Source organism: Plantactinospora sp. B24E8, from assembly GCF_039871735.1.
Lineage (GTDB): Bacteria > Actinomycetota > Actinomycetes > Mycobacteriales > Micromonosporaceae > Plantactinospora.
Genome location: NZ_JBDPMH010000009.1, coordinates 1 through 57671 on the forward strand (window position 1 = coordinate 1; position 57671 = coordinate 57671).

Below are 57671 nucleotides of genomic sequence, written 5' to 3' on the forward strand. Positions count from 1 at the left end.
ACGATCGAGTCCTTGCCCCCGGAGAAGAGCAACACCGGCCGCTCCAACTCCGCCACAACCTCACGAACGACAAAAACGCTCTCGGCTTCCAGAGCGTCCAGATGCGACACCCGGTACGCGGCCGGCTGGCTCATGCCGTCGCCTCGCTGCGCTCGCTCATGCCGTCACTCCGCTACGCTCCGCGCCGTCATGAGCCTCATCCGCGCTGCACCTGCCGATTCGCTCGCTGCGCTCGCTCATGCCGTCACTCCGCTACGCTGCTCGCCCATCCGATTTCCAGACCTTTCAGATCGGTCAAGTCACGAGGCCCGACCTAGGGTACCCGGAGATGGTGCTGCAGCGCTGCGAGCAACCGGGAAGCAAGATCCTTACGACAGACCACGAGGTCGGGGAGCCGAGGATCGGCCTTGTTGTATTCCAGCGCGGATCCGTCGATACGGGAAGCGAACAGTCCGGTGGCCGTCGCCACCGCGACCGGTGCCGCCGAATCCCACTCGTACTGGCCGCCGGCGTGCACGTACGCGTCGACCTCACCGCCGATCACCGCGGCGATCTTCGCACCCGCCGAACCCATCGGCACCAGCTCGGCGCCAAGCTCCTCGGCCAGGTCGGCAAGGAACGCCGGCGGCCGGCTGCGGCTCGCCGCCACCCGGATCCGCCGGCCGGTCCCGTCCACGCCACCGGTCCCGGTCCGCCCGGTCGCCACGCCGAAATTCAGCGGCGGGTACGCCGGAGGCTGGTCGGTGGCGAGCACCCGGTGCTGCGCCGGCAGGCCGATCGCCCCGCCGACCAGCCCGTGCGGCGTCCCCGCCCGTCGGGCCCAGAGTGCCACGTGCACGGCCCAGTCCGACCGGCCCTCCTCGGCGAACTCCCGGGTGCCGTCCAGCGGGTCGATAATCCAGACCCGGTCGGCCCGCATCCGAGGCGCCACCTGCGACTCCGCGTCCGCGTCGGCGCTCCAGGCCAGCCGCGAACCCTCGTCCTCCTCGGACAGCACCGCGTCCGCCGGCCGCCAACGGGCCAACTCGGCGCGGAGCAGGTCGTGCGAGAGCTTGTCACCGGCCGCCTTCAGGGCGCCCGGGTCGGCGTACCCCAGTTCGGCCCGCAGGTCCAGCAGCGCCTGACCGGCCCGGCCGGCCAACCAGCGGGCGAAGGCGCCGTCGATCACGGGGGGCGCGGCCATCAGCGCGCTCCCGGTCCACCGGCACCGCCGGCCGTCGGATACAGCTCGGTCACTGTCAGCCTCCTCACCCGCGGCAAAAGACTACCGGCCGTACGGGTCGAAGAGGCGCCACCCGGTCCGCCACACCGGGCGGCCCGTGCGTTCAGCCGCCGTGGTACGCGTTCTGCGCCCACTCCACGCCGCGGGTGACCACCGCCTCCGCCACGTCCGCCGCCCGGTCGACCAGGAACTCCAGTTCCTTGCGCTCCACCGAGGAGAAGTCGGAGAGTACGAAGTCCGCCGGGTCCTGCCGCCCCGGCGGGCGGCCGATGCCGAACCGGACCCGGACGTAGTCCTTCGTCCCGAGCGACTTCGACATCGAGCGGAGCCCGTTGTGCCCGCCCTCGCCGCCACCGCATTTCACCCGCAGTTGCCCGTACGGGATGTCGAGTTCATCGTGCACCGCGACCACCTGCGCCGGCGGCACCTTGTAGAACTGCGCCAGGGCCGCCACCGGCCCACCAGAAAGGTTCATGTACGTCAACGGCTTGATCAGCACCAGCTTGGGCCCGCCGAAGCCGAGGCGCCCCTCGGCCACCTCCGCGACCGCCCGCCGGTGCCGGCCGAACTTCGCACCGACCCGGTCGGCGAGCAGGTCGGCGACCATGAACCCGACGTTGTGCCGGTGTCGTGCGTACTCCTTGCCGGGGTTGCCGAGCCCGACCAGCAGCCACGGCTGAGCCTCGTCCGCCATCTCCTTCTCCCTGTACTGCCGTCCCGGCCACCGCACCGCCTGCCGGGTGGTCCGGAAACCCGCCGCGCCGCCGTGATACGGAAACAGGCGCCCCCGACCGCGTCGGGGGCGCCTGTCACACCGATGTCGGTCAGGCCTGGGCCGGAGCGGCCTCGCCCTCGGCCTCGGCGCCCTCGGTCTCCTCGGCACCCTCGCCCTCGGCGGCCTCTTCCTCGGCCTCCTCGGTCGGCTCCTCGCCGGCCTCGGCGGCCATCTGCTCCGCGGTCGGCGCCTGGGTGACGAGCGCGATGATCAGCCCCGGGTCGGCGACAAGCTCGACGCCCTGCGGCAGCCGTACGTCGGCGGCGGTCACCTGGGAGCCCGCCTCGAAGCCCTCGATCGAGACCTCGAAGCCCTCCGGCAGGTGGGTGGCCTCGGCGGTCACCGAGAGGGTGTTGCTCTCGTGCACGACCAGGGTGTCCTTCGCCGGCTCGCCGGTGAGCTGCACCGGAACGTCGACGGTGACCTTCTCGCCTCGCCGGACCAGGATCAGGTCGATGTGCTCCAGGGTGTCCTTGATCGGGTCACGCTGGATGGCCTTCGGCAGGGCGAGGGCCTGGGTGCCGTCGCTGATCTCGATCGCGAACAGCTGGTTGGCGCCACCGTGCCGGATGGCGGCGGCGAACTCACGCGCGGGGAGCGCGATGTGCTTGGGCTTCTCGCCGTGGCCGTACAGCACGGCGGGCACCTTTCCGGCCCGGCGGGTACGACGGGCACCACCCTTGCCGAACTCGGTACGGGGCTCGGCGCTGATCTTTACCTCGGACACGGGAAGACTCCTGATACGGTCACTGCGGCGCTACGTCGGCTGGCGATTGGCGGTGCTGGGCGAGGGGCTCGCTGGGGCGCTTGCGTGGTGGCCACTGCCCGGAGCACCGCGTCGATGACGGTACGTCCGTGCGGCGCTTTGCTCAGCGGCCCGCAGGGCACCCTCGCCGTGGCAACCGCACCAGTCTACCCGAACCACGATCCGGGCTTCAGGCGGTCCCCACCTGGGCAGCCGGTCGTCGCAGGAATCGCAAAAAGGGATCGCTCCGGGCCGCGGCGATGAGCAGCCGGCCCGGAGCGGAAAAAACGGCGAATGGGCGGCGTACCGTCAGCTGAGACCGCCGAAGAGCGTGGTCACCGAACCGTCGTCGAACACCTCACGAATAGCCCGGGCCAGCAGCGGCGCGATCGACAACACCGTGATCTTGTCGAGTTGCTTCTCCGGCGGCAGCGGCAGGGTGTTGGTCACCACCACCTCGCTGATCCGGCTGTTCTTCAGCCGTTCGGTCGCCGGGTCGGAGAGCAGCGCGTGGGTGGAGGCGACGATCACGTCCGCCGCCTTCGACTCGTGCAGGATCTCGGCGGCCTTGCAGATGGTGCCACCCGTGTCGATCATGTCGTCGACGATCAGGCAGACCCGACCCTCGACGTCCCCGACCACCCGGTTGGCCACCACCTGGTTCGGCTTGAGTGGGTCCCGGGTCTTGTGGATGAAGGCCAGCGGGCAGCCGCCCAGCCGGTCCGTCCAGCGTTCGGCCACCCGTACCCGGCCGGAGTCGGGTGCCACCACGGTCATCGGTCGACCGGCGTACTTGCGCTGCACGTACTCGGCCAGGATGTCCATGGCGAAGAGGTGGTCCACCGGCCCGTCGAAGAAGCCCTGGATCTGTGCGGTGTGCAGGTCGACGGTGAGGATCCGGTTGGCGCCCGCCGTCTTCATCAGGTCGGCGACCAGCCGGGCCGAGATCGGCTCCCGGCCCCGGTGCTTCTTGTCCTGCCGTGAGTACGGGTAGAACGGCAGCACCACGGTGATCCGCTTGGCCGAACCCCGCTTCAGGGCGTCGATCATGATCAGGGTCTCCATGACCCACTTGTTCACACCGTGCGTGACGGACTGTACGACGAAGGCGTCGGAACCACGTACCGACTCCTTGAACCGCACAAAGATCTCGCCGTTGGCGAACTCGTACGCGTCGGCGGGGGTCGGCGCCACGCCGAGCACCTCACCGATCTCCTTTGCCAGTTCCGGAAATCCCCGGCCGGAGAAGAGCATCAGACTCTTACGATTTTCGGCGACGATGCTGCCCATCGGCTCGTCTGCTCCCGTTTGTCGGTGGGTCACCCGGCGTTGGGCCAGAGACTATTCGGTTGCAGTATCCCCCGCCGCCGGGTCGATGCCACCCGCAACGGACGGCCCGTGGAGTGCCTCACCTTCGCTTGCGTCGCCCGCCTGCCGTACGGCACGCTCCGCCGCCTCGGCGGACCTCGTGCCGGCCCGTCGCCGCAGCACCCAGCCCTCGACGTTGCGTTGCGGGGCCCGGGTGACCCCGAGCGCTCCCGGCGGTACGTCCTTGGTGATCGCGCTACCCGCCGCGATGTACGCGCCCGCACCCACCTCGACCGGGGCGATCAGGCTGGTGTCACAGCCGACGAAGGCCGCCTCGCCGACCGTGGTGTGGTTCTTCGCCACCCCGTCGTAGTTGACGAAGATCGTGGCGGCCCCGATGTTGGCCCGAGCCCCGATGGTGGCGTCACCGACGTAGCTCAGGTGCGGGACCTTGGCCGCCTCACCGATCTCGGACTTCTTCACCTCGACGAAGGTGCCGACCTTCGCCTTGCGCCGCAGCGTCGCCTCCGGCCGCAGGTACGCGTACGGGCCGACGCTCGCCTCCGGGCCGATCTCCGCGCCGACCGCGTGGGTCCGCAGCACCGTGGCGCCGGCCCCGACGGTGGTGTCGACAAGCGTGGTGTCCGGGCCGACCGTGGCGCCCGCGCCGACCGTGGTCGCCCCCTGCAACTGACTGTTCTGGTCGACCACCGCGTCCCGTTCCAGGGTCACGGTGACGTCGATCCAGGTGGTGTCCGGGTCGAGCAGGGTGACCCCGGACCGCATCCAGCCCTCGTTGACCCGGTCGCGCAGCAGTCGGCGCAGTGCCGCCAGCTCCACCCGGTCGTTGCAGCCGAGGGTCTCGACGGCGTCCGGCGCCAGGTGCACCGCCACCGTCTCACCGGCCGCGACGAGCAGACCGAAGACGTCGGTGAGGTACTCCTCGCCCTGGTCGTTGTCGGTGGAGAGCTTGCCCAGCGCGTTGCGGAGCAGCGCCGCGTCGAAGGCGTAGATGCCGGCGTTGATCTCCCGGACGGCCCGCTGGGCGGGACTCGCGTCCCGTTCCTCGACGATCTGCTCCAGCCCGCCGCCCGGGCCCCGGACGATCCGGCCCAGCCCGGTCGGGTCGGTGACCTCGGCGGCCAGTACGGTCGCCGCCGCCCCGGCCGACTCGTGCGCCTCGACCAGCCCGGCGACCGTCTCCGGACGCAGCAGCGGCACGTCACCGTTGAGCACGACCACGGTGCCGCCGGACTCCGGCACGCTCTCCAGTGCGGTACGCACCGCGTGGCCGGTCCCCCGCTGCTCGGCCTGCAGCACCGGTTCGGCGTCGGGGCTGACCCCGGCGAGGTGGGCGGTCACCTGGTCGGCGCCGTGGCCGACCACCACCAGGGTGCGGTCCGCCCGGAGCGACGCGGCGGCCGCCAGGACGTGGCCGAGCAGCGTACGCCCCAGGATCGGGTGCAACACCTTGGGTAGCGCCGACTTCATCCGCTTGCCCTCACCGGCGGCGAGGACGACGACGGTGCGGAGGCGGGACTGGGACACGAGGTTGCTCCCGTCGGGATGGGTGGCAGTCTGCGGCCTCATGCTAACCGCGCCACGCGGTCAGCTCACTCGCTCCGGAGAGACGCCCAGGGGAGCGGACATAGGGTACAGCTCGGCCGCCAGGACTCGAACCTGAAACACAAGAACCAAAATCTTGGGTGTTGCCAATTACACCACGGCCGAAGGTGCGCATGGTTAGCCTAGCGCCTCGCCGTCGACTCGCCCCACCCCCTCGGCGGCAGTGCGGCCGAGGGCGGCCATGATCCCCTCGATCCGCCAGTAGAGCTCCCGGCTCCGCGGCACATTGATGATCAAACATCCACGGTACGCGTCATTGGTGTTGCGTCGGACCGTCTTCGGCCGGTGGCGCTTCAGGGTCGCCCGTTGGAAGCGGTCCGCAGGCAACTCCAACGTGTCCTGCCACCACCGCTGCGCTGCCTCGACATCGGCCGTCTCATGGATGCTCAGCCGATAGGTCGGAACGTTTCGATCGACGCCGCACGCGGACAGGAAGCGTAGGAAGATCCTGAGCAACCCGACATCGCTGTTGATGATGACCACCCGGTCATCCCGGCGCCAAGGCTTCGACTTGGTCCCTTCGGACCAGTAGATGGCCGCCCCGAGAAGCAGGAGATCCCTTCGATCCAACTCGCCGATCTCAGCAGCCGCTCGGGCGTGGCAGCGGGCCTGCGCCGCATCTCGGACGGCCCGGTGCGTTGACCACCGCGCATCTACCAAGCGCCGCGAGTGGGCCCGTCGCCGCTCGGCGGCGACCACCGGATCAACATCGCGCGGCAGGTGCCTGACCCACTGGTACGCCGTCGACTTCGCGACGCCCAACTCCGCCGCGATCTGCGGCACCGACCAGCCCTCGCCGCGTAACCCGACCGCGCGGGCGCGCAACTCCGGCTTCCGGTGTCCCCGTTTCGCAGCCCGCTCCCCGGGTACCAGAGAATCGACCATGACCAGCAGATTAGGACTGGCGTACGACAAGGTCGGTCGATGACTGACAGCGGAATTTCAGGTTGGGATCCATGGCAGACTACGAGGGCGTAGGTTACGGTGACGTAGGCGTAAGTTACCGATCACCCCCTACGCTTCAGCGAGGTGCCATGTCGTCTGTCCTGCTCGAACCGCCGGCCTCCGGTGTGAAAAAGGGCCCCAAGCCGCTCACCGAAGGCGTCCAGTCCAAGGGCATCCTCTTCGCCCTCTGGTGCTTCGTGACCATCCCCTTCATCGCCCTGCTCACCGCCGTACCGGTGGCCTGGGGCGGATGGCTGACCTGGACCGACGTCGCGATCGCGGCCGTCTGGTACGTGGTGGCCGGGCTCGGCATCACGGTCGGTTTCCACCGCTACTTCACCCACGGATCCTTCAAGGCCAAGCGCTGGCTGCGGGTCACCCTGGCGGTCGCCGGGTCCCTCGCCATCCAGGGCAGCATCATCCAGTGGGTCGCCGACCACCGCCGGCACCACGCCTTCTCCGACCTGGAGGGCGACCCGCACTCGCCGTGGCGGTTCGGTTCGAGCGTCTGGGGTCTGACCAAGGGCCTGTTCCACGCACACGTCGGCTGGCTGTTCAAGCGGGAACTCTCCAACCGCGAGCGGTTCGCCCCGGACCTGCTCGCCGACAAGGACATCAACCGGGTCGACCGGCTCTTCCCGCTGATGGTGGCACTCTCGCTGCTCGCCCCGGCGGCCGTTGGCGGCCTGGTCACCTGGTCCTGGCAGGGTGCCCTCACCGCGTTCTTCTGGGCCGGTCTGGTCCGGGTCTCGCTGTTGCACCACATCACCTGGGCGATCAACTCGGTCTGCCACGTCTACGGCGAGCGGCCGTTCGAGATGCGTCAGGGTGACCGGGCGGCGAACTTCTGGCCGCTGGCGATCCTGTCCTTCGGCGAGAGCTGGCACAACCTGCACCACGCGGACCCGACCTGCGCCCGGCACGGCGTACTACGCGGGCAGGTCGACATCACCGCCCGGGCGATCTGGATCTTCGAGAAGACCGGCGCGGCGTACGACGTACGGTGGCCGAAGCCCGAGCGGATCGCCGCGAAACTCGTCAAAACGACCCCGTCGCAGTGACCGCCGCCGCGCCTGGCCGTCCCGCCCTGGCATCTGCCTGGCAGGATGGCCAGGTGACCGAGCGCAGCGAGGGCACCACCCGGGACAACACAGGTCGACGCGGCAGCACGGGACGGCAGCGGGATGACGCGGTGACAGAGCACCCCGGCACCGGCCGTGGCGCCGCCCGCCGGCAGCTCCCGGCCGCAGCGCCCCCACCGGCCAAGACCGGTTCCCGGGTACGGATGTCCGCGGCGCAGCGTCGGGAACAACTGATCGCCATCGGACGGCAGGCGTTCGCCGAGCGCGGCTTCGACGCGACCTCGATAGAGGAGGTCGCGGCCCGGGCGAAGGTCTCCAAACCGGTCGTCTACGAGCACTTCGGTGGCAAGGAAGGCCTCTACGCGGTGGTGGTCGACCGCGAGGTACGCGCCCTGCTCGACCGGGTCGCCGCCGCCTTGACCGCCGGCCACCCCCGCGAACTGCTGGAACAGGCGGCGCTGGCCCTGCTCGACTACATCGAGGAGGAGACCGACGGGTTCCGGGTGCTGGTCCGGGAGTCCCCAGTCCTCTCCGCCACCGGCACCTTCAGCAGCGTGATGAACGACGTTGCGCACCAGGTGGAACACATCCTGGGCGCCGAGTTCAAGACGCGCGGCTACGACCCGAAGCTCGCCGAGCTCTACTCGCAGTCCCTGGTCGGCATGGTGGCGTTGAGCGGCCGGTGGTGGCTGGAGGTACGCAAGCCGCGCAAGGAGACGGTGGCGGCGCACCTGGTCAACCTGGCCTGGAACGGCCTGTCCCACCTCGAGGCCAAGCCGACCCTGCTGACCCGCCGGACCCGCTGACTCGCCGGGCGCCTGGGGTGGGGCCGGGTGCCCCGCTCTGGGCGGTCAGGCTTGATCCCGTCGCGGGTCACCCGGCCCCACCCGGTACCCGGCGCCGCTCCTGTCGATCTCAGCGCCCCGGGCGGGCCGACGTGCTGTCCCGGAGTTCCTCCTCCTCTTCGGCGTGCGCCGGTGGGCCGATCTTGTCGTACAGGCCGGTGGCGAGGAACAGCAGGCCGAAGATCAGGGACACGATGACCGTGGACATCGAGAAGTTGAGGATGTTCGCCTCGGTCTGCAGCACGCTCATCATCACCAGGCCGGTGACCAGGAAGACCACCCCGGCCGCGAGGTTCATCAGGTGTCCGAGGTTGCCCCGGTGGATCGTGCCGAAGAGCACCACCAGCCCGAAGACCACCGACACCAGGGAGAACGCCAGGTTGGTCCGGAGTCCGAGGACCCAGTGGCTGGCCCGGCTGAACAGGTCGTCGTCGGCCGTCTCGAAGAGCCCGAAGACTCCGAACGCCAGGATGTAGAGCGCGACGAGCCCGGCGATCGCCCGGTAGACCGGCCGGGCCGGGTGATTGACCGGAATGTGCGCCATGGCTCCCCCTCGGGGTGATTGGGCGGCTTCCTAGGTGATTGTCGCCCAACGCGAGGGGGATCGCCTGATGAATGGAGATTCGCCGCCGACCGGGGCCGGCCGGCGGCGGTGTCGAGGAGCCGGCGGCAGCACGACCGCCCAGCGGAACAGCACCGACCGGTCGGCAGTCGCACCGACCGGCCGACGGATCAGCGTCCTGACGGGTCAGAGCACCAGGCGGGCCTGCTGCCAGGCCTTGTGCTCCTCGTCGGAGCCGACCTTGCTGTACATGGCGGCGACCAGCAGCACCATGCCGATGACCATGCTGACGACCGACGTCGCCACGCTGTGGTTGAGGTAGTTCGCGTCGGTGCGCAGGGTGGCGAGGGTGGCGAGGCCGAGCGCCATCAACAGGTAGCCGAGCCACTTGTTGGCGAACGTGTCGACGTTGCGGCCGATCACCGTGGCGAGCAGGATGAGCACCCCGAGCACCACGGAAAGCAGCGAGTTGCCGAGATTGGTGCCCTGGCCCAGCACCAGGGTGTCATCCTGGGCGAGGAGTTCGTTGCCGCTGGTCTCCAGCACACCGAGGGCACCAAAGGCCACCAGGTAGAGAGCGGTCAGCCCGGCGATCACCCGGTACACCGGCCGCGCGGGGTGGTTGACGGGGAAGTGCGCCATGGTGTCAGAGCCTCCAACGCCGTACGAGTCAGGGTCGGGGCAGATTCTCCCGTATGCCGTACACCCGGCGCCGGACACCCCCGGTGCCGTGTCGCCGGCAACAGTCGGGTCGCCGGCGACCGCCCCGGTCAGCTCTCCGGCACCTGGTCAGCCAGGGCCAGCCAGGCCTCCTCGGTCTGCTCCCGTTCGGCCCGTACCGCCCGGAGCTGGCCGTCGAGTTCGGCGACCTTGTTGTAGTCGGTCGCGTACGTGGCGAGCTGGTCGTGCAGGGTCGCCTCCCGCTGCTCCAGCTTGCTGATCTGCCGCTCCAGCCGGGTCAGCTCCTTGCGGGCGGCTCGCAGTTCACCGCCGGAGAGGCCGGTGCCGGCCCGGTCCGGAGCCGTTGCCACGGCCGGGGCCTCGCCAGCCCGGTTCCGCCCCGGCGTGGTGTGGCCGGGGGCCCGGGCCAGGTACTCCTCGATGCCGCCGGGCAGGTGCACCAGCTGCCCGTCGCCGAACATGCCGTACACCACGTCGGTGACCCGTTCGACGAGATAGCGGTCGTGGCTGGCGACGATCAACGTACCGGGCCAGGAGTCGAGCAGGTCCTCCAGCGCGGCCAGGGTGTCGGTGTCCAGATCGTTCGTCGGTTCGTCGAAGAGCAGCACGTTCGGTTCGGCGGCGAGCAGCCGGAGCAGCTGCAGCCGCCGGCGCTCCCCACCGGAGAGGTCGGAGACCGGCGTCCAGAGCCGTCGGTCGTCGAAGCCGAACATCTCGGCGAGCTGGGACGCGGCGATCTCCCGGTCGCCGAAGACGACCCGGCGGGCCACCTCCTCGACCGCCTCCAGCACCCGCAGCTCGCCGGGGAGTTCGGCCAGCTCCTGCGACAGGTACGCGGTCCGGACCGTGGAGCCGACCTTCACCTGCCCCTGGTCCGGTTCCCGGGTGCCGGCGAGCAGCCGGAGCAGGGTGGTCTTGCCGGCCCCGTTGGCGCCGACGATCGCGATCCGGTCGCCGGGGCCGACCTGCCAGGTGAGGTCCGCCAGGATCAGCTTCTCCCCCGCCTTCAGGGTCACGTCGGTCAGGTCGTACACCTGGCGGCCGAGCCGGGCGGTGGCCAGCCGCTGCAGCGACACCGAGTCCCGGGGTGGTGGCACGTCGGCGATCAACGCGTTCGCCGCCTCGATCCGGAACCGCGGCTTCGAGGTCCGGGCCGGCGGGCCGCGGCGCAGCCAGGCGATCTCCTTGCGCAGCAGGTTCTGCCGGCGGGCCTCGGTGGCCGCGGCGACCCGTTCCCGTTCCGCCCGGGCCAGTGTCCAGGCGGCGTAGCCGCCGTCGTAGCTGCGTACCGTCTGGTCGGCGACCTCCCAGGTGGCGGTGCAGACGGCGTCCAGGAACCACCGGTCGTGGGTGACCACCACCAGCGCGCCGCGCTTGCCGACCAGGTGTCGGGCCAGCCAGTCGACCCCGGCCACGTCCAGGTGGTTGGTCGGCTCGTCCAGCACCACCAGGTCGGCGGTCCGGACCAGCAGCGCGGCCAGCGCCACCCGCCGCCGTTCGCCACCGGACATCGGCCCGACCGGCTGGTCCAGACCGAGGTACGGCATGCCGAGCCCGTCGAGGATCGACCGCACCCCGGCGTCACCGGCCCACTCGTGTTCGGCGCCGAAGCCCTCGTCCAACCAGGCGGTGCCGAGGACCACGTCCCGTACGGTGGCGTCCGGGTCGAGGGTGAGGGTCTGCGGCAGCCAGGCGAGCCGCAGGTCACGGCGGTGCGTCACCCGGCCGCTGTCCGGCTCCTCCGCCTTGGTCAACAACCGCAGCAGGGTCGACTTGCCGGCGCCGTTGAGCCCCACGACCCCGATCCGGTCCGTGTCGTCGAGGCCGAGGGAGACGTCGGTGAGCAGTTGCCCCGCCGCGCCGTAGCCCTTGGAGACCCGGTCCAGGTTGACGATGTTGGCCATGGCTCAGACCGTAGTCACGGGCGGGGGCGGGCTGTCATCCGGCTCCCGTACCGGGGCGTCATCCGGCCGCTGTGCCGGTCCGGGCGCCGGGCACCGGCCCGTACGCGGCCAGCGCGTCCCGGCAGGTGCCGGAGGCGCGCAACTCGGCCGCGATCCGGTCCGCCTCGGCGGCGTCCGGGGCGAGGAAGACGCAGGTGGGGCCGGATCCGGAGACGATGCCGGCGAGCGCGCCGGCCGCCTCGCCGGCCTTCAGCGTCTCGGTCAGGGCGGGACGCAGCGCCAGGGCGGCGGCCTGCAGGTCGTTGCCGAGCGCCCGGCCGAGTCGCGCCGGGTCCCGGCCGCGCAGCGCGGCGAGCAGCGCGTCGGCGTTGCGCAGCGGCGGCGGTGCGGCGTGGTCGGCCCGGAGCCGGTCCAGTTCCCGATAGACGGCCGGGGTGAAGAGACCGCCGTCCGCGACCGCCACCACCCAGTGCCAGGTGACCGGACGGGCCAGGATCGGACTGATCGTCTCGCCGTGGCCGGTGCCGAGCGCGGTGCCGCCGTACACCAGGAACGGAATGTCGGAGCCGAGCCCGGCGGCGATCCGGGCGAGTTCGTCGCGGGAGAGTTCGGTGCCCCAGAGCGCGTCGCAGGCGACCAGGGTGGCGGCCGCGTCGGCGCTGCCGCCGGCGAGGCCGCCGGCGAGCGGGATCTGCTTGCGCAGGTGCAGCCGGGCGTACGCCGGCACTCCGGCGTACGCGGCCAGCGCCCGGGCCGCCCGGATCACCAGGTTCGTCTCGTCCAGCGCCAGCTCACCGGCGCCCTCGCCCTCCATGGTCAGGGTGAGGGTGTCGCCGCGCCGGGCGGTCAGCTCGTCGTGGAGCGAGATCGCCTGGTAGACGGTGTTCAGCTCGTGGAAGCCGTCCGGCCGCAGCGGGCCGACCCCGAGGTGCAGGTTGATCTTCGCCGGGACCCGGACCCGGACCGGGCCGGGTGGCCGCCGACGGGGCCGCTCGTCCTCGTCGTCGGGACCCCACGCCTCGGTCACCGGGGGATGTCCCGGACGCGCGGGCACGCCTCGACCGGCTGCGCCGTCATCGCGTACACCTCCTCGTGGGGACTCGCCGTCAGCCTACTCAACGCCCGGTACCGGTCCCGGAGCCGACGCGGCGATCGCGGCGAACTGCTGGACGGTCAGCGACTCGCCCCGGGCGCCGGGGTCGACGCCGGCCGCGACGATCGCCGCCGCCGCCCGGTCCGCGCTGCCGGCCCAGCCGGCCAGCGCGGCCCGCAGGGTCTTCCGACGCTGCGCGAACGCCGCGTCGACCACCGCGAAGACCTTTTTTCTTGGTACGTCGTCCCGGGGCGGTTCCCGTCGGGTGAAGGCGACCAGGCCGGAGTCGACGTTCGGGACCGGCCAGAAGACGTTCGGCGGCACCCGGCCGGCGGGGCGGGCGTCGGCGTACCAGGCGAGTTTCACCGACGGGATGCCGTAGGTCTTCGAACCGGGGCCGGCGGTGAGCCGGTCGGCGACCTCCTTCTGCACCATCACCAGGCCGTGCCGCAGACTCGGCAGTTCGGCGAGCAGGTGCAGGACGACCGGCACCGCGACGTTGTACGGCAGGTTCGCGACCAGCGCGGTCGGTGCCGGTTCACCGAGGTCGGCGGCGGTGATCCGCAGCGCGTCGGCCGGGTGCACGGTGAGCCGGGCGGCGTCGTCCGGTCCGGCGTGCCGGGCCGCCGTCTCGGGCAGGGCCCGGGCCAGGGTCGGGTCGATCTCGACGGCGTGCACGTGCCCGGCGACCGGCAGCAGCCCGAGGGTGAGCGAGCCGAGCCCGGGTCCCACCTCCAGCGCCACGTCGGCCGGGGTCAGGCCGGCGGCGGTGACGATCCGCCGCACGGTGTTCGGGTCGTGCACGAAGTTCTGGCCGAGCTTCTTCGTCGGCGCGACGCCCAGGCGGGCGGCGAGTTCCCGGATCTCCGCCGGGCCGAGCAGGTCTACGGCCACGCTGTGACAGCGTACGGGTCGCCGGAGCCCGGTCAGTCCACCGGGCGACGGTTCCGGTCCGGTGTCGAAGCGCCGTGCTGCCCGGCGGCGACGAGCCTCGGTCGTTGCGCCGCCTCGATCGCGGATCAGGCCGGGCGGTCTGCGGACCGGTCGGGAGCCTTCGGTCCGAGCTGAGAGATCCATCACAATCTAATCCGATGGCCGATGCCGCCAACTGCGCGAGCCTCCGCACGCAACTGCCGAGCCTGCGACAGTCCGCACAGCCGGGCAGGACGCGGGTGGCCTGCTTCGGGCCGTATCTGCCCGCGGGGGCGGGGCTGTCGTCGGTGGATGCCGCGGCGGTGCCGGACTGGTGCGCGTCAAGTTCGCCGCAATGGCGGACGAGGAGATTCGAAGGCTGCCTGAACTACAACACGTACATCGGACTCGTCGACATCATCTCCGGGGCGGAGCTGGGGCGAACCTACTTCAACCTGCAGCACCAGGTGCAGGTCCGCTGGAACAGCCTCGCGATCACCAACCAGGTCGTCATCACGCGGGGCGAATCCGAGGGCCTCATGGAAGATGACGACGAGATGGCGGTCGAGCTGCACAGCTACTGTTCGTACGGCTGCAGCGGAAGCCTGGACACCGCTTACACCCCCTTCGACCGCGGCGATCCCGTCACCTTCACCTACAGCGCCACGTCCACCGTCGCCGAGGGCAGCATGGCGCTCGCCGGGCAACTCCACTCCTGGACCATCGACCACGAGGAATTCATCGAACTTCCCGATCCGTGGGTGTACCAGTCACAGGGGGTACGCTGCGACCGCGTCACCTACAAGAGCAACGCCGGCTGCTCGACGGGATACCAGCCGACCATGCCCCATTCCGGCATTGGAGCAGTCACGACCCACGTCCGCGCGGGCGAGGAGTGTGACGAATACCCGTTCGCCCACTCCTACCAGGGTGGCCCGAACTCCAGCCGGGCGTCCGTATCTTCCGGGGACCAGCGGGTTCAGGGCGGAGTGATGAGTGACTTCTTCCAGCACCAGCGGGTGCTCGACGGCGAACCGTTCTGAGTGGACCCGTATCTCTCATGACCCGACCCCAATCGGAGAACGCTCATGATCTCCCGGCACAGCGGCTACGTCCACGTCTCCGAGTTGCAGTACTACCTGCACGACGCCGATCAGTCGCCGTACCCGCCGTACGGTGAGGACACCGGACTGGCCACCCTCGGCAGGGGCGGCGGAATAACGATCAGTTGTGGCACGAATACCGGAAACATCCACTGCACGGTGGAGCTGTACGACGACGAGCCGCCCCTGTCCATGGCGGAATGGGACGAGATCGTCGACGTCGACTACCGGACGGAGGTGGGCGACACCCGCCTCCACACCTTCGGAGGGCGGCCCGCCGAAGGCTTTCCGGTGCTCAGCCACACTGGTCCGGGTGACTACCGAATCCGATTCCGCGCCCGTAACCGGGACGACCCGGCCAACAAGAACCCGTACACGAGCGTAGAAGAACACCACATCAGCGTGTGGCCCGGCAGCGTCGGCCACCTGTTGGTACACAAGGCCACGGACGAGTTCGGCGAACGGATGCGTGGCAGCTCCGGCTGACAGATTGTTCTGCCCACCGGTTCACCGCTCCTCCGCGCTCCCGCCACCCGCTCCGTACCGGGTGGCGGGGCGCTGTCGTGTTCCCTGGCCGGCGCCACGGCCGAGCCACGGGTCAGGCCGGGCTGGCCACGGCAACGGCGGTGCCGGCGAAGTGGCAGGCCGCGACGTGGGCGTCCGCGTGGGTGTCCGCCGCATCGCTGCCGGGTGGCCGGAGCGCCGGTTCCTCCCGGCGGCAGACGTCCTGGGCGATCGGGCAGCGGGTGTGGAAGCGGCAGCCGGTCGGCAGGTCGACCGGGCTGGGCGGGTCACCGGCGAGCACGATCCGCTGGCGTCCCCGCTCGCGTGGGTGCCGGACCGGTACCGAGCCGAGCAGTGCCCGGGTGTACGGGTGGGCCGGCTCCTGGTAGACCGTGGCGGCCGGCCCGAGTTCGGCGAGCCGGCCCAGGTACATCACCGCGACCCGGTGCGAGACGTGGCGTACCACGCCGAGGTCGTGGGCGATGAAGACGAGGGCGATGCCGAGCCGCTCCTGCAGTTCGGCGAGCAGGTTGACCACCTGGGCCTGCACCGAGACGTCGAGGGCGGAGACCGGCTCGTCGCAGACGATCACCCGGGGTTCGGTGGCCAGGGCGCGGGCGATGCCGATCCGCTGCCGCTGTCCGCCGGAGAACTCGTGCGGGAAGCGGCGCATCATGTCCGGCGCCAGGCCGACCATCTCCAGTAGTTGGGCGACCCGGTCCCGGCGGGCGGCGGCGCCCCGGGCGAGTCTGTGCACGTCGAGCGGCTCGGCGATGACGTCCAGGATCGGCATCCGAGGGTTCAGCGAGGTGACCGGGTCCTGGAAGACCATCTGCACGGCGCGGCGAAGGTCGCGGCGGCGGCCGCCCCGGGCGGCGCTGACGTCCTGCCCGGCGTAGCGGACCTGGCCGGTGTCCGGCCGTTCCAGGCCGACCAGCAGCCGGGCCAGGGTGGACTTGCCGCAGCCGGACTCGCCGACCACGCCGAGGGTCTCCCCGGCGGCGACGGTCAGGTCGACCCCGTCCACCGCGTGCACCCGGGACCGGCTGCCGAGGCTGCGTCCGGCCCGGTACGACTTGCGCAGTCCGGTGGCGACCAACAGCGGCTCGCCCCGGGTGGGCGTACCGGTGCTGGTCAGCGGTCCGGCGGTGGCCGGACCGGCGGAGGCGGAGAGTGCGGTCGGCCGCCCGGCGGAGAGTGCGGTCGGGCGCCCGGCGGAGAGTGCGGTCGGGCGCCCGGCGGGGTGCGCGGCCGAATCGGCGGTGGCCGGGCTGGTCGCCGGGTCGGACCCGGCCGGTCCGGCGGCACCCCGACCGGCGGAGGAGGCGGCACCGGCCCAGGTGCGGTCCGGACCGGCCGGGTGGTCAGACGGTGGCATCAACGGCCTCCTCGGCGTAGTGGCAGGCGGCGGTCCGACCCGGTGCGGTGAGCGCCCGGCGGTGCGGCCGGTCGGTCGGACACTGGGCGCCGACCCGGTCGCAGCGCGGGTGGAAGGCGCAGCCGGTGGGGAGCGCGAGCAGGTTCGGCGGGCTGCCCGGGATCGGCCGCAGCCGGTCGCCCGGCTGTTCCAGGTCCGGTACGGAGCGCAGCAGGGCGGCGGTGTACGGGTGCGCCGGCCCGTCCAGCACCTCGGTCACGGTGCCGGTCTCGACGATCCGGCCGGCGTACATCACCGCGACCCGGTCGGCGATCTCGGCGGCCACCCCGAGGTCGTGGGTGATCAGCAGGACACCCATCCCGAGTTCGGTGCGCAGCCGGTCGACGAGTTCGAGGATCTGCGCCTGCACGGTGACGTCGAGCGCGGTGGTGGGCTCGTCGGCGATGAGCAGCCGGGGGCCGAGCGCCACCGCCATCGCGATCAGGATCCGCTGGCGCATACCGCCGGAGAACTGGTGCGGGTAGTCGCGTACCCGGCGGTCCGGGGCCGGGATGCCGACCAGCCGGAGCAGTTCGACGGCCTCGGCCCGGGCGGCCCGGCGGGAGAGCCCGCGGTGGATCCGGAACACCTCGCCGAGCTGGTCGCCGATGGAGAGCACCGGGTTGAGCGCGGAGAGCGCGTCCTGGAAGACCAGCGCCATGGTCTCGCCGCGCAGCGCCCGGACCCGGTCGGGGGGCAGGGTGTTCAGGTCGTGGCCGGCGACCCGTACCTCGTCGGCGCTGATCCGTACCCCGGGCCCGTCGAGCAGGCCCATCACGGTGCGGGCGGTGACCGACTTGCCGGAGCCGGACTCGCCGAGCAGTGCCAGCACCTCGCCGGCGTTGATGTCGAGGTCGACCCCGCGGACGGCCGGAACCTCGCCGCGACGGCTGGTGAAGGTGACGTCCAGGTTCCGGACCCGGAGCGCGGCGGTCTTCTCCGCGTCCGGTGCGCCCTGCCCGCCGGTTGCCGCAGTCGTCACTACACCTCCCGAATTTCCGTGTTGTTTCCCGCCGTAACGATTTCTGGCATCGGATCCCGGATTCCCGCCGGAAGTAGACAACATGTTGACACGCTGCGCCTGATCCTGGCAATCTCTCCAGCCACATCGCCGACAATCCACACCTGGAGCCGACCGCGTGCCGGAATCCGCCGCGCGCCCCGACCCCGGGACCCAGACCGAAGGAGGCACCGGCGTGCTCGACCCGGCCACCGGCTACACCGGATACACGTCCTACAGCTACCTGGAGCCAGGCACCGACTACCGCGAGTTCAAGCTCGCCCCGGAACTCGGCCGGGTGCCGGCGTACCAGGGTTTCTCGCTGTCGGAACCGCAGCAGGACCGGGTCCGCGGGCTGCTCACCGACAACATCGTGATCTCGCTGCACGACCACCCGTCGGTCTTCCCGGACAACATCCGGGAGACCGTCGACTACAACCGGACCGCGCGGCACCACACCGGGTACGCCGGGCTCGCCCGCTCCGGCATGACCGCGGTCTTCGACAACATGATGGACGGCACCTGCTGCGTGACCAGCCAGATGGGCTGGAAGTGGACCGACGTCATCGCCGACATCGGCATGCGCCTGTCCGACCTTGCCCACCAGGACTACCTGATCAAGGTCGAGCGGCTGGCCGACATCCACCACGCGCACGAGACCGGACGGATGGGTCTGGTGGTGGCGACCGAGGCGGCCACCATGATCGAGAACGAGCTGGACCGGCTCGACATGCTCTACGGCTTCGGCGTCCGGCAGATGGGCATCGCCTACAGCGAGGCGAACACCCTCGGCAGCGGGCTCAAGGAGCGTTCGGACGGCGGCCTGACCTACTTCGGCGAGAAGGCCGTACGCCGGATGAACAAGCTCGGCATCGCGATCGACGTCTCACACTCCGGCGACCGCACCTCGCTCGACGTCATCGCCGCCTCGACAAAGCCGATCTTCATCACCCACGCCGGGTCCCGGACCGTCTGGCCGACCAACCGGATGAAGCCCGACGAGGTGATCCGGGCCTGCGCCGAGCGCGGCGGGGTGATCGGCCTGGAGGCCGCGCCGCACACCACCCTCTCCCCGGCCCACCCCCGGCACAGCCTCGAATCCGTGATGGACCACTTCGTCCACTGCGTCGAGCTGGTCGGCATCGACCACGTCGCGTTCGGGCCGGACACCCTCTTCGGCGACCACGTCGGACTGCACGACACCTTCGCCGCGCACCTGTCCATCGCCGAGGCACACGGACACGTCGACCACCCGCGGGTGCCGTACGTGGACGGGCTGGAGAACCCGGCCGAGTGCTACTGGAACATCGTCTCCTGGCTGGTCAGCCACGACTACTCGGACGACGAGATCACCAAGGTCCTGGGGGGCAACATTCTGCGCGTCCTTGAGGAGGTCTGGCACTGATGCGAACAATCCGGCGCGCCCTCGCCGTGGCGGTGGGCACGCTCTCGATAGGGCTGGCGGCGACCGCCTGTGCCCCCAGCAACCCCGACAGCGCCTCCGGTGGTGGCGGCTCCGCCGACCGGATCACCATCGGCACCACCGCCGACGTGCTCAACTACAACCCGCTGGTCGGCAACAGCCGTACCGACACCTGGGTGACGAACCTGATGTACCCCCGGCTGATGAGCATGGGGATGGACGGCGTACGCCAGCCGTACCTGGCCACCAAGTGGGAGTACCTCGACGGCGGACGCAAGGCGAAGGTGACCCTGCGGGACGACTTCACCTGGAGCGACGGGGAGAAGGTGACCGCCGACGACGTGGCGTTCACCATCGACGCGGTCGCCAAGGAGAAGATCGGTGTCGTCGCCGGGCTGATCTCGTCGTACCAGAAGTCCACGGTGATCTCGCCGACGGAGATCGAGTTCCAGCTCTCCCAGCCGGACGGGACGTTCCTGGAGAACGTCGGCTTCTGGATGCCGGTCGTGCCGGAGCACGTCTTCAGCAAGGTCGGCAGCGTACAGAAGTTCGCCAACGACAAAGACTGGGTGTCGGCCGGACCGTACAAGCTGACCACCGTCGAGCGGGGCCAGCGCTACGTGCTGCAGCGGGTGGAGAACTTCCCGCTGGTGCCGGGCGGCCCGAAGACCAAGGAGGTCGTCTTCCGGGTCTTCCCGGACGTCAACACCGAGGCCCTCGCGCTGCGCAACGGTGACGTCGACCTGATCGCGAACGCACTGCCGCCGCCGCTGGCCAAGACGCTGGAGGGCGACAGCAAGATCAAACTGGTCAGCGTGCCGTCGCTCGGCTGGGCGCACATGCAGTACAACACCAAGCGCAAGCCGCTGGACCGGCTGGAGGTGCGCCAGGCCCTGGCCGCCGCCGTCGACTACGAGGCGATCCGCCGGGTGGCGCTGCAGGGCAAGGCGGTCTCGTCGAACTCCTCGGTGCTCACCCCGACGCTCAAGCAGTGGCAGGACCCGAGCGCCAAGGAGTACACGTACGACCCGGCGAAGGCGAAGCAGCTGCTCACCGGGGCGGGTTTCACCGACGGCAACGGTGACGGGCTCTTCGACGGGCTCAGCCTGCGGATGATCTACGACCAGGCGGACCCAAACATCTCCAAGTGGGCGCAGCTGGTCCGGGACTCCAGCAAGGAGGCCGGGATCGAGATCAAGCTGGAGGGCCTGGAGCGCAACACGTACGTGGAGAAGTACACCGCCCGGGACTACGACATCTACGCCGGCTCCTGGGCGATCATGGAGAACCCGCCGGCCAACCTGGCCCTGGCCTTCAAGTGCGACGGCTTCATCAACTACGCCAACGCCTGCGACCCGGAGCTGGACCGGCTGATCGACCAGTCCCGGTCGCAGCTGGACCAGGCCGGCCAGAAGGCACCGATCCAGCAGGCCGCGAAGATCATCTCCGACAAGGTGTACGACAACGTGCTCTACGTCGAGGAGTTCACGATCGCGCACTCGGCGAAGTGGTCCAACTTCCTGGTCCAGCCGAGTGAGCTGCTCTCCATCGTCAACCCCGTCTCGCTGGCCCAGGCCACGGCCGGCTGACCTGTCAGGAAGGGCCCCTGCTGCGACAGGGGCCCTTCCTGCCACTCCCGGAGGGAGTTAACCATGCCCGCTGGCGCACGGTTTGTCCTACGTCGACTGCTCCGCGGCCTGCTCACCATGTGGTTCGCGGTGACGGTGACGTTCTTCCTGCTCCGACTCCTGCCCGGCGACCCGGCCCTGGCGATCGCCGACCCCGGGATGACCGCGGAACTGCGTGCCGAACTGCTGCACGACTACGGACTGGACCGGCCGCTGGCGGTGCAGTACTGGGAGTACCTGGTGCAGCTCGTACACGGCAACCTCGGGGTGTCGTTCCGGCAGAACCAGCCGGTCCTGGACATCCTGCTGGAACGGCTGCCCTGGACCCTGCTGCTGGCCGGCAGCGCACTGGTGGTCACCGTCGCGCTCGGCATCCCGCTCGGCGTGGTCGCCGCCACCCGGGCCCGGGGCTTCCTGGACCGGCTGATCCAGGTCGGCGGCATCACCGGCCAGTCGCTCTTCATCCCCAGCGTCGGCGTCCTGCTGCTGTACGTCTTCGGCGTCCAGCTCGGGCTGCTGCCGATCGGCGGGGCGATGGACGACGACGTCTACGGGCTGGCCGCGTACGGCAGCATCGCCGTACACCTGATCCTGCCCTGTCTGTCACTGGTGTTGGTGCAGCTCGGCTCGTACGTGCTGACCCTGCGCAGCACGCTTATCGACGCCCTCGGCGAGGACTACTGCACGCTGGCCCGGGCCAAGGGACTGCCGAACCGGAAGGTGGTGTGGCGGCACGCGCTGCGCAACGCGCTGCTGCCGACCACCACACTGGTCGGCCTGCAGCTCGGCTTCCTGGTCGGCGGCGCGGTGCTCACCGAGTCGATCTACGCGTACCCGGGGGTGGGCCGGGCCATCTTCGAGGCGGTCGGCCAACTCGACTTCCCGGTGCTGCAGGGCGCGTTCCTGATGCTCGCCTTCGCGGTCATCGCCGCCAACCTGCTCACCGACCTCGCCTACGGACTACTCGACCCGAGGGTGCGTACGTCATGACGACTGTTGTCCCGCCCGAGGCGGCCGGCACCACGCCGGCGGCCACCACCGCGCTGCCGCCGTCGGAGTCGGTCGGCCGGCAGACCTGGCAGGCGTTCCGGCGCAACCCGCTGGGTCTGGTCAGCGCCGGGATCCTGGTGCTGCTCGGCGTGGTCGCGCTCGCCGCGCCGCTGATCGCCGACTACCCCTCCGGGTACGGCGAGGAGGTGCTCGCCGGCCCCGGCGCCGGGCACTGGTTCGGCACCGACGACCTGGGGCGGGACGTCTTCGCCCAGGTGGTCTGGGGCACCCGGGTCAGCATCGTGGTCGGCCTGGCCGCCAGCCTGCTGGCGATCGTGATCGGGGTGCTGGTCGGGGTGCTCGCCGCGTACTTCCGCCCCGCCGACCTGCTGCTCGGCATCATCGTCGACGTTTCGCTGTCGCTGCCGGTGCTGCCGCTGATGATCCTGGTCGCGGCGTTGGCCGGGCCGAGCGTACCGACCCTGGTCGTGGTGATCGCGGTGTTCAGCTGGCCCGAGGTGGCCCGGGTGGTCCGCTCCCAGGGGCTGGCCGTGGTGCCGATGCCGTACGTCTCCGCGGCGCACGTGATCGGCGGCTCGCATCTGTGGGTGATCCGCAAGCACGTGCTGCCGGGGGTGGCTCCGGTGGTCGCGGTATCGGTGGTGCTGACCACCTCCCGGGCGGTGCTCTCCGAGGCCGGGCTGTCGTTCCTCGGTCTCGGTGACCCGAACAGCTGGTCGTGGGGGACGATCCTGCACCAGGCGCAGCGCTCCGGGTCGCTGGCCACCGCCTGGTGGACCACGCTCTTCCCCTCCCTGGCCATCCTGCTGCTGGTGGTGGCCACCACCCTGCTCGCCGTGGCGTACAACGACGCCCGCAACCCCCGGACGAGGTGACGACACCGGTGCGACTGCCGCCCTCCTTCTTTCCCGCCCTGCTGGACCGGGTCCGTGTCGGACTGGACGCGGCCGGGCTGGACGCCCTGCTGTTGGACGATCCGCTCGACGTGGCGTACCTGACCGGGTTCTTCCACTTCCCGAACGAGCGGCCGGTGGTGGCGTACGTGCCGGCCGACGGCCCGGTGCTGCTGCTCGTGCCCGACCTGGAACGGGAGTACGCCGCCGACCAGCGCGCCGTCGCCGAGTTGGTGGTGTATCCGGAGTTCCCGGGTGAGCGGAGTCCATGGCAGGTGCTCGCCGACGCGCTGCCGGTGCTGCCGGTTCGGGCCGGCCACGCCCCGTCGACCTCGGTGGGCCGGGTCGCCGCGCTCGGTGCGGCCTTCCCCGGTACCGGGTGGACGGTCAGTGACCTCGTCGGTGAGCTGCGGCTGCGTAAGACCCCGGAGGAGGTCGCGCTGCACACCGAGGCGGCCCGGATCGCCGACCTGATGCTGGCCGAGGGGGTCCGGCTGGTCACCTCGGCGCTCGCCGACGGTGGGGAGCTGCCCACCGAGACGGAACTGGCCGGGCACGTCACCCGGTACGGCGCCGCGACGATGTACGCCGAGCACACCGACGTCGTGGTGGTGCCGATGCTCACCGGCGGTCTGGTGTACGGCGGCCCGAACTCGGCCCAGCCGCACCGGCTGCCCGGCGGGGACCGGCTGCGGGTCGGCGAGCCGTTCATGCTCTCGCTCGGCTGTGCGGTCGGTGGCCGGTTCGTGGAGAGCGAGCGGACGTTCCTGCTCGGCGAGCCGACCGCCGAGCAGCGGCGCTACTACCAGGTGGTCCGGGAGGCGCAGCAGGTCGGTACGGAGGCGCTGCGCCCCGGCACCCGCTGTGTGGACGCCAACCGGGCCTGTCTGGACGTGATCCGACGCGCCGGCCTCGGCGACTATCTGCGGCACCGGCAGGGGCACGGGATCGGCCTCGGTTTCCACGAGCCGCCGTGGGTCGCCGACGGCGACGACACCGTGCTGGAGCCGGGCATGGTCCTCTCCAGCGAGCCCGGCGTGTACGTACCCGGGCACGCCGGCTACCGGATCTCCGACACCGTACTCGTGACCGGGACCGGGCCGCACCGGCTGACCGACTTCCCCCGGGACCTGACCGACATCGTGATCGGAGTCTGACCATGTTCGTGGAGATCAACGGCAACCGGCTCAACGTGGAGGTCCTCGGCGACGCGCCGGGCAAGCCCACGATGATCGTCCACCACGGCGCGCCGGGGCTGGGCTCGATGGCCGAGCCGCGTGCCTCGTTCGGCGCCTTCGCCGACGAGTACCGGGTGGTGGTCTTCGACGCCCGGGGCTCCGGGATCAGCGAGGGGAACGAGCCGTTCACCCACGAGCAGTGGGCGGCCGACGTGGACGGTCTGCGCGAGTGGGCCGGTGCCGAGCGGGTCGTGATGGCCGGCGGCTCGTACGGCGGTTTCATCGCGATGGAGTACGCGATCCGCTATCCGGACCGGGTCGCGGCGCTGGTGCTGCGGGACACCGCCGCCGACAACAGCAACCAGGAGCTGGCGATCCGCAACGCGCTCGACTCGGCGCGGGTGGAGATCGACCGGGTGAAGCTGGACCGGATCATGTCCGGCCAGGTCCGCGACGACGCCGACCTGCGGGACTGCTGGGCGGAGATCCTGCCGCTCTACGACCACGACCTGGACTGGGAGAAGGTCCGGCAGCGGGTGGAGAACACCCCCTACCGGTACGCCACGCACAACTTCGCCTTTGCCGTCAACCAACCGAACTACGACATCAAGCCGTTGCTGCCCGGCATCTCCTGCCCGACCCTGGTCACCGTGGGTCGACACGACTGGATCACGCCGGTGCCGTGCAGCGAGACGATCGCCGACCTGATTCCCGACGCCCGGCTGGTGGTCTTCGAGCACTCCGGACACTCGCCGCAGACCGAGGAGGCGGAGCTGTTCCAGCGGGTCGTCCGCGAGTTCCTGGCCGACGTACCGGCGCTCAGGGCATGATGCCCGTCGAGATGTACAACCTCGATCCCATCGACCGACGTATCGTCGCCGCCCTCCAGGTCAACGGCCGGGCGAGCTGGACCGACATCGCCCAGCTCACCGGCACCTCGGTGACGACGGTGGCCCGCCGCGCGCAGCAACTGCTGGCCGACGGGCTGGTCAAGGTGGCCGCCGCCCCGCATCCCGGTGGCGGCGGCCAGGCAGATCTGCTGATCGTCCGGATCCGCTGCGCGGCGGGAAGTCAGCTTCCCGCCGCCCAGGCGTTGGCGGCGATGCCGGAGATCCGCTTCGTGGCCGTGGTCACCGGGGTCTACGACCTGGTCGCCGAGGTGCTGGTGCCGAAGGGGACCAGCCTGCACAGCGTGCTGCTCAACGGGTTGCAGAAGATTCCGGGCATCGAGAGCAGCGTCGCCGACCTGGAACTGCACACGTACAAGTCGACCCACGAGTGGAGCCGGCACCTGCTCGGCACCGAGAACCAGCTGGTCGCGCCACCCCCGGTGCACGACTGTCCGCCGGCCCACCTCGACGAGCTGGACGAACGGATCATCGCCGCGCTGCGCGAGGACGGCCGGGCGAGCTTCCAGTCCGTCGCCGGCAGCCTCGGGGTCAGCGAGAGCACCGTCCGGCGCCGGTTCGAGACGCTCTACACCGCCGGCTGCGTACAGGTGATCACGCTGGTCCCGGCGGCGGCGCTCGGCTTCGAGGCGGAGATCCTCTTCTGGTTGTCGGTGGCGCCGTCCCGGCTCGACGCGGTGGCCCGCGAGTTGGCCGCGCTGCGCGGGGTGCGCTACGTCGCCGCCACCCTCGGGCAGGAATCGCTGATGTGCGAGGTGATCCTGCCGACCCACGCCGACGTCTTCGAGTTCACCACCAAGACCCTCGGCGGCATCGACGGCATCCAGGCCTGGACCGCCGGCGTGCAGCTGCTGACCGTCAAGCGGGGCTTTGTGATCACCCCGTGGGCGGCCCGACGGCTCGCCGCCGAGCACGGTGCGGAGGGTACGGACGGCGAGGCCGCCACCCCCGGACCGACGCCGGCCGGGTCGACCGGCGGCAACGGCCGTACCGGCAGACAGCGGCGGGGTTGACGGTCACCAGGGGCCGAAGACCCGGTCGCCGGTCGCGGAGATCGCCGCGCAGAGTTCCGCCAGGTCCGCGCCGGTCGTCTCGGCCAGCGACCGGACGGTCAGCGGGATCAGGTACGACGCGTTCGGCCGGCCCCGGTGCGGCATCGGAGTCAGGTACGGGGCGTCGGTCTCCACCAGGATCTGGTCGAGTGGGGTCACCCGGGCCGCCTCGCGCAGGTTACCGGCGTTACCGAAGCTGACCGTGCCGGCGAAACTCAGCACGTAGCCGCGTCGGACACACTCGGTGGCGAACTCGGCGTCCCCGGAGAAGCAGTGCAGTACCACCGTCTCCGGGGCGCCCTCGTCGTCGAGGATCCGCAGCACGTCGGCGTGCGCGTCCCGGTCGTGGATCACCAGCGGCTTGCCGTACCGCTTCGCGATCGCGATGTGCGCCCGGAAGCTGGCCTCCTGGGCGGCCCGGCCCTCGTCGCCGGTACGGAAGAAGTCCATTCCGGTCTCGCCGACGCCGCGTACCCGTTCCTGCCCGGCGAGCGCCTCGATCTGCCGCAGCGCCTCGTCGAGGTCGGCGAGTCGGGGCGCCTCGTTCGGGTGCAGCGCCACCGTGGCGAGCACCGCCGGCTGCCGCCGGGCCAACTCGGCCCCCCAGCGGGACGACTCGACGTCGACCCCGACCTGCACCAGCCGGTCCACCCCGACCTCGGCGGCGACCGCGACGGCCGCCGCCACCGGATCACCGGCGCGGTCCGCCCAGGGCGCCACGGCGGTCTCGGCGACGGTGATGTCCAGGTGGGTGTGGCTGTCGATCACCGGCTGGGGCAACGGTTCCGGAACCGGCGGGAACTCCCCCGCCCGCCGGGCCGCCCGCTGCCGGCGGGACTCGGTTGGCTCAGTCATCGCTGCCAGCATCACATATCGGCGATCCTGCCGATGGTGGCAGGCACACATCGACGTACCGGCCGGCAGGCATCAACGGACCAACCCAAACCAGCCGGCTGGCATCAGCGAGCCGACCCACGCCGGCCGTCGGGCGGGCATCAGCGATCTGGCCGACGCCGGTCAGCCCGAAGCGGTGACCGGCCGCCCGGCCGAACCGGCATTTTGTACATCGACGGGCGCCGTGGCCCCGGACGGTAACCCGCCGTTCACCAATCCGGTACGCCGTGCCCCTACCGTCGGCGCGATGAGCGTGTCGCCGCAGGCCAGTCAGGTTCCGGAGGCACCGGCCGGGTTACGCGTACGGTTCGCCGGCGTGCCCTACCCGGCCGAGGAACTCGCCCGTGGGGCGGCGTACGAGCTGTTCGGTACGGAACCGGCCGACGGGTTCGTCCGCGACGGGCGCCCCACCGCCCGGTACCCGTACCACCGGTTCGTGCACGCCAGCGAGGTCAGCCGCCCGCCGGGCACGGCACCCGAACCGGACAGCCCGCTGACCGCGCCGCTGAACCGGGAACTGTCCTGGAGCGGGATCCACGAACTCAGCCAGTCCCCGGCCGCCGTGGCGCACCCGACCCTCGCCGCGGTACGTGAGTCGGCGGTAATCCGGCGCGGCACCCAGATGGTCAAGGCACTGTCGCCGCACCAACTCGCCGGATTCCTGCTCCGCGGCTGGCTGCCGTACGGCTTCTGCTACCGCGAGTACGACGTGGCCCACCTGCGGACCCCGGCCGACCAGACGCTGCTGCGTACCGACGGCGAAGCCGGACGGGCCGTCCCCGAGGTCGCCTACCTGCTGCGCTGGCGGGCGACCGACCCGGTCGACTTCGTCGCACCGGTCGGCGCCGAGCACCAGGGGCTGTCCCGGATCCCGTCGCACGACCGGATCGGCCCACCCGTGCTCGGCACCGGGTTCGCGCCGAGCGGCCGGCACCTCATCCCCGAGTTCGTCACCCGGGACTTCGCCGACCTGCCGTTGCCGGCGAACGCGGCCCTGCTCGCGCACACCTCGGACGGGGACGAGGTGGTGCTCTACACCTACCAGCCGGAACAGCGCGGCTGGCTGCGGATGGCCGGCCCGCGCTGGCGTCACCTGCTGGCCGGGGTGCCCGGGGTGTCACCCGACCAGGAGTACGTCTCCACCGCCGAGGCGGTCCGGTCGACCGTGCTGATCGGCGGCTACCGGGGGCAGGAACACGAGGCGGTCGCCGACCCGCCCGACGAGTTCCGGGTGCTGGCGATGACCCGGGCGGCCCGCTACCCGGTGGAGAACCTCGTCCGCCGGGCCCGGTACGTCACCTGGCGCGGCGTGCTCTGCCTGGCGCTGACCGGGGAGTCCGGTTGGCTGCGGGTACGACTGTGCCGACCCGACCCGGACAACATCGCCGCGCTCGGCGCCCAGTGTTACGAACGTGGCGTCTACGAGGCGTGGGCCCCGGCCGCCGAGGTCACCGACGACCGCCTGCTCGACGTGCCGTACCCGCTCTGACACCGGTGATCGCCCGTATTCAGCCGCCGGCGGTACGTGTGGAAACAGGTTCGGGCGCGGCGAAGGCGCTCGCGAGCGGGCCGCCCCGCCCTCAGGGCGTACCAGATCATAGGCGGCCGAGTCAGGCCGCAGGGGCCCGTCGGACGGGACGTCGGGCATCGGGGAGTCGCCGCTGTCAGCCTCGTCGGGAGCTGGGTCAGTCCGGGCCGGTCCTCGTCAGGTGGGACACCGCCTCGGTGGTGAGGGCGTTCGCAAGGTCACGGAGAAGAGCGAGCACCTCCTCGATTTCCGGAGTAGCCGCCACCGCAGACAGGTTCGTGGTGACGAGAAGGTTGGCGTGCCGAAGCTCGTAGATCACCCCGACTTCTGCCGCGTCGAGACCTTTGAGCCGCGGATAGTCCTTGGGGTCGACCGCCCTCACCTGCTGGGAGTAGATCCCTGCATCCCACCAACCGCTGACCGCCTGGTTCGACATGCCCGGCCTGGACTGCTCGCCACTCCTCAGCGAGGACACCTCCGAGGCATGGTCCGTTTCGGCAGCACCATGATCAGAGTAAGTACGTATTCGTATGGTGCCGGCCGGATCGAACTCACCCAGCGGCGTACGGAAGCGCTCGCCGCCGTCGTACGCCCAGAATCCGCAGGTAAGGTAGACGTGATCCGGTACGGCGTTGAATCGGACCGTCCGATCGTATGAGGGACGGAGTCCCAGGCCGAACCGGGCGGCAACCTGGTCCGCCTTGAGGCGGTTACACAGGTCCTCATCCACCTGTTCGTATGTCACATTCGGTTCAGACGTCTCGATCGGGTCCGGGGCGGAGTCACATCCCAGAACCAGCAGCATGGTCGCGGTGGCCAGCATCGCCGATTGGCGCACGACAGCAGAGCGCGCGCGATGACGTGGAAGCATGACGACGGCCTCGTTCATCGGACTGACGGCATGTAAAAGTCGCCACTGTCGACGCCGTCTACCAGCCGGGGCCGGGGCGGCACGAGCCGCCCGTCCGCTCCGTCGGGCATGTGACGAATGGACTCCATCCGGGCAAGGACATTCTGCACTTCTTGATTGAGTCTGACGTACTGCTGGTCCGTCCTGGTTTCGATAAGCGTGATGGCCTTGGTCAGTGCGAGTAACAGTTCCTCGGCGGTACTTCCGGTCAGGGCATGTTCCTCCAGAGCCGTACCCGCAAGTGCGGAGCCGGCGTCGACCGCGCCAAGCCCCTGCTCCCAGCGGCCCTTCGTCGCCAAGATGGGCAGGGGGGCCTCGATTAGCACCAAGGCGGTCTTGACCGACTTGTCGCTCGCTGCTTTGGCTTGCTCGGCCCGCAACTTCAACTGCTCCAGGAGCGCCTCCCGGGTGTGGTGCACCACGTTCATCAGACTCTGCTGGGTGGCCTCGACGATCGCATGGGCGCTGGCCAGGCTGCCGGCGAACGCGTTGAGCATCCGCCGGTGGCTGTCCAGGGTGTGCTGGAAAGGGTGGTAGAAGTTGGTGACGAACTCCCGGGCGGCGTCACCCTCCCAGTCGCCGAGGCTGTACGTCAGCTTGCCGAAGTCATCGGGGATGCGGTCTTCCAGTTCGTGCAACGCGTCCTTCACCGGTCCGATCATGTCGGCGGAATAGACGGACCCGGCTGGATGGGCGATTGAAGCAACCATCGACCTGACCGTGGCGATGTTGCTCCCCGCCCACTCCCGGGCCTCCACCTCGTATTTCGCGATCTGCTGCTTGGCCTCATCCGGCCTTGAGTCCTGAAACGGCAGCCCGAATTCAGCTGCCGGCAGAACCCAGGACCTTCGGAACGGAACCGTCCCGCCGAATTCCACAGTGATGCTGTGACCACCGCTGCTAAAGGCGCTGGACATCCCATCGAAAACGATGTCCCACAGGCCCGACGCCTCGCTGTTCATGTACGCGAAGACCTGGTCGATGTAGCGCAGCTCGGTCAGATAGGTGCCGACCTCTGTGAGATTCTTCTCCAGCAGGTAGTAGTTGAACGGTATCGAACTGTCGGTCATGTTTTCCCCTGGCTGGTCAGATGCCGAGGCCCATACGGCGAGCCGGATCGACCGGCGGCGGATCGCCGATGGCCGGCGGATCCGGCAGCTCGGGAGCGGGACGCTGGTAGTCGGAGGCGTGGTCGGCACCGAGGAGTCTGGTGAATTCCCTGACCGCCGCCTCGTCCGTGGACGCGTAACGCTCGGCAGTCAGGACCAGCGCCGCGGCGACCTCCGCCATCCGCAGCGAGGTCTGCCGCAACACCTCGTGCACCTCGTCCCGCAATTCCAGAAGGCTGCGATGGGCTGCGTTCGGCCCCCGCCCGGGAACGTTGAACTGCGACTGCATCGGCCCGCTGATCCCGTGTATCCGGGTGGTCTGTTCGGCGTAGACCCGGGCGACCCGGGCAGCAGGATGCGTCCAGCCCGGTACAGGTCGTAGAGGTTCGCGCCGAAAATCTTGCCGGAGCCGACGTCGCCGAGACTGGCGTCGGGGCCGCGGTATTCGGGCCGCCAGCCTGGTTCGGTTGCTTCCACCATTCGAGCCCCCCGCGCAGGTGAAACCGCCTCAAGCGTTATACCACGCACCGCAAAGGTCCGGTCACCCCGCGAACAGGACCGTTCCTGCCCCCGTACGTGATCAGGGAGCGTGTGACATGCCGGGACATGTCACACGCTCCCCGGTCACGAGAGCTGGTCGTCGACGACCGACGGGGACCCGCCCGGGTCGGGTCAGTCGCCGAGTCGGGCGAGTTCCTCGTCCACGATGGACGAGTCGAGTTTGCGGAAGACCGGCTTCGGGGCGGCCAGTGCCCGGCCCGCCTCGACCGGCACCGACTCCCACCGTGTCCCGACGGTGTAGTCGCCGGTCAGCACCGGGTACGCCGGCCCGCCGTCCAGGTCCTCGACCTCCACGACCTGCGGCATCGGGGCGTGCACCCCGGTACCGCCGAGCAGCTCGTGGATCTTCTGCGCGGAGTGCGGCAGGAACGGGGTGAGCAGCGTGTTGGCGTCGCTGACCACCTGGAGCGCGACGTGCAGGATGGTCCCCATCCGGGGCTTGTCGTCCTCGCCCTTCAGCTTCCACGGTGCCTGGTCGGAGAGGTACCGGTTCGCCTCGGCGACCACCTTCATCGCCTCGCCGATCGCCTGCTTCTGCCGGTGCTTCCCGATCAGTCCGCCGACCGTGGCGAAGGCCGCCTTCGCGGTGGCGAGCAGTGCCTCGTCCGCCTCGGTGAGCCCGGCGGGGTCGATCGGCGGGATCGCGCCGAAGTTCTTCGCGGCCATCGAGATCGACCGGTTGACCAGGTTGCCCCAGCCGGCGACGAGTTCGTCGTTGTTGCGGCGGAGGAACTCGGACCAGGTGAAGTCGGTGTCGTTGCTCTCCGGGCCGGCGACCGCGATGAAGTAGCGCAGCGCGTCGGCGTCGTACCGCTCCAGGAAGTCCCGGACGTAGATGACCACCTGACGGGAGGAGGAGAACTTCTTGCCCTCCATGGTCAGGAACTCGCTGGAGACCACCTCGGTCGGCAGGTTGAGCCGGCCCAGGTCGCCGGGCTCGCCGCCCCGGTCGCCCTCGCCGTCGTAGCCGAGCAGCAGCGCCGGCCAGATCACCGAGTGGAAGACGATGTTGTCCTTGCCCATGAAGTAGTAGCCACGGGCGTCCTTGCCCTCGCCGTCCGCCGACCACCAGCGGCGCCAGGCGTCCGGGTCGCCGGAGCGCCGGGCCCACTCGATCGATGCGGAGAGGTAGCCGATCACCGCGTCGAACCAGACGTAGATCCGCTTGTCGGAGCGGTCCTGCCAGCCCTCCAGCGGAATCGGTACGCCCCACTCCAGGTCGCGGGTGATCGCCCGGGGCTGGAGGTCGTCGAGCAGGTTCTTCGAGAACCGGAGCACGTTGGGCCGCCAGCCCTCCCGGCTGTCCAGCCACGTGCCGAGCGCCTGGGCGAAGGCGGGCAGGTCGAGGAAGAAGTGTTCGGTCTCGACGAACTGCGGCGTCTCACCGTTGATCTTCGAGCGCGGGTTGACCAGGTCGATCGGATCGAGCTGGTTGCCGCAGTTGTCGCACTGGTCGCCCCGGGCGTGCTCGTAGCCGCAGATCGGGCAGGTGCCCTCGATGTAGCGGTCGGGCAGGGTACGGCCGGTCGACGGGGAGATCGCGCCCATGGTGACCTTGGGCACGATGTAGCCGTTGGCGTGCAGGGTCTCGAACAGCTGCTGGACCACGGCATAGTGGTTGCGGGTGGTCGTCCGGGTGAAGAGGTCGTAGGAGAGCCCGAGCCCGTGCAGGTCCTGGACGATCACCCGGTTGTAGCGGTCGGCCAGTTCCCGGGGGGTGACCCCCTCCTTGTCGGCCTGCACCTGGATCGGGGTGCCGTGCTCGTCGGTGCCGGAGACCATGAGTACGTCGTGCCCCGCCATCCGCATGTACCGGCTGAACACGTCGGAGGGGACGCCGAAACCGGAGACGTGGCCGATGTGGCGCGGGCCGTTGGCGTACGGCCAGGCGACCGCCGCGAGAACGTGACTCATGAACAGCAAGCCTAGTGACCCCTGCCGGGCGACCGCGAACCAACGTCGCCGGCACGTTCTCCGGGCCGAGCAGGCCGAAGTGGCAGATTTCCGACTCAACTGGGTCCGACACGCGCTGTGCGCTTTCGCATTCGGAGCGTAGTGGCGGTGTCCAATGGAACGGTGACGGGCAGCTCAGGTGGGCAGCAACCAGCGGAAACCCCGCCACCGGAGGTCGGCCTCGACGTGCCGGTCGACGCCACCCCGCCGGCCGGGGGCGACCGGACCGCGCCACCAGCCGACGCCACCTCGCCGGCCATGAATGACCGGACCGCGGCACCGGCCGACCAGCCGACCGCGCCGGGCAGCGGGCGGGGCGCGTCGACCCCCGGGGACCGGGCCACGGCCGGCTCCACTCCGGCGCCGTCGCCCCGCGCGCCCGCAGGAACGGCATCCGGGTACGAGGCGACGGCGGCCACCCCGTTCGGCGGCGCCTCCCCGGCCCTCGGCTCACCCTGGTCGGGCGCACCCGGCACGCTGCCCCACCCGTCGGTCATCGAGCCCACCACCGGCGCCCCGCTCGCCATGTTGCCGCAGCGGGCACCTCGGGCCACCGGCGTACCCCGAGCCCCGGCAGCCCGGGACGAGACGGTGCCCTCCGCCATCCCGGCCGCCCGTACCGGCTCCGCCCGGCCGGAGACCGGCGCCGAGGAGGAGGACGACAACGACTTCTGGCTGCCGATCGAGGAGGTGCACTGGGACGGCCGCCCGGTGGAGAAGACCCCTCGGACCTGGTACGGCCGACCGAGGAAACCACCGGCCGAGGCGGGCGGCCCCCGTCCGGCCCGACCGCCGAAGCCGCCGCCGAACCCGGTGCTCGGGCTCGCCGGAGTGATCCTCTTCTCCCTGGCCGCCAGCTTCTTCGCCTGGGTCAGCGCGGAGCCCTGGTGGCTCGCGATCGGCCACGGCGAACAGGGCACAGTGATCGTGGAGAGCTGCCGGGGCCGAGGTCTCGGCCAGCACTGCCGAGGCGAGTTCGTCGCCGCCGACGGCCGACTCGTCGCCCGGGACGTACGACTGATCGGGATGGCCGCGGATCCCGAGGATGTCGGCCTCGAATTCCCGGCCCGGATCATCGACGGGGGAAGCACGAAGGCGTACGTCGGCTCCGGCACCGGCCTGCTGCACCTGCACTGGTCACTGGGGCTCGGGGTGGTGCTGATCTGCACCGCCGCGGTCGGCTGGTGCACCGGGGCACTCCGACTGGCCGATCGTGGTCACCGGCACCGCGCCGCCCTGGTCAGCTACGCCGGACCGCTGCTGCTCACCGCCGGCTTCCTGGTCGCCGCCTACTGAACCGTCGCCGCCTACTGAACCACCGCCGCCTACCGGGCGGCGGCAGGTGGGTGGACGGCGGCGTACACGTGGCGGCGCCGCAGGCCGTACTCGGTGGCGACGGCGGCGATGGCGTCGCGCCGGGACGTACCGGTGGCCTCCAGGTCGGCGACCGCGGCCCGCAGGTCCGCGTCGGCCGGGACCTCGGCGGCGGTCGCCGGGGCGCCCGCCACCACCAGGGTGATCTCGCCACGCGGCTCCCCCTCCGCCGCCCACCGGGCGAGTTCACCGAGCGGGCGACGCAGCACCTCCTCGTACGTCTTGGTCAACTCCCGGCAGAGCGCGGCCGGCCGGTCCGGCCCGAACGTGGCGGCCAGGTCGGTGAGGGTGTCCGCCACCCGGTGTGGCGCCTCGAAGAAGACCAGGGTGCGTTCCTCGGCGGCCAGCGCCCGCAGCCGCGACCGGCGACCGCCGCCGGAACGGGGCAGGAAACCCTCGAAGCAGAACCGGTCGGTGGGCAGGCCGGAGAGGGCGAGCGCGGTGGTGACGGCGCTCGGGCCGGGCGCCACGCTGACCGGCACGCCCGCGTCCAGGGCGGCCCGGACCAGCCGGTAGCCGGGGTCGGAGACGCTCGGCATCCCGGCGTCGGTGACCAACGCCACCAGCGCGCCGCCGAGGACCGCCTCGACCAGTTCCGGGGTACGTCGTTCCTCGTTGCCCTCGAAGTAGGAGACGATCCGGCCGGCGATGCTGACGTCGAGGTCACGGGCGAGTCGGGTGAGTCGGCGGGTGTCCTCGGCGGCGACCACGTCGGCCCGGGCGAGGGTGTCCCGCAGTCGGGCGGAGGCGTCACCGGGGTTGCCGAGCGGCGCCCCGAGCAGGATCAGCCGCCCATCACCGGGCAAATTTCCCACGAACCGACTCCTTCCGAGCCTTCCATCGACATGCGTCATCGCATATCGCGAGCGTCGTGCCCCAATTCACACCATGGCAGCCTACGATCACGGGGTGACTCTGGCGTCGACAGCGCAGACCGAGATCCCGGGGCAGGCCGGGACGGCGGCGGAACCGGTGGCCGAGGCGACCCCGCACGACTCCGGCGGAGGGCCGACCGCGACCAGCCGAGCCGACCGGCCCGACCGTCCGCTCTCCGGCGTGCCGGCGATCATCCGGCGTCGGTTGGCCCCGCTGGAGACCCGGCTCGACCCGTGGTCCTGGCTGGCCACCGGCGTGATCGTACTGATCGCGGGCATCCTGCGCCTGGTCGGGCTGAGCAGCCCCAAGGGCAAGATCTTCGACGAGGTCTACTACGCCACCGAGGCGCAGGAACTGCTCCAGCGCGGCATCGAGTGGGACGAACAGAACAACACCGCCGCGTACGTCGTACATCCGCCGCTCGGCAAGTGGATGATCGCGCTCGGCGAGCGGATCTGGGGGTACAACGAACTCGGTTGGCGGTTCGCGGCGGCGATCGTCGGCACCCTCTCCGTCCTGCTGCTGGTGCGGATCGCCCGACGGATGTTCCGGTCGACCGTGCTCGGCTGCACCGCCGGGCTGCTGCTCGCGCTGGACGGCTACCACCTGGTGCTGTCCCGTACCGCGCTGCTCGACATCTTCCTGAGCTTTTTCGTCCTGGCCGCCTTCGGCGCCCTGGTGCTCGACCGGGACCAGCGGCGCCGGCGCTGGCTGCGCGCCGTCGAGTCCGGGCTCGACCCGAGCCGGCCCGGCCGGGCGAACCGGCCCCCGTTCCGGCTCGCCGACTCGGTCCCCTGGTGGCGGCTGTTCGCCGGGGTCCTGCTCGGCTGCGCGATCGGGGTGAAGTGGAGCGCTCTCTACTTCCTGCCGGCGTTCGCCCTGCTGGTGATCTTCTGGGAGGTCGGTGCCCGCCGCTCCGCCGGCGTACGTCGACCGTGGCGGGACACCCTGCTCGACGAGGGCGGCTGGCTCCTCCTGGCCGGGGTGTTGATGGTCGGCGCCTACCTCGCCACCTGGACGGGCTGGTTCGTCAGCGACAACGGCTACTTCCGGAACTGGCTCGCCGACACCGGCCACGCCAGCCCGCCGGTCATCGGCGACCTGCAGAACCTGTTCCACTACCACGTGGAGGCGTTCAAGTTCCACGCCCAGCTCGACGACACCCATCCCTACCAGTCCTGGCCGTGGCAGTGGCTGCTGCTCGGCCGGCCGGTCGCCTTCCACTACTCCGACCAGGGCGCCTGCGCCGCGGCGACCTGCGCCTCCGAGGTCCTGCTGCTGGGCACCCCGCTGCTCTGGTGGTCGTTCCTGCCGGCGCTCGCCGCGCTCGTCTGGCTCGGCATCGCCCGCCGCGACTGGCGGGCCGGGGCGATCCTGCTGATCGTGGCCGCCGGTTGGCTGCCCTGGTTCTACTTCGCGCTGGACAACCGGACGATGTTCTCCTTCTACCTGGCCCCGATCGTGCCGTTCCTGGTCCTCGCCGTGACCTACGTGCTGGGGGCGATCGCCGGACCGGTCCGCGCTCCGACGGCGGGCGGCGGCCTGTCCTCCGGGGAGGGGGCGGGCGCTGCTGCCCCTGACTCCGGCGAGAACAGCCGGGTGAGCGATCGGCGCATGATCGGTGCCATCGTCGCCGGGACGTACGTCCTGCTGGTCGCGATCTGCTTCGCGTACTTCTATCCGGTTTTCGTCGGGCAGGTCATCCCGTACGCGGAGTGGTCCGCCCGGATGTGGCTCGGCAACCGCTGGATCTGAGCCGGTCCCTCGTGAGCTGGCCGGAAAGAGGGCCGACAGGGATGGCCGAGAAATAGGACGCGCCCCGATCGCCTGCCACGGGGGAAGCGGGCGATTGGGGCGCGCACCAAGGAGCTTAACCACCATGGATCACCCGCACAACGGGTGGTGTTCAGTCAGATTTCCGACCGACGCACCGCCCGCCGTAACGGATATATGGTGCGCACTGCCCGGACGGGCATCAGCTGCCCGGGCCGCCGACGCTCCGGCCGCCGCTCCCGCACCCACGGCCCGGATCGGCCTCACGTCTCCGGCACCCGCACTTGCCGAACCGTCGGCTTGGTTACAAGTATGTTGCCGTCACCGCTGATCGACCGGCCCGTTTGACGCCGTATAACGGCGGTGAGCCGCCGCCATCGGCGCCGGTGACCTCTCCCCGCGTTTCCGCGGACTCCCACACCACGTGCCCGTGGGAACTTCGCCCTCGCAACCCGGAGGAGAGCCCATGTCCGACCTGGCCGACCGGGTGGTCCCACCGCCCGCGCAGACCGCTCCGTCGCCGGCCCAGCGGCCGGCACCCCAGCCCCGCCGTCGCGCACGCCAACTCCCGGTCGAACCGGAGTGGTACAAGCGGGCGGTCTTCTACGAGATGTTCGTGCAGTCGTGCTACGACGCCAGCGGCGACGGCCACGGCGACCTGCCCGGGCTGACCTCCAAGCTGGACTATCTGAAGTGGCTGGGTGTGGACTGCCTCTGGCTGCCCCCGTTCTACGACTCACCGCGCCGCGACGGCGGCTACGACATCCGCGACTACCTGCGGATCTCCCCCGAGTACGGCACGCTCAACGACTTCCTGACCCTGGTCGACGAGGCGCACGCCCGGGGCATCCGGGTGATCACCGACCTCGTGCTGAACCACACCTCGGACACCCACGAGTGGTTCCACCAGTCCCGGCAGGACCCGACCGGCCCGTACGGCGACTTCTACGTCTGGCGTGACACCGACACCGGGTACGCCGGGGTGCCGGTCGTCTTCTGCGACACCGAGCCCTCCAACTGGACCTTCGACCCGGTACGTCAGCAGTTCTACTGGCACCGGTTCTTCGCCCACCAGCCGGACCTGAACTACGACAACCCGACGGTCCAGGAGACGATGCTCGACGTCGTACGGTTCTGGCTGGAACTCGGAATCGACGGCTTCCGGCTGGACGCGATCACCTACCTGTACGAGCGCGAGGGCACCGACTGCGCGAACCTGCCGGAGACGCACGCGTACCTGAAGCGGCTGCGCCGGATGGTCGACGACGAGTACCCGGGGCGGGTGCTGCTCGCCGAGGCGAACCTGTGGCCGGCCGACCTGGTCGACTACTACGGTGATCCGGCGGTCGGCGGCGATGAGTGCCACATGGCGTTCCACTTCCCGGTGATGCCCCGGATCTTCATGGCGGTCCGCCGCGAGTCGCGGTACCCGATCTCGGAGATCATCGCCCAGACCCCGCAGATCCCGGCCGGCTGTCAGTGGGGCACCTTCCTTCGCAACCACGACGAGCTGACCCTGGAGATGGTCACCGACGAGGAACGCGACTACCTCTACAACGAGTACGCCAAGGATCCGCGGATGCGGGTCAACGTCGGCATCCGCCGTCGGCTGGCGCCGCTGGTGAACAACGACCGGAACCAGATCGAACTCTTCACCTCGCTGCTGCTGTCCCTGCCCGGCTCGCCGGTGCTGTACTACGGCGACGAGATCGGGATGGGCGACAACGTCTGGCTCGGCGACCGCAACAGCGTCCGTACCCCGATGCAGTGGTCCCCGGACCGCAACGGCGGCTTCTCCAAGGCCGACCCCGGCGCGCTCTACCTGCCGGTCAACCAGGGCCCGGTGTACGGATACCAGGCGGTCAACGTGGAACGGCAGATGGAACAACCGGCGTCCCTGCTGCAGTGGACCCGACAGATGATCGAGGTACGGAAGCGGCATCCGGCACTGGCGCTCGGCTCGTTCCGGGACCTCGGCGGCAAGAACCCGGCGGTGCTGGCGTTCCTGCGCGAGTACGACGGCACGGGCGAGGAACACGAGGGCGCCGAGGTGGTGCTCTGTGTGCACAACCTGTCCGCGCGTCCCCAACCGGCGCAGCTCGCGCTGGACAGCCGGTTCTTCGGTCACCAACCGGTCGAGCTGACCGGCCAGACCCCGTTCCCGCCGGTCGGCGCCCGGCCGTACCAGCTCACCCTGCCCGGCTACGGCTCGTTCTGGTTCCGGCTGACCGCGAAGGTACCGAAGACGCCGAGGCCGCGCGGCGGTGCGGAGCCCCGGCGTCGGCGGACCCGGGACAGCACCCTGCTCCCCACCGGCTGACGCCGCCCCGAACCGACCCGTCCCGGCGTGGACCGTCTCCTCCACGGCGGTACCACCCGGGACGGGACCGCCGGCCGACCGGTCGCGGTCGCTGACCGGTCGCCGCCGCTGGCTGTTCGCCGCCACTGGCCGGATGCCGCCGCCGTCGCGGGAACCGCAGACGGTGGCCGGACCCGATACGCTTCCGCCGGGCGGCGGACGGGAAGTGGGTTCAGTCGATGACCGTTGTCGGGGGACGCGCGAGGATGAACGCCGAGCAGGTGGCCGAGAGCTGGGCGGTGGTCGAGCGGTGGCTGGCGAGCAACGCCCCGCAGACGTACACCTCACTGCGACCACCCGCCGACCCGGCGGCGGTCGAGGCCGCCCAGCAGACGATCGGGGTGACCTTCCCGGAGGACCTGGTCGCCTCGCTGGCCCGGCACGACGGGGCCGACGACGGGCCGGGCGCGTTCACCCTCGGCGGTTCATACCAGCTCATGCGGGTGGAGGAGATCCCCCGCCGGTGGCGGACGACAACCGACGCTCTCGGCATGTCCACCGTCGACGACGAGGATCACCACGACGAGGACGACGGGCTGCTCGGCTGGTACTGGCATCCGCAGTGGGTGCCGTTCGGCAAGACCAACTCGGTGGACATGCTGGTGGTGGACTGCCGGCCGGGCGTCACGTACGGGGCGGTCGGCGTACACCTCAAGGGCGACGTCACCCACTTCGGCCACTGGCCGTCCCTGGCCGACCTGTTGGCGGACATCGCCGACGGACTGGACCGGGACCGGCCGGTCCGGCACTGGCATCCGGCGGCCGACGGCGTACGGCTGCACTGGGAACTGGTCCAGGAACAGCATCCGGCGCCCCGCTCCCCGCTCGACCTGGCCGCCGAGGCACGCGAGTCCGGAACTCCTGCCCCACCGACGGTACGGCCGGCAATGCGCCGGCTGCGGCAACTGTTTCCACCCGCCGCCGAGGCCGGCCGGTTCGGCGGGTACCACCACTTCGGACTCGCCTTCGTCGCGGACGTCGACGAGGCCGAGCTGTTGCGCCGGTTCGGCGCCGACCCGGCGCAGGCCACGCCCCGGACCCGGGAGCAGGCCCGGGAGCTGCGGGACTCCTGGACCGAGGGCTTCCTTCCGGTGCTCCGGGTCGGCCGGGTCGACGGCTGGGCGTTCGCGGTCGAGGAGCAGCGCAGCCCCGAGGGCGTACGTCCGGAGGTGCTGCGTCGGCTCTCCGTCGGCACCCGGGCGGTGGCCCTGCGGCACACCGGCCACAGCACCCGGTTCACGCTCGTTGTCGACGGGACGGTCATCACCGGGTACGACACCCTCCGCCCGGAACGCCGCCACGGCCGCGAGCCGGACCTGTTCCTGCCGGCCCTGCGCGACGCCGGTCTGGTGCCCCTGGACACCACCCGCTATCCGGACGAGGACATCCCGGCCGTACTCGACGTCCTCCGGGCCGAACTCGGCATCGCGTTCCACGGTGAACTGCTCCGCCCGGCACTGTCCAGCGCCCAGTTCCTGCCGGCCCTGCCCGGGCCGCCCACCAGCGGAGCCTTCCCGGCCCAGGCCGAACCGACCGTGGTGGCCCGGTTGACCTACGCGGACGAGGAAAGGCTGCTTGTCGCCCTGCTCGCCCAGGCGCGCCGGCTCGCCGCCGAGACCGGCCTCGACGGTTACCCAGAGCTGGTCGAGGCCCTGGACCGGGCGACGGCCGGTGAGCACCGCCCGCCGGAGGTCGACGACAACTCGCCGCTCGGTCTGCGGGTCCGTCGGATCGCCGCCGAGGCGCACGCCGCGGACGCCATGACGCGGGTCCACGGGGAGGGCCCGCGGTTCACCGAGGCGGAACGGCGGGCGTGGCTGCGGCGGCGGCAGGCGGCCGAGGCGATCGTCGGCCTGCTCGGGCCGGCACCGGTGCGGATCTCCGGCACGCACCTGCTGCAGAGTCGACTGCATCCGGCCTGGCGCGAGCAGTTCGCCGCCGACCTCGGCCCGGTGGACGTACCGGACGGCGCGGTCGAGGAGCTGGTCGCGGCGGAGCAACGGGCAGCCGCGGCGGCCCCGGTGCTCGTACCGGTCATACGGCGTCCGGCCCGCCGTCCGCCGCCGTCGGAACCGGTGTCGGGTCTCCGGCACGGCAGCGGGACGGAGCTGGGCCGCCGGCTCGCCGCCGACCCGCCGGACCAACCGGGCTGAACGGCGTACCCCGTCCTCAGCCGGACCGGCGCGGCGCGGCGGAGGCGGTCTCCGTCAGGCCGGGGTCGTCGTGGTGTTCCGGGCGCCCGCCTCGGCGGCGCCCTGAACGGCCGCGAGGTCCAGCAACGCGTCCAGTTCGCCCACCCGGGCATCGTCGCCCAGGTTCAGGTAGATCTCCCGGGCCTCGGTCAGCGCCGACCGGGCGGCGCCGGCATCGGCGCTGAGGTAGGCCCGCCCCAGGTTGGTCAGCGCGGCGGCCTGGAAGGAGAGCCATCCCCGGGTACGCCAGATCGCCACCGACTCCTCCAGATGGGCGATCGCCCGGGTCGGACGCCCCTCGGCGAGTTCGATCTCGCCGAGCAGCCCGAGTGCCTCGGCGACATGGTGCCGCATGGTGTGTCGCCGGCCGATCGCGAGGGACGCCTCGGCCGCCGCCCGGGCCCGCCGGTCGCCCTGCACCAGGTACAACCGGGCCAGGGCGAGCAGGGTGAGTGCCTCCGTGTAGGTGTCCCGGTGGGCACGGCAGATCGCCAGCGACTCGTCCAGGGCCTGCTGACTCGCCTGGTAGTCGCCGAGTTCCCGCTGTCCGATCCCGACGAACTGCAGCACGGTCGCCTCGCACCGCGGGTTGCCCAACGCCCGGGCCTGCCGCAACGCACCGGTCAGGTGCCGGACGCCGGTGTCGAAGTCGCGCCGCTCGGCGTGCGCCATCGCCAGGGCGAGGTGGGCACGGACCTTACCGCCGGTGTGTGCCGACTCCTCCGCCAGCCGCAGCGCCAACCCGGCCGACTCGACCGCGCCGGCCTGGTCCCCCATCGCGGCCCGGGCCCAGGCGTCCAGCACCGCGGCGTCGGACATGCCGGCACGGTGGTTCAACCGGGTGAACATCTCCAGCAGCCGGGACGCGTCCCGGTGCAGGACGGCGGTCGCCGCGCCGTCCTGGTCCTCCATCGTCCAGGTGCTGACGTCGATCAGCCCCCGGAGCATCACCGCCTCGCCGAGCAGGTTGCCCCGCTCCCGGCAGAGTGCCATCACCTCGGTGTTCGTCGCGGCCCAGTCGACGTACATGCCCCGGACGTCGAAGTACTTCTCCAGGCAGCCGGCGAGGCCGAAGGCCACCTCGTCCAGACTGAGTCGACAGGCCTGCCGGATCAGGCCGAGCAACGCCGGTCGTTCCGCCTCGAACCACCTGGTCGGGTCGGTACGCAGCGCGTACAGCTCCGACCAGTCGACACCGGGCCGGGGCAGCGCGCCGTGGATCGGGGCGTAGCAGGGCCCGGGCACCCCGGACGCCATCTCCTCCGCGACCGCCAGCCAACCCCCGAAACCCCGCAGCAGGACGTCGGCCGGACGCTCGGTGAGCCGGTGTGTCTCGGCCTCCCGCCGCCCGAACAGCCGGACCAGGTCGTGGAACCGGTACCGGAGCTGCCCGGCCAGGTCCGGGCCGGTGACGGTCAGCAGTTGGGCGTCGACCAACGCCTCCAACTGGTCCGTCACCTCGTCGACCGAACGGGCCAGCAGCAGCGCCGCCAGCCAGGCCGGAAAATCGGGTACGTCGAAGAGGCTCAGCCGCCGGAACAACCGACGGGCCGGCTCGTCCAGTCCGTGGTAGCTGAGCCCGATCGACGCCCGTACCGCGAGGTCGCCGGTGGCGAGCCGGTCCAGTCTGCGCCGTTCGTCGCCGAGCAGGCTCGCCAACCGGGCGATCGGCCAGCCGGGCCGACCGGCCAACCGGCCGCCGGCGATCCGTACCGCCAGCGGCAGGTGTCCGCAGAGTCCGGCGATCCCGGTGGCCTGAGCCGGCTCCCCCGCCACCCGGCCCGCGCCGATGATCCGGGCCAGCATCGCGACCGCCTCGTCGTCGGTCAGCTCCGCCAGGTCCACCCGGAGCCCGGCGGGCAGACTGGTCAGCGGTACCCGGCTGGTGACCAGGACCGCGCAGGAGGCGGTACCGGGCAGCAGCGGCCGGACCTGCTCCACCGAGGCCGCGTTGTCGAGCAGCACCAGCACCCGCCGGCCAGCCAACCGGCTGCGGTACAGCTCGGCCCGTTCCACCGGGTCGGCCGGCACGGCCCGTCCTGGCACACCGACCGCCCGTAGGAACCGGGCCAGCACCTCGGCCGGGTCCAGTGGCGCCGCCTCGGCGCCTCGCAGGTTCACGTAGAGCTGGCCGTCCGGGAACCCGTCCCGGACCTGGTGCCCGACGTGTACGGCCAGGGTGGTCTTGCCGACGCCGCCCATCCCGGCGATGGCGCCGACGGTCAACGCCGTCCGTTGGCCGTGGTCGGGTCCGGCCAGCAGTTCACGCAGGGCGGTCACCATCGACCTCCGGCCGGTGAAGTCGGGGATGTCGGCGGGCAGCATCGCCGGTACCGCCCAGTCGTCACCCGGCCCGGTCGGGCCACCCAGCCCGCCCGCACGTCCGAGACCGCCCGGATCACCGCCCGCCGGGCCGGCACCGCCCAGGTCAGGGGTCGGCGCGGACGCTCCGGCCACCGGGCCGGTGGCCGGTGGTCCACCGCCGGACGGGCCGGTGGTCGTCGGTTCACCGCCGGTCGGTGCCGGCGCGGCCCCTCCGATCCCCGCCAGTTCGCGACCCGCCACGTCGTCGCGCACCTCGACCCAGCGCGCCACCGACGACTCGTCCAGGCCACAGACCCGGGCGAAGATCGCAACCACCTCGCGACGGGGCAGACTCGACCGGCTGAGCACCGACGCGAAGGTGCTCGCCGGCAGGGCAGTGCCCAACCGGTCCGCCCCTACCGCGATCTGCCGGTACGTCAGTCCCGACCACAGGCGGAGCCGCCGGAGTCCGGCGACGAACTCGATCGCGGTGGTGATGCCGTCCGGCTGTGGTGGACTGATGCCGACCTCAGACACGTCTCCCCCCTCGCCGGACGCCGTCGGCCGTTTCCCGGCCCGGGGAGACGGCCCACCCGGGTCACGTGCGTCACTGGCCTCCGTCGATACGCCCGCAACCTCTTGATACCGAGTGCTCCGGCCAAAGGGAAGGCCCACCTGGCCGACCGCTTCCGCCCGGGCCGCGCATCTGTCAGCCTGACATCCACTGTCGCCGATGTGTCAGGAGCGTCCATGTCGCCGTGTCGCCGTACCGCCCACGTCCTCGCCGCCATCACCACTTCCATGGTCACCGCGCTGACGGTCAGCCTGACCGCCGCACCCGCCCACGCCGCGGCGAGCAGCTACACCGCACTCGGCGACTCGTACGCCTCCGGCACCGGAACCCGTGAATACTACCCGGACAGTGGATCGTGCCAGCGGTCCCGACACTCGTACCCGGCTCTCACCGCCGCCCGGATCGGGGCCACCCTCACCTTCCCGGCCTGCGCCGGGGCGACGGTCTCCGGCGTACTCAACAACCAGCTCGGCAGCCTCAGCTCGGCGACAAACCACGTCACGGTCACCGTCGGCGGCAACGACATCGGCTGGTCGTCGGTGATCGTGCAGTGCGCCCTGCCCTGGCCCACCAACTGCTGGTCCCAGATCGACAACGCGGAGGCCCAGATCCGCAACACCCTGCCGGGTCGACTCGACCAGCTCTACTCCCGGATCCGGGCCCTGGCACCCAACGCCCGGGTCGTGGTGGTCGGCTATCCCCGGCTCTTCAACGGCGAGGAGTGCAACATCATCGCCCGAATCTCCCCCGGCGAACAGACCGAGTTGAACGCCGCCGCGGATCTGCTCGCGACGACCATCCGGGCCCGGGCCACCGCACACGGCTTCACCTTCGTCGACGCCCGGGGCCCGTTCACCGGTCACGCGGTCTGCGACGACGTGGAGTGGCTGAACGGCACCTCGAACCCGATCGGCGAGTCGTACCACCCGAACCGGGCCGGGCACGTCGGCTACGCCGGCGTGGTGGAGCCTGCCCTACGGGCGAGCGCCGCCGCCCGCCGGTCCTGACCGTACGGTGGCCACGCGGGGTCGATGGGCCCCGCGTGACGCCGCTTTGGGCCACCCTGAGTGGAACATGTCACCCGGAAAATTCACGGCCCGGGATCTTGGAAATACCGTCCGTCTCTGTAAGATGATCGTTCAGTGGCGTTCGGAGCGGTGGGTTACCCTCCGACCACACAGGACGAGTCTGCGGGCCGGAGGGAGCGGAGCGGGGGACCGACGTCGGGTTCAGCCCGGGGCGGGCGTGACGTACACACCACGCCCCTGGTGTCCCTGCAGGACGCCGCGTTCCTGCAGTCGGGCGATCGCCTGCCGCACCGTGGGGGCGGAGCAGTGGTATCGCTCGGTCAGTTGGCTGATGGACGGCAACCGGTCTCCCGATCGCAATTCACCCTTCTCGATTTTTTCTTCGATCTCCCGCATGATCCTGCGGTAGACCGGCACAACAGGTTCAGGCATGGCGCTCCCTTGCGTAGGCACGCACATCTGATCATGCCCTGACCTGGCTTTACAAGCCTACGTAGTAAGCGCCGTTGACTTGGTTTGCTTGGCAATCTAGGTTCTCTTGGCGAGGCACGGGGCCTCCCTTGCGTAGGCACCAAGGCCGTGCCCCACGGACGCCTCCCTCCCTGCCCCCGCGGTTCACGACTGCCCGCGACAGCCATCCGCCGGAAGAGTCGGAACCACGGCGGCAGGGAGGCTTTTTCGCGACAGGAAGGCCCCTCGTTCCGCGGTACCCCAGGTTCAGCCCCAGGTCACGCCCAAACTTTGCTTACCAAGTTTGCCAAGTCTTCCAAGTGAGGATAACTATGCCCACACCGACGATCACTCGGCGCAGCCTCCTGCTCGGCACCGCCGCAGCCAGCGTCACGGCGCTCACCGCATGCGGCGGCGAAGGCGACCAGGCCGGCACACCGGTGACGGAAAAGGTCACCATCCTGACCGGCGCCGGCTTCCAGGGTCGCGAGGCGCCGATCTTCGTCGCCCGACAGAAGGGCTGGTTCGCCGAGGCGGGGCTGGACGTCCAGGTCCTCCCGGGCAAGGGCACCACCGAGAACCTGAAAAATCTGGCCGGGGGGCAGGCCACCTTCGCCACCCTCGACGTCAGCGGCGCGATCATCGAATACACCCGGCCGGGCGGGATCACGAACTTCACCCTGACCTCGGTGCTGCACCAGCGGAACCTCGCATGCTTCGTCGCACTCGAGAGCAGCGGCATCAAGACGGCGAGTGACCTCGCCGGCAAGACACTCTCGTACATTCCAGGCGGGATCAACCACCTCCTCTTCCCCACGTACGCGAAGCTCGCCGGCTTCGACGACTCGAAGATCAAGTGGGTCAACGCCGCCCCGCCGCAGCATCCGACGCTGCTCCTCCAACGCAAGGTCGACGCGATCAGCCAGTTCGTCCCGGCCGTCCAGTCGATCCAGGCGCTCGCGAAGGAACCCCTCGTCACCCTGCCGTTTACCGACTACCTCACCGATCTGCACGGCTCCGCGATCGGGGTGAGCGCCGAGACCGCACGGAACAAGCCGGACCTGGTACGCCGGTTCAACGCCGCGCTGCTGCGCGGGCTGACCTACTCGGTCGAACACCCCGACGAGTCCGGCCAGATCTACGCCAGCCAGAAGGAGACCCAGGGCCAGAAGGCCGAGGCGGCGGTCGCCGAACTCAAGGGCATGACCGGTTACGTCCGGGGCATCGCCAGCACCCCGATCGGACAGTTCGACATGGGGCGCATCGCCCGTAACATCGCCATCCTGCAGGGCGCGGGTGCGATCCCGAGCAGCATCCAGCCCACCGACATCGTCTCGCCCGACCTCATCGGGTAGAAACCCGCCGACGTCATGGCACCCAACTGGGACGATCCCGCCGCCGACCACCGCCGGACTCGGCTGTCCGTTGTCGTACCCCCCGTCTTGGGGGTCGCCGGATTTGTCGCGGCCTGGTGGGCGGCGGTGGTGGTCCTCCAGATCCCGTCCTACATCGTGCCGGCGCCGCCGGCGGTGGCCGCCGTCTTCACCCGGATGCCCGGCTACCTGCTGGAGAACGCGTGGGTCACCCTGGGCGAGGCGCTCGCCGGATTCGGTCTCGCCATCGTCACCGCGGTCCTGGTCGGTACCACCCTTGCCGCGTCCCGCAACGTCGAGCGGGCGCTCCACCCGATGTTGCTGATGCTCAGCGCCATCCCGAAACCGGCCCTGGCGCCGCTGCTGGCCGCCATCGGCGGATTCGGCCAGGGACCCAAGATCGTCCTCGTCTGGCTGATGTGCTTCTTCCCGGTCACCCTGGCGACCTCGACCGGGCTCACCTCCACCCCGGCCGACCTCGCCGAACTCGCCCGCACCCTCAGCGCGTCACGCTGGACGACGTTCGTCAAGATCCGGCTGCCCTCGGCGCTGCCGCACATCTTCATCGGCCTCAAGACCGCACTGCCGCTCGCGGTCATCGGTGCCGTGGTCGCCGAACTGTTCAACGCCCTCGCCGGGCTCGGCTTCGTGATCCAGAACGCCGGTACCGACGCGGCCCAGGCGTTCGCGGCGGTGGCCCTGCTCGGCGTCATCAGCCTCAGCCTGTTCTACCTCCTGGGCGCGGTCGAACACCGGGTCGCGCCCTGGATCCGTCACGTCACCGCCTGACATCCCGCAAGGAGAATTCGTGTCGACCACGTACGTCTTCCAGGACGCCGAAACCGAGGCGGACGCCATGCTCCGCCACCTGGCCGGCCTGTACGACCCGTTCAGCACCCGGCGGCTCGGCTCGGCCGGAATCGCCCGGGACGCCCGCGCCCTGGTCGTCGCCGTCGGCGCCAGCAGCATCGCGAGCACGATCGCCGACCTCGCACCGGACGGAGAGGTGATCGCCACCGACATCGACCCGCAGCACAGTCCCGCCGACCCCCGGGTGGAGCTGCGACAGCACAACATCGTCACCGACCCGCTGCCGGGCACCTTCGACCTCATCCACGTACGACTGCTGCTCGGCCACCTGCCACAGCGGCTCACCGTGCTGGGCAAGCTCGTCGACGCGGTACGCCCGGGAGGCGTACTGCTGGTCGAGGAGTTCGAGGGAAGCTGGAGCAGCAGCGTGCTCGCCGCCCCGGACCCGGACGAGGCCGACCGGCTCTTCGGCGCGTACCACGACGCCTTCCAGGCGGCGCTGCGCGGCTCCGGCAACGATCTGAGCTGGAGCCGACGGGTGCACGGCGCCCTGCTCGACCTGGGTCTGGAGGCGGAGACCGAGGGCTTCACCAGCACCTGGGCCGGTGGTACGCACGGCTGCCTGCTCCCCCGGGCCACCGCCGGCGCCATCCGGGAGAAGCTGGTCCGGGCCGGCATGGCACCGGCGGACATCGACGCGTTCCGGGAACTGCTCCTCGATCCGCGCCTGCGAGTCAAGGGCAACCTGGCGCTCTCCACCCTCGGACGTCGGCCCGCCTGACCTGGCCACATCGTCGTGGGCGTCACCCCGAACCGTCGGTGACGCCCCGACAACCCGGCCCGAGCCCACACGGTTTCGCCATCCGTCGCCCCCCGGGTGGCGGATGGCGTGGTGGTCCTGCTGCGCACGACGGCCGACAGTCCGTCGAACCGGCGGACGGTCTCACGAAGGATCATCGTCGCCGCCGTGGATGCTTAACTGGGAACCATGCTGGTCGGTTCGCACGAGGTCGAGGTGTTCGAGGGGACCAGAGCGCGGTTGGAGGCGGTCGCGTACCGCCTGCTCGGGTCGGCGAACGATGCCGAGGACGTGGTGCAGGACACGTTCCTGCGCTGGTTGTCCGCCGACCGGGAGCTCATCGAGACACCCGAGGCATGGCTGACCAAGGTGCTCACCAACATCTGCCTCAACCGACTCACCTCGGCGCGAGCCAGGCGCGAGACCTATGTGGGCCAGTGGCTTCCCGAGCCGGTCTTCGCCGGAGACCGGATGCTCGGCCCGTCCGACACCGTCGAGCAGCGTGAATCGGTCTCGATCGCGATGCTCACGCTGATGGAGCGGCTCTCGGCCAAGGAACGCGTCGTGTACGTGCTGCGCGAGGCGTTCGGATACTCGCACGGCGAGATCGCCGAGGTGCTCGACCTCACCGAGGCGAACTGCCAGCAGATCTACCGGCGGGCCAAGCAGCATCTGGCCGACGACCGGCGCCGGGTGGCGGTCGATGCGGCCGCGGCTCGCAAAATCGTCGAGGAGTTCCTGGCCGCGGCACTCAGCGGCAGGACCGACTCGCTGGTGAGGATGCTGACCGACGACGCGACCAGCATCGGCGACGGTGGCGGGGTGGTCTTCTCGGTGCCTCAACCGATCACCGGTGCGCTGCGGGTGGCGAGGTTCCTTCGCACGCTGTTCACGCCCAGCGAGGCCAAGTGGGAGATGATCGGCGGTCGCCCCGACCTGTTCGCCGCGGTCGCCAACGGCGTACCCGCGCTGGTGATGGTGGTCGGTGACCGGGTCGCCGGAGTCTTCTCGCTGGACGTGACCGCCGACGGCATCGCGGCCGTCCACGCCCAGGCGAACCCCGGCAAGCTCGAACGCGCGACGCGCCAGTGGGCCGGGTCCGCACCCGGGGAGCCACTCACCGGGAACTGGTGAGCCAGGTCACATCCCATCGCTGTCAGGTTTCGCGCCGCCATCCGGTTCAGGAAGCAGACACCGACCGGACAGGAGCGGAACCATGAAGCACCGCATCGTCGTCCTCGGGGCCGGATACGCCGGAGCCAACGCCGCCGGGCGCCTGGCCAAGCGGCTGCACTCCGCGGACACACAGATCACCCTCGTCAACGCCGCCCCCGAGTTCGTCGAACGGGTCCGCATGCACCAGCTGGCGACCGGCCAGGACCTGAAGCACCGCCCGCTGTCCGACGTCTTCGCGGGCACCGACGTGCGGGTACGGCTTGCGCAGGTCACGGCCGTTGACGCCGAACGCAGGGCCGTCGGCGTCGTCGACGCCGCCGGTCCCGGCGAGATCGCCTACGACACGCTCGTCTACGCCCTCGGCAGCACCGCTGCCGACTGCGGCGTTCCCGGCGTCGCCGAGCATGCCCACCACATCGCCGGCAAGCAGTCCGCCCTGCGGCTGCGTGACCGTCTGGCCGGCCTCGCCGCGGGTGAAACCGTGCTTGTCGTCGGTGGTGGCCTCACCGGCATCGAAGCCGTCACCGAGATCGCCGAGGCCCGGCCGGACCTCACGGTCTCCCTCGCCGCCCGCCGCGGCCTCGGCGACTGGTTGAGCGAGAAGGCCCAGAGCCACCTGCGCAAGGTTGTCGCCCGGCTCGGCATCACGGTGCACGAGCACACCGACATCGCGGGCGTCGAGCCGACCGGCGCTGTCACCACCGACGGCCGAGCGATCCCGGCCCAGGTGACCGTCTGGACGGCCGGGTTCACCGTCCATCCCATCGCGGCGGCGACTACCCTGCAGGTTTCCGCGACGGGACAGATCGTCGTCGACGACACCATGCGGTCTGTCTCGCACCCCGATGTCTACGCCGTCGGTGACGCCGCGCTCGCGCCCGGCGCGAGCGGTAAACCATTGCGGATGTCCTGCGCCTCGGGGGTTCCCTCGGCCCACCTGGCGGCCGACGTCATCGTCGCTCGCCTGACCGGACGCCGGATCCCTCCGAACAAGATCGGCTACACCGGGCAGTGCGTCAGCCTCGGCCGCCGTGACGCGCTCGTGCAGTGGGTGACCCCGGACGACCAGCCCAAGCCGTCCGTGCTCACCGGCAGCACGGCCGTACGGGTCAAAGAGATGATCTGCAAGACCGCGGCCTGGAGCGTCTCCCACCCGACCTGGATGCTCCCGACCCGTCGCCGCCACACGATCCCAACCCAGGAATCGCTCGCGACCACCGCGTGACCGCCCGCCGTCGCACGGCCGTTCTCCCACCCCATCGGGCAGACCCGAATCGCCGACGGATGCCCAGGAACATCCGCCGTAGCTGATGACGCAGGCGGAGATTGGACAACAACCTGAGGCCCGGAGCACGTCACAGGCTGTTGCCGGTGACTATGACTGGCGCAGGATCGGGCTGGGTTGTGCCGGATCCGTACCAAACGATCAATGGCCAGCGTTTCCGCTGGCCATTGCCCTTGTGGGTGGAGCTGAGGGGATTTGAACCCCTGACCCCCTCGATGCGAACGAGGTGCGCTACCGGTCTGCGCCACAGCCCCTTGCCGATCCGCGCCCACCTCTAGGCGAAGAGGCGAACCGGCGACAAGGCTAACAGGTCACCCCCGGCTCTCGCGAACCAGCCCCCACCAGGCGAGCCGGACCCACGGCCCAGGGCGGCCGGGAAGGGCACCGCCCTACAAGATCCGATGACAAGGGACCCTTCCTCACAGCTCGTAGGGGCGGCCACGCAGGCCGCCGGCCCGGCGGTAGGAGACGGAACCGGCGGCGCGGCGGGTGCTGTTGGCCGGACGGCCGCCGCCGTCGGTCCGGCCACCGCCGCCGCTCGCCGCTCGCGGCAGGTCGGTGATCTGGTCGAGGCCGAGGGCGGCGCGGCGGACCAGTTCGCGCTGGGCGGCGAGCCTGCGCTGTGCCTCCCGCCGGGCCTGGGCGCGGCGGGCGTGGGCCCGCCGGACCTCGGCCTGCCGGGCGGCGAGCCATGCCGCCTCCCGGGCCTCGGCCCGCCGGCGCCGCTGGTCGGCGATGGCCCGGCCGCGCAGGTGTACGAGGTACGCGGCGAGCAGGGTCACGGTGACCGAGAAGCTGATCCAGAATCCGGAGCTGACCAGGACCACTCCGACCAGCTCGACGAGGTTGAGCAGGAGGAGGGCGGCCAGCACCCGTCGACGCCGGTAGATCGCCGGGGTGTGCCGGCGGGGTGGTGGTCGGCGTCGGCCGCGGCCGGAGGACCGGGGCACCAGCCGCAGGGCGGCGGCACGGCGGGCCGGGGCGGGCGGTGCCGAGACCGGCGAGTCGTCACTACGTACCGTGACAACTCGGGTACGTGGTGGCTTGACCGGCTCCCGACCGGGAACAGTGCGACGGCGTCGACGGCGCTGGATCACCCGCGCCGTCGACTGCGCCCGCTCCGCCGCCAGCCGCTCCGTGGCGTCGTACCGGCGGACCAGTGCCGGCGCGAGGGCGAGCAGTCCGGCGGCGGCGAGGACGGCGAGGAGCACCGAGGCCGGCACCCTCATCCCTCCCGTCACACCCAGCTTGGGCAACCATCGGGACGGACCACAGGATCCCGGCGATGGTGGATCGTACGGCGACGCGCGGACCACCGACCACGAAGATCATGCAGGTTCGTCCGACGTTGCCGCACGTCCCAGTTACCCCAGGTTAGGCGGGCAGACCAGGAAAATCGTGCGGGCGCGCCGACCGGTGGGTACGTGGGCGATCACCGGCGCGGGGTCGGACGGCGCTCAGGGCGCGACGGTACGCGTCCGGTGCCAGCGGGCCAGCAACCCGCCCTCGGCGGCGACGTCCTCACTGGTCAACGCATATCCGATGTGGTCACGCCAGGCGCCGTCGATGTGCATGTAACGGGGATGGTAGGCCTCCTCGCGGAAGCCGAGCTTCTCCACCACCCGCCGGGACGGCCGGTTCTCCGGCCGGATGTTGACCTCGATCCGGTGCAGTCCGCCGGGGCCGAAGGCGTGGTCGACAACCAGCGCCATCGCGGTGGGGATCACCCCGCGTCCCGCCACCCGGGCGTCGACCCAGTAGCCGACGTACCCGGAGCAGAACGCCCGGCGCACGATGTTGCCGAGGTTGATGTGCCCGACCAGCCGTTCCCGGCCGCCCTCCCGCAGGCAGACCGCGAACGGCATGCCGTACCCCTGCCGGGCCTGGCGGCGGTGGTCACGGTGGACGTAGCGGAACGCCGCCGGCGAGTTGAGGTCCTCCCACCGGCCGGGTGGCGACGACTCCCAGGGCGCCAGCCAGGCCCGGTTGGCGCAGCGCACCTCCGACCAGGCGGCCGCGTCCGAGCGGCGGTACGGCCGCAGCAGCACCGGACCGTCCTGCAGCACGACCGGCCAGCCCGGCGTCCCACCGAAACTCATCGCCGCCGGTCCAGCAGCAGCACGTCCACGGTGGAGCCGGCCGCCGCGTTGGTCACCCGTTCGCCGAGCACCACCAGGCCGTTCGCCTCGGCCAGCCCGGAGAGCGTGTACGGTCCGCCGCGCAGCGGCTGGACCGTGTAGCCGCCGCCGCGCCGCTCCGCCACGTGGGCGGGACGGAACTCGCGCAGCCCGGCCGGCGAACTGACCGTCTCCAACAGGTGTGCCCGCACGCTGGGCCGGAACACCGGTTCGGCACCGGCCAGCAACTGGATGGCCGGACGGGCCAGCACCTCGAATCCGATCAACGCCGCTCCGGGCTCACCGGGTAGACACACCACCGGCACCTCCTCGGCCCCGACCGTACCGAATCCGAGAGTGCTTCCGGGATAGAGGGCGACCTCCTTGAAACTGACCGGGCTGGCCCGGCCACCGTCGCGTCGGGACAGCACCCGTCGGATCATGTCGCCGGGCCCGGCCCCGGTGCCGCCGGTGGTGATGATCAGGTCGGCGCGCAGTGTCTGGTCCTCCAGCAGCCCACGCAGGCCCTCCGGATCGTCGTCGCAGATCCCGACCCGGTACGCCAGCGCGCCCACCTCGGCCGCCGCCGCGGTGAGCGCGTGCGAGTTGACGTCCACGACCTGACCCGGCTGGCTGCCCCGGCCCACGTCGACGAGTTCGTCGCCGGTCGCCACGATCACCACCCGGGGGCTGGGCCGGACCACGACGTGCCCGATCCCGGTCGCGGCGAAGACCGCGACCAGGGCCGGGGAGATGTACGAGCCGGCCCGGGCCAGCAGCGTGCCGGCGGGGAGTTCCTCACCGGCCCGACGCAGCCCGTAGCCGCGCTTCGGGACCCGGAAGATCTCCACCGCCGCCATGCCCTGGTCGGTCCACTCCACCGGCACCACCACGTCGGCGGTGATCGGCAGCGGCGATCCGGCCGCGACCGAGAAGCAGGATCCCGGAGTGAGCCGAACCGGCCGCCAGCTCGCCGCGCCGAGGTCCCCGACCACGTTGAGCCGTACCGGACGGGGGTCGCCGAGCCGGGTCGGACCGTAGCCACCGCCGGCGGTGCGGCCCGCGCCGGAGATGTCCTCCCAGCGGGCCGCGTAGCCGTCGATGGCCGCCTGGTCGAAGGCCGGATAGGCGTGCGGCGCCACCACGTCCTCGGCGAGGACGTTGCCGTACGCCTGGGTCAGGTCGAGGTCGAGCGGGGGAAGCGCCCGCAACCTGCGCAGCACGCTGCCCAGGTAGTCGGCGAGCGGCGTCAGCTCGTTGGCGGCCGCCTCGGCGTCGGCCGTGGCTGTCACACCGTCACCTCACGACGGATCATGTCCGGCGGGCGGCGTCGGAGGCGACGAACTCGCCCAGCCACCGCCGGAACTCCGCACCGATGTCCTCACGCTCACTGGCCAACTGCACCACCGTCTGGAGATAGCCGAGGGGCATGCCGGTGTCGTACCGGGTCCCCCGGTAGACGATGGCGTGCACCGGCATCCCCTCCTTCAGCAGCAGCCCCATCGCGTCGGTCAGCTGGATCTCGCCACCGCTGCCCTTCTCGGTGCGGCGGATCGCCTCGAAGATGCTGCCGGGCAGCACGTACCGGCCGAGCACCGCCAGGTTGCTCGGGGCGTCCTCCGGCTTCGGCTTCTCCACCAGGCCGGTCACCTCGACCACCTCGCCGAGGTCGGTCAGCGCCCGGTCGGCCGGGGTCACCGAGGCGATGCCGTACCGCTTGGTGTCCTCCGGCGGAACCTCGAAGAAGGCGAGCACGATGCCGCCGGTACGGGCCTGCAACTCGATCATCGCCGGCAGCAGCGGCTCGGAGAGGTTGACGAACTCGTCACCGAGCAGCACCGCGAAGGGCTCGTCGCCGACGTGCGACTCGGCGAACCCGACGGCGTGGCCGAGGCCGAGCTGCTCGGGCTGCCGGGTGGTGTGGATCGAGGCCAGTTCGCTGGTACGTCGTACCGCCTCCAACAGTTCCGGCTTCTCCGCCAGCCGGGTCTCCAGGTCCGGTCGGCGGTCGAAGTGGTCCACCATCGCCGTCTTGCCACGACCCGTGATCAGCAGGACGTCGGTGAGCCCGGCCTGGGCGGCCTCCTCGACGATGTACTGCAGTACGGGACGGTCGACCACCGGCAGGAGTTCCTTGGGCACCGCCTTGGTGGCGGGCAGGAACCGGGTGGCCAGGCCGGCGGCCGGGATGACCGCCTTCGTCGCCCGCCGTCCGGCCGTCGACGTGGAAGGGTTCGCTGGGGTAGCTGCGTGCTCCGGCATGTCGCGAGACTATCGGCCACGACCCTGGCGTGGCGGTTGTGGCCCGGATAACGCGCCGTCGGTGCCACCATCCGGTCGCTGGGCAGGTCGGTTCCCCGCCCACGGCAACCCGTCGTCGGGGGTGGCCGCGCCGGGGCGTACCGGAAGCTCCTGGACGATGGTGGGCCCGCCGACCGGGGCCGTCCGGTAGGTGTCCCGACCGGCCGCCTTCGCGGCGTAGAGCGCCTCGTCCGCGGCGGCCAGCAGGTGTGGTCCGGTGGTGGCGTGGTCCGGGTAGACCGCGACACCGATCGAGACGGTGACCGAGACGAGGGCCCGGACCGAAGTGATCCCGCCGGTCCGGGGCCGGATGCTGATCGGCTGCTCCCGAACCGCCGCGCCGAGGCGTTCGGCCACCGTCGCGGCGCCCCGGACGTCGGTCTCCGGCAGCAGTACGACAAACTCCTCGCCGCCCTGCCGGAAGGCGAGGTCGACCTCCCGGGTCGCACCCCGGATCCGCTGGGCGAACTCGGCGAGCACGGCGTCGCCGGCGGCGTGCCCGTAGGTGTCGTTCACCTCCTTGAAGCGGTCCAGGTCCAGGGCGAGTACGCCGAGCCGGCGCCCGAACCGGCTGGCCCGTTCGATCTCCCGGCGGATCGACTCCCTGAGGTACCGGTAGTTCCACAGTCCGGTGAGCGGGTCGGTGAGGGACAGCCGCTGCGCCTCCTCGTGCACCCGTACGTTGTCCACCGCGACCGCAGCGTGGCTGGCGAACGAGCGCAGGGTGGCGACGTCCGTGTCGTCGAACTCGTCCGCGCCGAGCCGGTCGTAGAGGGCGAGGACGCCGATCGTGGCCGGTTCGACGCCTCCATCGGCGCCGCTGTCGGTCCGGAACACGCCGCTGTCGGTCCGGGGAGCATCATGGTCGGCCTGCGGCGCATCACCGTCGGCCCGTAGGGCGCTCGGGTCCGTCCGGCCCGCACCGTCCCGGGTCGGAACGGTGAACGGCACCGCGACGTACGTCCGGCACCGTGGTTCGTACGCGTACAGCGGCGGGCCGTCCCGGTCCAGCCGGCCCCGCCGGGGCTGGCCGCTGGCCGCGACGGTGCCGAGCAGTCCCCGGCCGAGCGGGATCCGCAGCCCGGCCGCCGCCTCATCGCCCGCCACCTCGTCGCCCGCTGACCGGTCGCCTGCCACCTCGTCAGCCGCCGACCCGTCACCCGCTGATCCGTCGCCCTGGCGCGCGGTGGCTTCGGGGCCGCCGTCGAGGGCCGCGTCGGGGCCGGGGGCGGGCGATGGACCGCCAGCCGGGACCGGTGCCGGGTGACGGGCCGGCGCGGGATCGCGGTTCGGCGCCGGGAGGCGGGCCGCCAGCCCGAGGTCGCGGGTCCGCAACTGCTCGTCGAGCCCTTCGACGCACCGGCTCACCAGGTGGCCGTCGGCCGGGTCGAGGAGCAGCACAACGCCGGCCCGGGCGCCGGTGGCCGCCATCGCGGTACGCAGGATCACCTGGAAGATCCCCCGCAGGTCGTGCGTGCTGGCCAGGGTGTCGCCGAGCACGGTGAGCTGGTCACGCAACTGGTGTCGGCTGATGATCAACGCCCGGAGATACGACTGGGTCTCGCGGGTCATCCGGTTGAAGCTGTCGGCGAGCCGACCCACCTCGTCCGGCGCGCGCACCGGTACCCGGGCCGCCAGGTCACCCTCGGCGACCCGGTCGGCGGCCCAGGCCAGTTCGGCCAGCGGGCGGGTGGTCGACCGCGCCAGGCGCCAGGCGGACAGCACCGCGAGAACACCGGCCACGAGGACGACCACGCCGAGGAGTGCGTACCGGACGGTCGGCGGGTCCCGGGGTACCGACAGCACGAGCGGCAGTGGTTGGCCGGGTGACGGCCCGACCCGGCGTACGTACCGGCCGCCTTCGGTTCGCACGATCGTGTCGCCGGAGATCCGCCGGGCCGCGGCGAGCACCCCGGCCCGGGCACCCGTCGACTCCGTACTCTGCGACTCGATGCCGGTCGGATCGCTACCGGTGGGGTCGCTACCGGCTCCCTCGACCGGGTCGACGCCGACCTCCGCCCCGGGGGCCTCGCCCACGGCGCCCGGCCCGCTCGGCGGCCCAACGGACGACGGCTCAGGCGACGGCGGCCCAACGGACGACGGCTCAG

Annotated in this window: 48 protein-coding genes, 2 tRNA genes and 1 pseudogene (1 of these 51 running past the window's edge); 22 read left to right on the plus strand and 29 right to left on the minus strand. The window is 71.1% G+C overall.

Annotation, left to right across the window (positions count from 1 at the left end):
- From ABGB21_RS15885 to ABGB21_RS15920, 8 genes and pseudogenes are all read right to left on the minus strand, one after another.
- A pseudogene (locus ABGB21_RS15885) lies at window positions 1–134 on the minus strand (sulfate adenylyltransferase small subunit); the annotation flags it as partial.
- Window positions 135–313: 179 nt separating this feature from the next.
- Window positions 314–1183 carry an inositol monophosphatase family protein gene (locus tag ABGB21_RS15890; protein WP_347651698.1) on the minus strand — a complete coding sequence of 290 codons (870 nt, stop codon included), beginning with the start codon at window positions 1181–1183 and terminating at the stop codon, window positions 314–316.
- 142 nt (window positions 1184–1325) lie between these two features.
- Window positions 1326–1916: an aminoacyl-tRNA hydrolase gene (gene pth / locus ABGB21_RS15895; RefSeq protein ID WP_347651699.1), complete on the minus strand. Its 591-nt coding sequence runs from the start codon at window positions 1914–1916 to the stop codon at window positions 1326–1328.
- Window positions 1917–2046: 130 nt separating this feature from the next.
- Complete coding sequence (locus ABGB21_RS15900) at window positions 2047–2724, minus strand: 50S ribosomal protein L25/general stress protein Ctc (protein ID WP_347651700.1); 678 nt, start codon at window positions 2722–2724, stop codon at window positions 2047–2049.
- A gap of 327 nt (window positions 2725–3051) precedes the next feature.
- The gene (locus ABGB21_RS15905; protein ID WP_347651701.1) at window positions 3052–4032 is read right to left on the minus strand and encodes a ribose-phosphate diphosphokinase; all 981 of its coding nucleotides are present in this window, start codon (window positions 4030–4032) and stop codon (window positions 3052–3054) included.
- A gap of 51 nt (window positions 4033–4083) precedes the next feature.
- A complete protein-coding gene (gene glmU, locus ABGB21_RS15910) occupies window positions 4084–5640 on the minus strand; it encodes a bifunctional UDP-N-acetylglucosamine diphosphorylase/glucosamine-1-phosphate N-acetyltransferase GlmU (protein ID WP_347651702.1) in 1557 nt (518 codons plus the stop codon).
- A 69-nt stretch (window positions 5641–5709) separates the two neighbouring features.
- Window positions 5710–5781: transfer RNA gene (locus ABGB21_RS15915), tRNA-Gln, on the minus strand.
- Window positions 5782–5793: 12 nt separating this feature from the next.
- A complete protein-coding gene (locus tag ABGB21_RS15920; RefSeq protein ID WP_347651703.1) occupies window positions 5794–6561 on the minus strand; it encodes a helix-turn-helix domain-containing protein in 768 nt (255 codons plus the stop codon).
- 149 nt (window positions 6562–6710) lie between these two features.
- Here ABGB21_RS15920 and ABGB21_RS15925 point away from each other — a divergent pair, with 149 nt between their 5' ends.
- Window positions 6711–7682, plus strand: a complete 972-nt coding sequence (locus ABGB21_RS15925) for an acyl-CoA desaturase (RefSeq protein WP_347651704.1) — start codon at window positions 6711–6713, stop codon at window positions 7680–7682.
- Window positions 7683–7906: 224 nt separating this feature from the next.
- The gene (locus tag ABGB21_RS15930; protein ID WP_347651967.1) at window positions 7907–8509 is read left to right on the plus strand and encodes a TetR/AcrR family transcriptional regulator; all 603 of its coding nucleotides are present in this window, start codon (window positions 7907–7909) and stop codon (window positions 8507–8509) included.
- 109 nt (window positions 8510–8618) lie between these two features.
- On the opposite strand, the gene ABGB21_RS15935 is transcribed toward ABGB21_RS15930, so the two are convergent.
- From ABGB21_RS15935 to rsmA, 5 genes are all read right to left on the minus strand, one after another.
- The gene (locus tag ABGB21_RS15935) at window positions 8619–9092 is read right to left on the minus strand and encodes a DUF4383 domain-containing protein (protein ID WP_347651705.1); all 474 of its coding nucleotides are present in this window, start codon (window positions 9090–9092) and stop codon (window positions 8619–8621) included.
- A gap of 204 nt (window positions 9093–9296) precedes the next feature.
- Window positions 9297–9752: a DUF4383 domain-containing protein gene (locus tag ABGB21_RS15940; RefSeq protein WP_347651706.1), complete on the minus strand. Its 456-nt coding sequence runs from the start codon at window positions 9750–9752 to the stop codon at window positions 9297–9299.
- A gap of 128 nt (window positions 9753–9880) precedes the next feature.
- Window positions 9881–11695 carry an ABC-F family ATP-binding cassette domain-containing protein gene (locus ABGB21_RS15945; RefSeq protein ID WP_347651707.1) on the minus strand — a complete coding sequence of 605 codons (1815 nt, stop codon included), beginning with the start codon at window positions 11693–11695 and terminating at the stop codon, window positions 9881–9883.
- 58 nt (window positions 11696–11753) lie between these two features.
- Window positions 11754–12722 (minus strand): 4-(cytidine 5'-diphospho)-2-C-methyl-D-erythritol kinase, encoded by a 969-nt coding sequence (locus ABGB21_RS15950; RefSeq protein ID WP_347651708.1) that lies wholly within the window; start codon window positions 12720–12722, stop codon window positions 11754–11756.
- 84 nt (window positions 12723–12806) lie between these two features.
- Window positions 12807–13682: a 16S rRNA (adenine(1518)-N(6)/adenine(1519)-N(6))-dimethyltransferase RsmA gene (gene rsmA / locus ABGB21_RS15955; RefSeq protein WP_347651709.1), complete on the minus strand. Its 876-nt coding sequence runs from the start codon at window positions 13680–13682 to the stop codon at window positions 12807–12809.
- A gap of 197 nt (window positions 13683–13879) precedes the next feature.
- Here rsmA and ABGB21_RS15960 point away from each other — a divergent pair, with 197 nt between their 5' ends.
- On the plus strand, window positions 13880–14743 hold the full coding sequence (locus ABGB21_RS15960) for a NucA/NucB deoxyribonuclease domain-containing protein (protein WP_347678362.1): 864 nt from the start codon (window positions 13880–13882) through the stop codon (window positions 14741–14743).
- A gap of 45 nt (window positions 14744–14788) precedes the next feature.
- Window positions 14789–15289, plus strand: a complete 501-nt coding sequence (locus tag ABGB21_RS15965; RefSeq protein WP_347651711.1) for a hypothetical protein — start codon at window positions 14789–14791, stop codon at window positions 15287–15289.
- Window positions 15290–15401: 112 nt separating this feature from the next.
- On the opposite strand, the gene ABGB21_RS15970 is transcribed toward ABGB21_RS15965, so the two are convergent.
- Together ABGB21_RS15970 and ABGB21_RS15975 are read right to left on the minus strand one after the other, a co-directional pair.
- Complete coding sequence (locus ABGB21_RS15970; protein ID WP_347678364.1) at window positions 15402–16685, minus strand: ABC transporter ATP-binding protein; 1284 nt, start codon at window positions 16683–16685, stop codon at window positions 15402–15404.
- A complete protein-coding gene (locus ABGB21_RS15975) occupies window positions 16672–17706 on the minus strand; it encodes an ABC transporter ATP-binding protein (protein ID WP_347678366.1) in 1035 nt (344 codons plus the stop codon). Before ABGB21_RS15975 ends, ABGB21_RS15970 begins: the two co-directional genes overlap by 14 nt.
- Before the next feature lie 214 nt (window positions 17707–17920).
- On the opposite strand from ABGB21_RS15975, the gene ABGB21_RS15980 reads away from it, so the two are divergent.
- The 7 genes from ABGB21_RS15980 (at window position 17921) to ABGB21_RS16010 (ending at window position 25778) form a co-directional block, all read left to right on the plus strand.
- Complete coding sequence (locus ABGB21_RS15980; RefSeq protein ID WP_347651714.1) at window positions 17921–19129, plus strand: membrane dipeptidase; 1209 nt, start codon at window positions 17921–17923, stop codon at window positions 19127–19129.
- A complete protein-coding gene (locus tag ABGB21_RS15985) occupies window positions 19129–20736 on the plus strand; it encodes an ABC transporter substrate-binding protein (RefSeq protein WP_347651715.1) in 1608 nt (535 codons plus the stop codon). Before ABGB21_RS15980 ends, ABGB21_RS15985 begins: the two co-directional genes overlap by 1 nt.
- A gap of 63 nt (window positions 20737–20799) precedes the next feature.
- Window positions 20800–21765, plus strand: coding sequence for an ABC transporter permease (locus ABGB21_RS15990; protein WP_347651716.1), 966 nt, complete (start codon window positions 20800–20802; stop codon window positions 21763–21765).
- Window positions 21762–22661 carry an ABC transporter permease gene (locus tag ABGB21_RS15995; protein WP_347651717.1) on the plus strand — a complete coding sequence of 300 codons (900 nt, stop codon included), beginning with the start codon at window positions 21762–21764 and terminating at the stop codon, window positions 22659–22661. The genes ABGB21_RS15990 and ABGB21_RS15995 overlap by 4 nt, the downstream gene beginning before the upstream one ends.
- Before the next feature lie 8 nt (window positions 22662–22669).
- The gene (locus ABGB21_RS16000) at window positions 22670–23836 is read left to right on the plus strand and encodes a Xaa-Pro peptidase family protein (protein ID WP_347678368.1); all 1167 of its coding nucleotides are present in this window, start codon (window positions 22670–22672) and stop codon (window positions 23834–23836) included.
- 2 nt (window positions 23837–23838) lie between these two features.
- Entirely contained in the window at window positions 23839–24687 is an 849-nt protein-coding gene (locus tag ABGB21_RS16005) for an alpha/beta hydrolase (RefSeq protein ID WP_347651719.1), read from the plus strand.
- A complete protein-coding gene (locus tag ABGB21_RS16010) occupies window positions 24684–25778 on the plus strand; it encodes an Lrp/AsnC family transcriptional regulator (RefSeq protein ID WP_347651720.1) in 1095 nt (364 codons plus the stop codon). Before ABGB21_RS16005 ends, ABGB21_RS16010 begins: the two co-directional genes overlap by 4 nt.
- Window positions 25779–25781: 3 nt before the next feature.
- On the opposite strand, the gene ABGB21_RS16015 is transcribed toward ABGB21_RS16010, so the two are convergent.
- Window positions 25782–26684: a TatD family hydrolase gene (locus ABGB21_RS16015; RefSeq protein WP_347678370.1), complete on the minus strand. Its 903-nt coding sequence runs from the start codon at window positions 26682–26684 to the stop codon at window positions 25782–25784.
- A 274-nt stretch (window positions 26685–26958) separates the two neighbouring features.
- Here ABGB21_RS16015 and ABGB21_RS16020 point away from each other — a divergent pair, with 274 nt between their 5' ends.
- Window positions 26959–28200 (plus strand): hypothetical protein, encoded by a 1242-nt coding sequence (locus ABGB21_RS16020; protein WP_347678372.1) that lies wholly within the window; start codon window positions 26959–26961, stop codon window positions 28198–28200.
- A gap of 196 nt (window positions 28201–28396) precedes the next feature.
- Here the strand turns inward: ABGB21_RS16020 and ABGB21_RS16025 are convergent, their stop codons facing one another.
- From ABGB21_RS16025 to metG, 4 genes are all read right to left on the minus strand, one after another.
- Window positions 28397–29128, minus strand: a complete 732-nt coding sequence (locus ABGB21_RS16025) for a hypothetical protein (protein ID WP_347678374.1) — start codon at window positions 29126–29128, stop codon at window positions 28397–28399.
- Complete coding sequence (locus ABGB21_RS16030) at window positions 29125–30219, minus strand: hypothetical protein (protein ID WP_347651724.1); 1095 nt, start codon at window positions 30217–30219, stop codon at window positions 29125–29127. The genes ABGB21_RS16025 and ABGB21_RS16030 overlap by 4 nt, the downstream gene beginning before the upstream one ends.
- Before the next feature lie 16 nt (window positions 30220–30235).
- A complete protein-coding gene (locus tag ABGB21_RS16035) occupies window positions 30236–30547 on the minus strand; it encodes a hypothetical protein (protein ID WP_347678376.1) in 312 nt (103 codons plus the stop codon).
- Between the two features lie 383 nt (window positions 30548–30930).
- Window positions 30931–32733 carry a methionine--tRNA ligase gene (gene metG, locus ABGB21_RS16040; RefSeq protein WP_347651726.1) on the minus strand — a complete coding sequence of 601 codons (1803 nt, stop codon included), beginning with the start codon at window positions 32731–32733 and terminating at the stop codon, window positions 30931–30933.
- A gap of 162 nt (window positions 32734–32895) precedes the next feature.
- Here metG and ABGB21_RS16045 point away from each other — a divergent pair, with 162 nt between their 5' ends.
- Entirely contained in the window at window positions 32896–34068 is a 1173-nt protein-coding gene (locus tag ABGB21_RS16045) for a hypothetical protein (protein WP_347651727.1), read from the plus strand.
- A 29-nt stretch (window positions 34069–34097) separates the two neighbouring features.
- Here ABGB21_RS16045 and rsmI read toward each other — a convergent pair whose 3' ends face one another.
- Window positions 34098–34952, minus strand: coding sequence for a 16S rRNA (cytidine(1402)-2'-O)-methyltransferase (rsmI, locus tag ABGB21_RS16050; RefSeq protein ID WP_347651968.1), 855 nt, complete (start codon window positions 34950–34952; stop codon window positions 34098–34100).
- A gap of 82 nt (window positions 34953–35034) precedes the next feature.
- Between rsmI and ABGB21_RS16055 the strand changes: the two genes are divergently transcribed.
- From ABGB21_RS16055 to ABGB21_RS16065, 3 genes are all read left to right on the plus strand, one after another.
- Window positions 35035–36777, plus strand: a complete 1743-nt coding sequence (locus ABGB21_RS16055; RefSeq protein ID WP_347651728.1) for a glycosyltransferase family 39 protein — start codon at window positions 35035–35037, stop codon at window positions 36775–36777.
- Window positions 36778–37261: 484 nt separating this feature from the next.
- Window positions 37262–39115, plus strand: a complete 1854-nt coding sequence (gene treS, locus ABGB21_RS16060) for a maltose alpha-D-glucosyltransferase (RefSeq protein ID WP_347651729.1) — start codon at window positions 37262–37264, stop codon at window positions 39113–39115.
- Window positions 39116–39360: 245 nt separating this feature from the next.
- Window positions 39361–41307, plus strand: coding sequence for a DUF6461 domain-containing protein (locus tag ABGB21_RS16065; protein WP_347651730.1), 1947 nt, complete (start codon window positions 39361–39363; stop codon window positions 41305–41307).
- Between the two features lie 54 nt (window positions 41308–41361).
- On the opposite strand, the gene ABGB21_RS16070 is transcribed toward ABGB21_RS16065, so the two are convergent.
- Window positions 41362–44187 carry a tetratricopeptide repeat protein gene (locus ABGB21_RS16070; RefSeq protein WP_347651731.1) on the minus strand — a complete coding sequence of 942 codons (2826 nt, stop codon included), beginning with the start codon at window positions 44185–44187 and terminating at the stop codon, window positions 41362–41364.
- Between the two features lie 213 nt (window positions 44188–44400).
- On the opposite strand from ABGB21_RS16070, the gene ABGB21_RS16075 reads away from it, so the two are divergent.
- Window positions 44401–45231: an SGNH/GDSL hydrolase family protein gene (locus ABGB21_RS16075; RefSeq protein WP_347651732.1), complete on the plus strand. Its 831-nt coding sequence runs from the start codon at window positions 44401–44403 to the stop codon at window positions 45229–45231.
- Window positions 45232–45453: 222 nt separating this feature from the next.
- On the opposite strand, the gene ABGB21_RS16080 is transcribed toward ABGB21_RS16075, so the two are convergent.
- Window positions 45454–45684, minus strand: coding sequence for a winged helix-turn-helix domain-containing protein (locus ABGB21_RS16080; protein WP_347651733.1), 231 nt, complete (start codon window positions 45682–45684; stop codon window positions 45454–45456).
- 350 nt (window positions 45685–46034) lie between these two features.
- Between ABGB21_RS16080 and ABGB21_RS16085 the strand changes: the two genes are divergently transcribed.
- From ABGB21_RS16085 to ABGB21_RS16105, 5 genes are all read left to right on the plus strand, one after another.
- Window positions 46035–47057 carry an ABC transporter substrate-binding protein gene (locus tag ABGB21_RS16085; protein ID WP_347651734.1) on the plus strand — a complete coding sequence of 341 codons (1023 nt, stop codon included), beginning with the start codon at window positions 46035–46037 and terminating at the stop codon, window positions 47055–47057.
- Window positions 47058–47072: 15 nt separating this feature from the next.
- Entirely contained in the window at window positions 47073–47864 is a 792-nt protein-coding gene (locus tag ABGB21_RS16090) for an ABC transporter permease (protein ID WP_347651735.1), read from the plus strand.
- A gap of 19 nt (window positions 47865–47883) precedes the next feature.
- Window positions 47884–48666, plus strand: coding sequence for a methyltransferase (locus ABGB21_RS16095; RefSeq protein ID WP_347651736.1), 783 nt, complete (start codon window positions 47884–47886; stop codon window positions 48664–48666).
- Window positions 48667–48873: 207 nt separating this feature from the next.
- On the plus strand, window positions 48874–49818 hold the full coding sequence (gene sigJ / locus ABGB21_RS16100; protein WP_347651737.1) for an RNA polymerase sigma factor SigJ: 945 nt from the start codon (window positions 48874–48876) through the stop codon (window positions 49816–49818).
- Window positions 49819–49900: 82 nt separating this feature from the next.
- The gene (locus tag ABGB21_RS16105) at window positions 49901–51085 is read left to right on the plus strand and encodes an FAD-dependent oxidoreductase (RefSeq protein WP_347651738.1); all 1185 of its coding nucleotides are present in this window, start codon (window positions 49901–49903) and stop codon (window positions 51083–51085) included.
- Between the two features lie 240 nt (window positions 51086–51325).
- On the opposite strand, the gene ABGB21_RS16110 is transcribed toward ABGB21_RS16105, so the two are convergent.
- The 6 genes from ABGB21_RS16110 to ABGB21_RS16135 form a co-directional block, all read right to left on the minus strand.
- Window positions 51326–51399, minus strand: a tRNA-Ala gene (locus ABGB21_RS16110).
- A gap of 165 nt (window positions 51400–51564) precedes the next feature.
- A complete protein-coding gene (locus tag ABGB21_RS16115) occupies window positions 51565–52374 on the minus strand; it encodes a hypothetical protein (protein ID WP_347651739.1) in 810 nt (269 codons plus the stop codon).
- Between the two features lie 228 nt (window positions 52375–52602).
- Window positions 52603–53244 (minus strand): GNAT family protein, encoded by a 642-nt coding sequence (locus tag ABGB21_RS16120; protein ID WP_347651740.1) that lies wholly within the window; start codon window positions 53242–53244, stop codon window positions 52603–52605.
- Complete coding sequence (gene glp, locus ABGB21_RS16125; protein ID WP_347651741.1) at window positions 53241–54554, minus strand: gephyrin-like molybdotransferase Glp; 1314 nt, start codon at window positions 54552–54554, stop codon at window positions 53241–53243. The genes ABGB21_RS16120 and glp overlap by 4 nt, the downstream gene beginning before the upstream one ends.
- Before the next feature lie 19 nt (window positions 54555–54573).
- Window positions 54574–55524 (minus strand): UTP--glucose-1-phosphate uridylyltransferase, encoded by a 951-nt coding sequence (locus ABGB21_RS16130; RefSeq protein WP_347651742.1) that lies wholly within the window; start codon window positions 55522–55524, stop codon window positions 54574–54576.
- 9 nt (window positions 55525–55533) lie between these two features.
- Window positions 55534–57671, minus strand: the 3' portion of a protein-coding gene (locus ABGB21_RS16135) for a diguanylate cyclase (RefSeq protein WP_347651743.1). 577 nt of this gene lie beyond the right edge of the window; only the last 2138 of its 2715 coding nucleotides appear in the window; its start codon lies off the right edge, out of view — the gene reads right to left on this strand; its stop codon occupies window positions 55534–55536.

Excerpts from the sequence above, each read along its gene's own strand:
- ABGB21_RS16010 (WP_347651720.1), top strand. The coding sequence starts at position 24,684 with ATGATGCCCGTCGAGATGTACAACCTCGATCCCATCGACCGACGTATC.
- ABGB21_RS16130 (WP_347651742.1), bottom strand. The coding sequence starts at position 55,524 with ATGCCGGAGCACGCAGCTACCCCAGCGAACCCTTCCACGTCGACGGCC.
- ABGB21_RS16005 (WP_347651719.1), top strand. The coding sequence starts at position 23,839 with ATGTTCGTGGAGATCAACGGCAACCGGCTCAACGTGGAGGTCCTCGGC.
- ABGB21_RS15925 (WP_347651704.1), top strand. The coding sequence starts at position 6,711 with ATGTCGTCTGTCCTGCTCGAACCGCCGGCCTCCGGTGTGAAAAAGGGC.
- ABGB21_RS15890 (WP_347651698.1), bottom strand. The coding sequence starts at position 1,183 with ATGGCCGCGCCCCCCGTGATCGACGGCGCCTTCGCCCGCTGGTTGGCC.
- ABGB21_RS15985 (WP_347651715.1), top strand. The coding sequence starts at position 19,129 with ATGCGAACAATCCGGCGCGCCCTCGCCGTGGCGGTGGGCACGCTCTCG.
- ABGB21_RS15920 (WP_347651703.1), bottom strand. The coding sequence starts at position 6,561 with ATGGTCGATTCTCTGGTACCCGGGGAGCGGGCTGCGAAACGGGGACAC.
- ABGB21_RS16055 (WP_347651728.1), top strand. The coding sequence starts at position 35,035 with ATGGCAGCCTACGATCACGGGGTGACTCTGGCGTCGACAGCGCAGACC.
- ABGB21_RS15905 (WP_347651701.1), bottom strand. The coding sequence starts at position 4,032 with ATGGGCAGCATCGTCGCCGAAAATCGTAAGAGTCTGATGCTCTTCTCC.
- ABGB21_RS16065 (WP_347651730.1), top strand. The coding sequence starts at position 39,361 with ATGAACGCCGAGCAGGTGGCCGAGAGCTGGGCGGTGGTCGAGCGGTGG.
- ABGB21_RS16115 (WP_347651739.1), bottom strand. The coding sequence starts at position 52,374 with ATGAGGGTGCCGGCCTCGGTGCTCCTCGCCGTCCTCGCCGCCGCCGGA.
- ABGB21_RS15960 (WP_347678362.1), top strand. The coding sequence starts at position 13,880 with ATGGCCGATGCCGCCAACTGCGCGAGCCTCCGCACGCAACTGCCGAGC.
- ABGB21_RS15995 (WP_347651717.1), top strand. The coding sequence starts at position 21,762 with ATGACGACTGTTGTCCCGCCCGAGGCGGCCGGCACCACGCCGGCGGCC.
- ABGB21_RS16035 (WP_347678376.1), bottom strand. The coding sequence starts at position 30,547 with ATGCAGTCGCAGTTCAACGTTCCCGGGCGGGGGCCGAACGCAGCCCAT.
- ABGB21_RS15940 (WP_347651706.1), bottom strand. The coding sequence starts at position 9,752 with ATGGCGCACTTCCCCGTCAACCACCCCGCGCGGCCGGTGTACCGGGTG.
- pth (WP_347651699.1), bottom strand. The coding sequence starts at position 1,916 with ATGGCGGACGAGGCTCAGCCGTGGCTGCTGGTCGGGCTCGGCAACCCC.
- glmU (WP_347651702.1), bottom strand. The coding sequence starts at position 5,640 with ATGAGGCCGCAGACTGCCACCCATCCCGACGGGAGCAACCTCGTGTCC.
- ABGB21_RS15945 (WP_347651707.1), bottom strand. The coding sequence starts at position 11,695 with ATGGCCAACATCGTCAACCTGGACCGGGTCTCCAAGGGCTACGGCGCG.
- ABGB21_RS16025 (WP_347678374.1), bottom strand. The coding sequence starts at position 29,128 with ATGAACGAGGCCGTCGTCATGCTTCCACGTCATCGCGCGCGCTCTGCT.
- ABGB21_RS15990 (WP_347651716.1), top strand. The coding sequence starts at position 20,800 with ATGCCCGCTGGCGCACGGTTTGTCCTACGTCGACTGCTCCGCGGCCTG.
- treS (WP_347651729.1), top strand. The coding sequence starts at position 37,262 with ATGTCCGACCTGGCCGACCGGGTGGTCCCACCGCCCGCGCAGACCGCT.
- ABGB21_RS16120 (WP_347651740.1), bottom strand. The coding sequence starts at position 53,244 with ATGAGTTTCGGTGGGACGCCGGGCTGGCCGGTCGTGCTGCAGGACGGT.
- ABGB21_RS16105 (WP_347651738.1), top strand. The coding sequence starts at position 49,901 with ATGAAGCACCGCATCGTCGTCCTCGGGGCCGGATACGCCGGAGCCAAC.
- ABGB21_RS16090 (WP_347651735.1), top strand. The coding sequence starts at position 47,073 with ATGGCACCCAACTGGGACGATCCCGCCGCCGACCACCGCCGGACTCGG.
- ABGB21_RS16075 (WP_347651732.1), top strand. The coding sequence starts at position 44,401 with ATGTCGCCGTGTCGCCGTACCGCCCACGTCCTCGCCGCCATCACCACT.
- ABGB21_RS15935 (WP_347651705.1), bottom strand. The coding sequence starts at position 9,092 with ATGGCGCACATTCCGGTCAATCACCCGGCCCGGCCGGTCTACCGGGCG.
- ABGB21_RS16085 (WP_347651734.1), top strand. The coding sequence starts at position 46,035 with ATGCCCACACCGACGATCACTCGGCGCAGCCTCCTGCTCGGCACCGCC.
- ABGB21_RS16080 (WP_347651733.1), bottom strand. The coding sequence starts at position 45,684 with ATGCCTGAACCTGTTGTGCCGGTCTACCGCAGGATCATGCGGGAGATC.
- metG (WP_347651726.1), bottom strand. The coding sequence starts at position 32,733 with ATGAGTCACGTTCTCGCGGCGGTCGCCTGGCCGTACGCCAACGGCCCG.
- ABGB21_RS16030 (WP_347651724.1), bottom strand. The coding sequence starts at position 30,219 with ATGACCGACAGTTCGATACCGTTCAACTACTACCTGCTGGAGAAGAAT.
- ABGB21_RS15930 (WP_347651967.1), top strand. The coding sequence starts at position 7,907 with ATGTCCGCGGCGCAGCGTCGGGAACAACTGATCGCCATCGGACGGCAG.
- ABGB21_RS15965 (WP_347651711.1), top strand. The coding sequence starts at position 14,789 with ATGATCTCCCGGCACAGCGGCTACGTCCACGTCTCCGAGTTGCAGTAC.
- ABGB21_RS16015 (WP_347678370.1), bottom strand. The coding sequence starts at position 26,684 with ATGCTGGCAGCGATGACTGAGCCAACCGAGTCCCGCCGGCAGCGGGCG.
- sigJ (WP_347651737.1), top strand. The coding sequence starts at position 48,874 with ATGCTGGTCGGTTCGCACGAGGTCGAGGTGTTCGAGGGGACCAGAGCG.
- ABGB21_RS16020 (WP_347678372.1), top strand. The coding sequence starts at position 26,959 with ATGAGCGTGTCGCCGCAGGCCAGTCAGGTTCCGGAGGCACCGGCCGGG.
- ABGB21_RS15970 (WP_347678364.1), bottom strand. The coding sequence starts at position 16,685 with ATGCCACCGTCTGACCACCCGGCCGGTCCGGACCGCACCTGGGCCGGT.